Origin of the sequence: Candidatus Vallotiella sp. (ex Adelges kitamiensis), from assembly GCF_020342435.1 — a bacterium.
Classification (GTDB): Bacteria; Pseudomonadota; Gammaproteobacteria; order Burkholderiales; family Burkholderiaceae; genus Mycetohabitans.
Genome location: NZ_CP080504.1, coordinates 1 through 57671, shown reverse-complemented (window position 1 = coordinate 57671; position 57671 = coordinate 1). Strand labels below are relative to the sequence as shown.

Below are 57671 nucleotides of genomic sequence, written 5' to 3'. Positions count from 1 at the left end.
CGATACCATGCGCGTGAGAGCTAGATCAAATCCTTTTTTAGTACCATCCCGATCCATACTAGTTAGTAAGATCTCCCCAGCTCCAAATTTCGCCATCTGATATGCCCATTGTATGGCATCGAGCCCAGTTGCCCTGCAACCGCTATGCGTAAAGACTTCCCAACGTGGAGTCTCATGCGAATTGCTGACCCACTTTGCGTCGATCGCAATAACAATACACTGGGAACCATATCGCTGGCTTACCTCTTGGACGAACTGTGGATTAGCTACTGCAGTAGAATTTATACTAACCTTGTCAGCACCCGCGTTAAGCAATCGTCGTACGTCCCCGACGGTACGCACGCCACCACCAACTGTCAGCGGAATAAATACCTGCGCGGCAACCGATTCAATAATTGGGAGGATCAAGTCTCGCTCGTCAGATGTTGCGGTAATATCTAGAAACGTAAGTTCGTCAGCTCTTTGTTCGTCATAGCGGCGTGCGATTTCAACCGGATCACCAGCATCTCGCAGCTCGACAAAATTAACGCCCTTGACAACGCGTCCCGCAAATACATCAAGACATGGGATAATGCGTTTCGGTAAAACCATAAAAGTAAATGCTAAAAAGTGAAAGGCATATGCTTAGCAGGCATATATTACTATGTAAGCGTCTAAGCTTTATTCGCTGTACTCTCGCATATCGAATCGGCAAGATTCTGTGCAGCGGTAAAATCCAGCTCTCCAGAATAGATCGCGCGCCCGCAAATTACCCCATCAATTCCGTCTTTTTCAACAGCGCATAGAGCGTCAATGTCGGTTAGCTTCGACAAGCCCCCGCTAGCAATCACTGGAATTTTAAGCGCTTGCGCAAGACGTACGGTTTCTGGAATATTAATTCCTTGCAACATGCCATCACGGCCGATATCGGTATATATAATTGCTTCAACGCCATAACATTGGGCTTGGCGTGCTAGGTCAACTACCTCATACTCTGTCAGCTTGCTCCAGCCATCCGTGGCTACTTTTCTATTTTTTGCATCTAGCCCGACAATAATATGGCCACCGAACGCATCACATGCATCCCGAAGGAATTCAGGATTCTTCACGGAAGCGGTACCAATAATTACATATGATAATCCATCGTCTAGATACCGTTCGATTGTATTAAGATCGCGAATCCCGCCACCAAGCTGTATCGGAACCTCATCACCAATTTCATTAATGATTGATCTAATCGCCCCTACGTTCTTTGGCTCACCAGCAAACGCTCCGTTTAGGTCAACCAGATGCAGTCGGCGTGCACCGTTTTCGACCCAATGGCGAGCCATAGCCGCTGGGTCATCAGAAAAGACTGTTACCTGATTTATATTACCTTGTTTTAGGCGCACACATTGGCCGTCATGCAGATCGATAGCCGGGATAAGCAACATAATTATAAGTTTGCAGTGTAGAGGAAAGTTTAGTTTGATGGCGTATTTAAGCCATTATTTAAATATAAGTAATTAGCTAGTCTTAGTCTGTACTTGCTAGCGCCCCAGCGAAAGAAAAATACTGGCTAAATCATGGATTCCACCGGATAAAATTTCGATACAACTGTAGCCCTGCTTCCGAGCTTTTTTCAGGATGGAACTGAGTAGCAAAAATATTATCTCGTGCCACTGCAGACATAAACGGTGCACCATACACGGTTTCCCCCGCGGAATCAGATATGTCATTCGGCACTACATAATAGCTGTGCACGAAATAAAAGAAGCTTTCATCAGCGATTCCATCCCATAGCGGGTGGGTCTTAGTCTGCCGAACTCGGTTCCAGCCCATATGCGGTATCTTAAAGCGCGAGCCGTCGTCTTGTAGCTTGCCATCCAGTTGAAAGCGCATACACTTACCACCCAGTACTCCTAGGCTTTTCGTGTTGGCTTCTTCGCTATAGTCGAACAGCATCTGCTCACCTACACAAACGCCTAAGATAGGTTTAGTACGTGTTGCATCTAATACTGCGTCCTGAAGCTTAGAAGCAGTTAAGTATGTCATGCAATCGCGCATTGCACCCTGTCCGGGCAGCACCACGCGATGCGCCGCACGTATCTTGTTCGCAGTACTGACCACCTCTACATCAGCTCCTGGATCTACATGCAATATAGCCTGCCGAACTGAGCGCAGGTTGCCCATCCCGTAGTCAACAATTGCTATCAAGGTTTTCATAAGAATCAACTTCTAATACATATCTTCTAAAGATCCGAGTGGCATAGTGGCATTACTATATACTGCGCACATCACTATCTAAGTAGTGATGTTTAATTTTTTCACTCAAGCCATATTAGTAGAGTAATTTATCGTACACTAATATCAAAGAATAAATAATACACTGTCTAAGTGAGGCAGATACTGAGATGATACGGATCATTAGTATCGATGCAACTATATTCTTACATCTCTTTCTCCAGCGCAATTTTCTTCGCGCATAGTTCAGTTCTAGGCCTGGTCTCTAAAAACACTTGATTATCTTTAGGAATTAATAATATTAACGTATTTTATAGACTACCCTTAGTCGATGGTATTTGACTGGCTGAACGTTCATCGATCTCGATAGCCATGCGTAGCGCCCGAGCGAACGCTTTGAATGCAGTTTCAATTTGATGATGTGCATTCACGCCACGCAAGTTGTCAATATGCAGCGTGACGCTAGCATGATTAACAAATCCCCGAAAAAATTCACTTATTAGATCAACATCAAAGTTACCGACCCGCCCACGCGTAAACGGAATATGAAAATTTAGTCCTGGGCGCCCGGAAAAATCAATAACAGCGCGGGACAATGCTTCATCAAGTAGTACATAAGCGTAGCCATAGCGGCGAATACCTTTACAATCGGCGATTGCGTTGGCAACAGCCTGGCCTATTGTTATACCAATGTCCTCAACTGTATGATGGTCATCGATGTGATAATCGCCCAGCGCATCAACCTCAAGATCGAGTAAGCCGTGGCAAGCAATCTGATCTAACATGTGATCAAGAAATGATACTCCGGTGCTTAACTTTTTTTGGCCCGTGCCATCCAGATTAACTTTAACTCGGATCTGCGTTTCGCGTGTGTTACGCACGACTTCCGCAATACGCATAGATGTTCCTGAAAATAATAGATACAGTTAAACTGCAACTCGCGAAAAATTAAAGTTGAATACTTTTCAATACAGTCAGCAGTCTTGCATTTTCATCTGGTGTGCCAATTGTAATCCGCACGCACTCACCCAGCAACGGATGCATTTTACTCATGTTTTTGATTAGAATCCATGCGCTAAGTAGTGCCTCGAATACCATGTCGGCATCCGAAACACGCACTAGCAAAAAGTTTGCTGAACTTGGAAACACATGAGCGCCTGACAATAAGCTGATCGCTTCAGCAAGCCGTTCGCGTTCGGCACGAGATTTAGCAGCCTGCGCTTCAAGCACATTCAGGTGATCAAGCATAAAATCGACTGTTGACTGCGTTAGAACATTAATATTGTAGGGAGGACGTACTTTGTCAAATTCTCTAATCCAATCTGGCAAACCAACTAGATAGCCAAGCCGGATGCCAGCCAAACCTAACTTGGAGACAGTGCGCATGACTACTACATTATCAAATTCGTTAGTCCTAGACATCCAGGTTCGCTGAGCGAATAGTTGGTATGCTTCGTCGATGACTACTAGAGAGCGGTTAGCCGTGCGCACGATCTGCTCAATATCTGCGTCATCAAACAGCGTACCAGTTGGATTATTGGGGTAAGACAGATAAATTACCGAAGGTTGGTACGCAGTGATGGCTTCCAGCATTGCTGCCACGTCTAGTGTAAAATCAACATTTAGGGGCACACCAATAAATTCCACATGAGCAAGCACTGCTGATATCGAATACATCACGAAGCTAGGTACTGGCGCCAAGATTTTAGCTCCTGATTTTGCGCACGCTGTTGCAATCAGATTGATCAACTCATCTGAGCCGTTACCTAAAAGTATGTCACAATCATCCGGTACCTGCATCGTGTACTTTAGCTTGTCTAGTAACAGGCTTGGGCGCGGCAGTGGGTAGCGGTTTAACGCAACTCGCGCAAGCCGTTCGCCAAGTTGTTCCTGAAGCGGCCAGGGTAGAGTATAGGGATTTTCCATAGCATCAAGCTTAATAAAACCAACGGAATTCGGTACTGGATAGCTCGTTAGCGAAAGCACATCTGCACGAATAACGTCCCGGGGCATCGTCATAGTCTAATGTCCAGCTGTCCTACGCCTCAGGCGCGATTAGTTATGGGTCTCATCCTATATTCAGCACTGACTGCATGGGCCTGTAATCCCTCACCATACGCGAGTTCTGAAGCAATTTCACCTAGCATCTGTGCCCCTTCAGGGCTCACTTCAATTATGCTGGAGCGCTTTAGAAAGTCATATACGCCTAACGAGGATGAAAACCGCGCGGTACGGGAAGTCGGCAGTACGTGGTTCGGGCCCGCGCAATAGTCTCCGATACTCTCACTAGAGTAGCGACCTAGGAATATTGCGCCAGCATGGCGAATATGCTGCGCCCATTTATGTGGGTTGCTTGCCGATACTTCTAAATGCTCCGGTGCGATATTATTAGCGATCGCACATGCTTCAGTCATATCCCGGACCTTAATCAACGCACCGCGATTCTGCAACGAATGGATGATCACATCCCGCCGGGGCATTGTTAAGATTAATTGATCAATCACCTCCTCGACTCGCCGTATGAATGTGGCATCCGGACATAATAGAATCGACTGCGAAAGTTCATCGTGTTCAGCCTGCGCAAATAGATCCATTGCGACCCAATTCGGATTCGTAGTGCCATCGCATAACACTAATATCTCTGATGGACCCGCAATCATATCAATGCCGACCGTACCAAATACTTGCTTTTTAGCAGCAGAAACGTAGGCATTTCCCGGCCCGGAGATCTTATCCACAGCTGGGATCGTATTTGTACCGTATGCGAGTGCACCGATAGCCTGGGCGCCACCGATGCTGAATACTCTATCTACACCACTGAGTAGCGCAGCAGCTAGCACAAGATCATTGACGACGCCATCCGGCGTCGGCACTACCATCACGATTTCTTGCACGCCAGCCACGCGCGCCGGAATCGCATTCATTAATACCGAAGAGGGATAGGCGGCTTTGCCGCCTGGAACATATATTCCGACGTAATCCAGCGGTGTAACTTTTTGGCCGAGCACTGTTCCATCCATCTCGGTATATTGCCAGCTATGGCTGCCACACTCTATTTTTTGTTTATCGTGATACGTCCGAATGCGTTCTGCCGCCGCTTCTAACGCTACGCGTTGCTTGGGATCCAGCGCATCTAGTGCTAATCGTAGCCGAGCAGTTGGTAACTCTAGAGATGCAATATTTTCAATATTAAGCCGATCGAAACGCTTAGTGTATTCTAGCACAGCCGCATCACCACGTGATTTTACATCAGCTAAAATCTGTGCGACTAAACGTTCAATTGCTTCGTCTTCACTTGTCTCAAATGCAAGAACGGCTGCTAACGCTGTCTTGAAACTAGCATCAGAGGAATCGAGTTTTCGGATCTTGATTGCCATGTGAGTCCTTTATATCCTGTTGTATAGGCATCATGTGAATAACGCTCCGGTATCTACACGGCCTCACGATGTGACTTATGTTTCAGCCTTACTAGCACGCTCAAATGCATCAAGAATAGGCCTAAGTTTTGTTCGCTTAAGCTTGAGTGCAGCTTGGTTGACCACTAGACGGGACGAGATTTCCATAATCTGCTCGACTTCAACTAAGTTATTCGCACGTAGCGTGCCACCAGAACTCACTAGGTCAACGATAGCATCTGCTAGGCCAACGAGAGGCGCAAGCTCCATCGAGCCATACAACTTGATTAAGTCTACGTACACTCCTTTAGCTGCGAAATGCTCGCGTGCGCTATTTACATACTTCGTAGCTACCTGTAATCGTGCTCCTTGTCGAACTGCATTTACATAATCAAAACCTCGCGGCACTGCGACTGATAATCTGCAGTGAGCAATATTTAGGTCAATCGGCTGGTATAGACCGTCTCCTCCATGTTCAAGCAGTACATCCTTGCCGGCCACACCAAAATCTGCTGCGCCGTACTCTACGTAGATTGGAACGTCAGTTGCTCGGACAATAATTACACGTAGGCCGGGATCCGTCGTACGCAAAATTAACTTGCGCGACAGCTCTGGATCCTCGGTTACGGTAATACCAGCTACTGCTAGTAGCGGTAATGTCTCCTCGAAGATACGGCCTTTAGACAATGCTAATGTTAACGGCATACCTGACTGAACTTCTAGGGCCAATGCACCTAATGTATTGGACGCGATCGACGCACTCATATTATCTCTCCGCGTACTACCTCCCCCCTAGTATCAGCTAATGTCGGACCGACAGTATCTTGCCAAGCTATAGCACTGTTTGGAAAAACAGTTTCTGTCGTATCTTGCATAGCATTACTTAATGCTTCGTCCGTATTATTTACTATATTTTCACTGACACGACTAACACTTGCTCCTAGCGCACTGAGCTTACTTTCCATGCGTTCATAGCCCCGATCAAGATGGTAGATCCGATCGATAAGCGTTTGTCCGTTAGCTACTAGTGCGGCGATCACAAGACTAGCTGACGCACGTAGATCTGTAGCCATCACTTTCGCACCGGATAGCTTATCTACGCCGCGTACTAGAGCAGTATTGCCATCAATTGTAATATTCGCGCCAAGCCGATTTAGTTCCTGCACATGCATGAAGCGATTCTCAAAAATTGTTTCAACTACTTTTGATGTTCCTGCTGCAATAGTGTTTAGAGCCATGAACTGGGCCTGCATATCGGTTGGAAACGCAGGGTACTCAGCAGTACAAAATGATACCCCACGTGTATGGCCTTGCATCTGCAAACGGATCCAATCATCGCTAGCCGATACTTGCGCGCCTGCCTTACGTAATTTATCAATAACGGTTTCTAGGATCAGCGGAGTTATACCACGTAGCGTTACGTCACCACCTGTCGCAGCGGCCGCACATAGGAATGTGCCAGCCTCAATACGGTCTGCGATTATCGCATGGTGTGCACTATTTAGGCGCGGTACACCATGCACTACAAGCCGGCCCGTACCAATCCCGTTAATACGTGCACCCATTGCGATAAGAAAATTTGCGAGATCAGCAACCTCCGGTTCACGCGCTGCATTCTCTAGCACAGTTTCCCCCTCTGCGAGAACTGCTGCCATTAGAAGATTCTCCGTGCCGGTTACGGTAATCATGTCGGTAACTACGCGCGCACCTTTCAAGCGTTGCGCTCGTGCATCAATAAAACCATGCTTGATCGAGATCTCTGCGCCCATCGCAGTCAATCCCTTAATATGCTGATCGACTGGGCGCGCACCAATTGCACATCCACCAGGAAGCGATACCTGAGCATGACCGAAGCGCGCCACCAGCGGTCCTAGCACCAGTATTGATGCGCGCATTCTCTTGACCAACTCGTATGGTGCTACTGGATTATTGACCTTTGATGCATCTAGCGTTACGACGTTACCGTTCATCTCTAAGTGCATCCCCATCTGTTTGAGTAATCTTAACGTAGTACGCACGTCCTGTAGGTTTGGTACATTCTCTAGTCGAACTGTCTCTGTGCTCAACAAGCTTGCACATAAAATCGGCAACGTTGCATTCTTAGCGCCGGATACCGCGATTTCCCCATTGAGGCGCCCCCCCCCGTCGATCAATAATTTATCCATTGGTTTACTTCCGCGTTGTACTGCTAACAGACGCGCCGTATTTGCCCGCCTGGGCCGCAGGGATATCGTTTGTCACAGCTAGCTTATCTCATTTATTCTCGTTCGAATTTCACTTATCGATTTTGCCTTAGTTAATTTCAGCGTTTTTGGACTCAATAGGTAAATCTCCTCGCATATCTGATCAACAGTTTGTCTCAAATGATGCTCAGTAGGTAGGTTCTAAAATGTCACTAGTTTATGCTCCGGGGCCCCAGTAATTAATAGCTCATGTTGCAGCAAGTGAATTAATACTGAACGACAAATATATTGAAATACCAGTTGGTGTCAGTAAAAATTTTACTAACTTAGTTCATCTATAGTTTCTTATCTGAATTACATCTCATCTTCGCTAGATATATCCCCCATATTAAATATTCGACCTGCCCTAAGAAGAACCGATGATCAGAGTGATGTACTAACTTAGTACGTGCGCTTCTAACTCTAGTCGAGCAGTAATATCATTAAGATTTAGAAATTAGCCTTACATAGACACTCTTGAACGCTACATACAGCTTCAGTCAAGTGATGCTATCGAATTTTATTTTCTTCTCGCAGCTAGATTTAAAGAACAGAGAACGCATATACTAGTTTTAACCAATAGATAGTATCCTCTGTCCTCGACGGTACGCTAATTCCTATTAAGGGGGGAACCGAAGCCCGTATTAGCATTGTGCTTACATATAGCATTAATCAAAAGACTATCAGTCTCACTATCTATATATAGCTACATACTCAGGATATTTGGGCATATATAACTTCGGAGAAGTGTCTCGAATAGCATGTCTGCTGAAAGAGAATACGAATAGCTTAGAGATTGACGTCAACTCTAGCACATCGTACATCACAAGAATAAATAAGCGCAGAATGCGATAACGCCTAGTGTAGGCGTATATGTTAATGTTGTTCAACACACTATATCTTCCGATACTTCGAGGAATGTGTGCTATGCACTGTGTATACCGATAAGTTAACTACATTAAGTTTCGTCAGAAGGATATGCACAAATAAGATCTCTTTAGTGGACAATGCGCATATGCCACAGTGCGCAATATGAAATAATTAATATTTCATATAAAACAGCCCCGAACTAGAACAATACTCTATCCTAGGCTAGGACGCCTATTTATGAGTCTACTAAATAATACTGTCATCTGAGTGTCGTCCTGCTAGGGATAGTCATCTAAGTAACAACTGTTTACTCACACTTGAAATTTATATTCAAGATATAGATTGGAACAAGACTATTACGCAGATAGAAAAGACGCAAAATCTCCCATGAGACACTGCGATACAGGGCTAAAGTAGTAGGCGTTTACATAAGATAAGGTGGGGGGAGAAGCAACTACATACTGCTTGACGAGGTAGAAAAGCTTTTGTCATCGCATAAATCTGCTTTGTAACGCAAAAATTGTTTTTTCGACGTCATGAGCTTGTGTTACTGCGCGCACAACTGCAGCACTACGCACACCAGTAGATAGTACGTTGTTTAGAGATTGCAGATCAATGCCACCAATTGCAACGCAGGGTATTTTTCCATCCAGGAAGTGCACATAACGCGCAAGGCGCGTAAGCCCCTGCGGCAAGCTAGGCATCATCTTAGTAGAGGTTGGAAAAACTGCGCCTAGCGCAATATAGCTTGGCTTGAAGTGCAGCGCGACTAATATTTCATAGTATCCGTGCGAGGATATTCCTAGCCGAATGCCTGCTTGCATAAGGGCATTAATATCTGCATACCATAAATCTTCCTGACCTAAATGTACGCCGTATGCGCGTTCTTTAAGCGCTAATTGCCAGTAGTCATTGATAAACACACGTGCATTCTTATAGCGCTGACCAACTATAACAGCTCTGTGCACATCGGCCTGCAGGGCGGCTAAATCATACGGATTCGTTATATCAACTTTTTGGCGTAGTTGCACCGTACGTACACCCAAAGGTAGAAGTTGGACGATCCAGTTAGCAGTAGGTACGATGGGATATAAACCAAGACGCTCCGGGCACTTGGCAAATGGTAGGATCGGCGCATCGGGCAACCCCAGTACGCGCGGGAAGCGTGATAAGTCAGTCGGCCATGGATCCTGCTTATGCTCATCGCCATGTCGCCAAGCCAAGGCAAGACATAAGGCATCATGTATCTCGTAGCCACAATCAATAAATGCGGCAAGCGCTGAAATCCAGTCGTCACACCGAGATGAGGCTTCTAATATACGAATCGTATCTCCCCGATATAACCTAATGGTAGTAGATGCTGATGCATCTAGCACCGCAGCCCCAGAAGCCACCCAGAACGTGATATCAGTTGCGTGCAGCCGCGAACCAGTTGCTATGATTACATCATGCTGCCCTAGAAAGGGCGGTAACGGCATAAAACAAATACGTATAGGCTGGCGTGCATGCGGCCAATCACCCAACTTTGCTCGTATTTGCTTTGTAGTCTTCAGCAGTTTATCCGATGCTGGATAAAAAATCTTATTCTCCCATAGCAAAAAATTGCTCATAGCTTCTCCCCTATAGAGCGGGGAAGGCAGCGCCAACTGATGAGGAGCAGTCGTCCTTCTGATGCCAGAAGGGCATACCAACTATCGGTGTACTTGGACAAGCGCTATCACGCTCCAGCATTGGCCCAGCCAAATATGCTTGACGGCCTGCATTGATAGCGCTTGAGAATGCCCGCGCCATCGTATCAGGCTGCGCCGCTTGCGATACCGCCGTATTTAGTAGTACAGCCTCAAACCCCCATTCCATTACCCGGCAAGCATGTGATGGGACACCTAGTCCCGCGTCGACGATAAGCGGAATACCCCTCAAGCGCTCTCTCAATAGCTTAAGCCCATATGGATTTACTACTCCCTTACCAGTACCAATCGGCGCTCCCCACGGCATCAATGTCTCGCACCCGGCATTGACCAGCCGCTCCGCAACAACAAGGTCTTCTGTACAATACGGCAGCACCTTGAAGCCGTCCCGCACAAGAATTTCCGCAGCTTCAATTAAACCAACTGGATCGGGATGCAGGGTGTAGTCATCTCCTATAATTTCGAGCTTAATCCAATTAGTTTCGAATACTTCGCGAGCCATCTTAGCGGTCGTTACCGCCTCATTGACGGTATGACAACCAGCAGTATTAGGTAACAACGCCACACTCTGTCGCCTCAACATGTCTAAAAAACCAACATCGGTGTTTCTTGACATAGCCAGTTGGCGACGCAGTGCAACGGTTACCATTGCCGGCTGAGCAGCCTTAATTGAAGCTTCGAGTGCATGCAGCGAGGGGTAGCGGGCAGTACCGAGCAACATCCGGCTTGTAAAGAGTTGTCCATACAGGACTAGCGCGTCAGAGATGGAATGCGAATTCATCATTATTTCCGTCAGTTTTGATGACCGATAGGTCAGATTATCGCTACCCATAGCGTGTTGCTACTTCTTATCCTCCTACTACAGGCTTTATAACGTCAATTCTGTCACCTTGCTTAAGTTCACGCGAAGAATGCTGTGCGCGTGGCACAAATTCACCATTAATCGCAATTGCATACAGCAATGGCACTTCACCATACGAGGCTAGCGCGGCAGTAAGACACGTATTATCTGGCACAGAAAACGGCTGATTATTAATTCGAATATTCATTTATTTATTAGGCTAGCTAGCCATACGATAAAGCATCGGCCAGCGCGATGCGGTGCGCCATGTATTAAAATCATCTAGATCTTTTACTTGTGTATTAAGCAACGCACCGGCTATTGCTACGGTTTCACGTACTATCTCCGGTGCAATCATATAACCATGGCGGTATAAGCCATTAACTCGCAGCATAGACGCGCCATCCCATAACAGGATAGGTCGATGGTCTGGTAATGTAGGCCGGCAATGTGTATTCAGCTCAAGGATCCGACCTTCGCTGAAGGCGGGATGTATGGAGTATGCTGCCGACAATAACTCGAGCGCTGATCTTACGCTCATTGGCGACATATCCTCGCCCTCGATCTCAGTAGCTCCAATCACATAGTGATCATTCTGTTTAGGCGCGATATATAAAGGATAGCGTGGATGTAAAAGACGCACTGGGCGTCTTAAACCAATGCCTGGTGCATGAACACGAGCAACTTCGCCCCGCAAGCCGCGCAAACTGGACCATGCACACTTCGCACCAAGTCCGCGGCAATCGATTAGTAAACCAGCGGTAGGCATATTATCCTCGCGCACATGGGTATGCCAATGCGTTTTGACATGCAGTTCGTCGAGTGCATTAGCTAAAGCTAATAGCAACTGCCGATTGTCTAATTGCCCCTCGCCAACTAAAAGACGTGCTTCGCGGAAACGCGTACCAAGTGCCGGTTCAGCTTGGGTAACCTGGGCACCGTGCAGCGAAACGATGCCATCGCGCTGCATGGTAATAGGCACATTCACTCGCACATGACGCTCGAACAATAGCCATTCTGCGCGATCAGGTGCATGCCAAACAATCAAAGTGCCGTTACGCTGAAAAAATACTGGTTGTGGCAGCTGCGGCAACCATTCAGCCCAACGCTCGAGTGATACGGCACCCAGCTCCACCAGAAATCTCTCAGCACTAATTGCTTCGGCTAGTGGCGCTAGCATAGCCGCAGCGACCCACGCTGCGCCGCAGTAGCCGCTAGGCTCACCCTGATCATACAGTGCGACATAATGGCCAGTGCGCGCGAGCCGCCAAGCAATGAGACGGCCCGACAAGCCACCGCCTAATACTGCGACATCAGGCGTCAGCGTGGCGCGGAATGCCGTTTCTAAATGGGAATTAGATTGGTGCACGGCAATCGAATTCTATATACGGGAATAGGAGTACAAGGACGAAACTGGGAGATCTAGATCTGAGTAGAGACCTAGCCCGCAATGAATTATTAGCAAGTGCGAACAGGCTTTTTAACCGACTTAGAAATGCACAGTTTGATGTACGTTGATCTAAAAACATACATCAGTGCAAGTATCGCGCAAATCATTTTTTATCCACTCCTATTAGATCACAAAACTGCTTTAAGTTGCAATGAGCTGCTCTGGCACAATAGCAGCTAACTGAGCTGCCTATCTCGAGCCTTAAACCGGAATGACAGCAACCCCAATAATTTTTACTGGAATGAGTCGGCTGTTGCCAGGATATTCGCGACATAATTCGAGCACCAGTGAATAGCCTGATTTAAGGAATCCCCCCCCTATGAGTCAACCAGAATTAGTCGCTAACGAACGAATTACGACATGGAACCTGATCAAACCGTATTGGGTATCAAACGAAAAGTGGATCGCCTGGGGACTGCTCTTACTGGTAGTCACGATAAATATGATAATGGTAGCAGTCAACGCGTGGTTTAATACGTGGCAGCGCGTGTTTTTTGATGCAATCCAGCAGTATAACTATCCGGTTTTTAAGCATTCTCTACTGCAATTTATAGTAATCGCGATGGCGCTGATCCTTCTCGGTTCATACCGAATATACTTCCGACAGATGATCGAATTCCGCTGGCGCCAGTGGCTCACCACACAATACATGCACGAGTGGCTATTAGGCCGCGCGTACTATCGTATCGAACGTGATAAGCTCTTAGACAATCCTGACCAGCGAGTTTCAATAGATCTACAGGAAATGGCAAGTACGACACTTTCTCTTTCACTAGATTTTCTGTCCACGTCTGTCACATTACTCTGGTTTAGTAATGTCCTCTGGCACTTAGCTGGCTCACTTAACTTTACCGTGTTTGGCACCGATGTAACAGTGCCTGGCTATATGGTATGGACTAGCTTACTCTACGCAGTAGTCGGCTCATATATCACGCATCGCGTTAATAATCCACTCATGTCGATTAACTACCAACAACAACGTGTCGAGGCAGACTTTCGTTTTTCGTTAATTCGTTTACGCGAAAATGCGGATCAGATTGCCTTATACGAGGGCGAGCTATTTGAGGAGAAAGCACTGCAAGGCAGTTTTAAGCGTATCCGCGATAATTGGCGGATGATTATGCGCTACACAAAGCGGCTGAACTTTGTCATAGTCAGCTATTCGCAACTAGCTATTGTGTTCCCGTTTATCGCTACTGCACCGAAATACTTTTCTAAGGTAGTCAGCTATGGCGGTTATCAGCAAACAATAAGCGCGTTCGGTACCGTCAGCAGCTCGTTCTCGTGGTTTATTGGAAGCTACTCAACTTTAGCTACATGGCGCGCAGTGACTAATCGTCTAAAGGAATTCAAACACGCCATAGTGCAACCGAGGTTACTCGAGTCAGCCTCTCATTCTACTAAGCATAATATCACTCACACTCGGATCACCGATACAACGGCGCTACGAGTACGGGCGCTTCAGCTTCTACATCCAGATGGCACACTGCTGTCGACAATCGGCTCGATTGATATCGCATCTGGCTCGCAGGTTCTAGTACGAGGCGCATCTGGCTCCGGTAAAAGCATACTGCTGCGCTCACTCGCCGGCCTATGGCCATTTGGTAGCGGCACAATCGAAATCCCTGTTAATGCAAAGCTTATGTTTGTACCACAGAAAAGCTATGTGCCAATTTGCGAGCTCAGGAAAGTCTTATCTTATCCAGCGGATGCCATCGCTTTTACTAATGAAGATTATATTAATGTACTTCAAGTATGTCGGCTAGGTAAATTAGTCGACAAGCTCGATGTGATCGATCATTGGGGGCGCATTCTATCGCCGGGCGAACAGCAACGCCTAGCCATTGTTCGCGTGCTATTACAAAAGCCCGATTTCCTATTCCTTGACGAATCTACTAGCGCACTTGATATTGATACCGAGACAGCGCTATACCAAGTGCTAAGGACAAATCTAGCTCATGCAGCAATTGTCAGTGTTGCACATCGAGAGTCGGTGCAGGCAATGCACGATGAGAAAATCGAAGTAATGAGTGAGAATTAATATGCGGAAGCGTGGCAGTGGCTACGCTATTCGCAAGCTAAGCTTAGTCACTGTCATTGTGGCACTACCAACGCGCATCGGATTAAAGCGATTTATAGGCCCCGAAATATACAGTTTTATTTATAAAAGCAGCTCAGTGCGAAGCCTGTCTTTCCCCGACATAGACCCACACATAATCTATAAATGTCAGATATGAGCTTTTTTTATAGGTGAAATTGATTTATAATATACTGCAAACGATAGTAGCCATCACTTTCTCGCGATGATTTACCATAGACAACTAACATTGGTCGACAATAGATCTATGTTAAGTAAATTAAGACCTCAATTTATTTATTAAATACGAAAAACTTGAACCTCCCCCGATGTAAAGCCATGAATGTAGCGTGCTAGCCTAATAAGTAAGGTAGACTAGTGCTGATACTAGCATGGAAACATTGTACAAGCATACTGCTCGAATACGTATGACACGCCAAATTTTAGAACCAGCATCTAACAAAAAAAGCACATTCTAAATTAGCTTGCTCTCACTCCGCTGCTTCTAACAGAAATCTTATGACTTTGCGTTCGAAGAGGCATCTAGGTAACTATACTTTCTTTAAAAATTAGTTGCTCCACTATTAGTTGATCAATCACACCATATGTGCTGACAATCAGTATCCCTGCTATCTAGGGAAAAACAACTATGTCAGCAGCCCACATTATAATTACGGGTTCGTGTTTTTGGTATTCTCATGCAATCGACGACACCTGACGTCTCTTTTTCTCCATCCGATACTAAGTATAAAGGTACGTCGTGGTGGCGGTTTTTGGTTGTGACCATCAGCCTACTTATCGGAACAGCTGTGGCACTAGGATTAGTGCTGTACTACGTGGTAATCGTTGCTGGGCGCAACCTCCCTCCGTTGAACGCACTGACGGACTATCGGCCTAACATTCCACTACGTATCTATACAGAGGATCATGTGCTAATTGGAGAATTCGGTAAGGAACGCAGAAATGTTGTTCAACTTAATGAAATCACGGAAACGCTGAAAAAAGCAGTGCTAGCGATCGAAGACTATCGATTCTACGATCACAGCGGCGTTGACCTAACCGGTATTCTTCGCGCTAGCATAGCTAATTTTACTCAAGGTAGTAATGCTCAAGGCGCTAGCACAATCACAATGCAGGTTGCTCGTAACTTCTTCCTATCTAGCAAGAAAACTTACACGCGCAAGCTGTACGAAATTCTGCTTGCATACAAGATCGAGTCAGCATTAACGAAGAATCAGATTCTAGAGGTCTATATGAATCATGTCTATCTTGGCCACCGTGCATATGGTTTCGCTAGTGCAGCGCACGTCTACTTCGGAAAAGATTTAAAAAATTTAACACTTGCTCAGGCGGCTATGCTCGCCGGTCTACCTAAAGCACCATCTGCATATAATCCTATAGTAAACCCTCGACGAGCAAAGATTCGACAGGAGTACATCCTGCAGCGTATGCTTAAGTTAAGCTACATCAATACAGATCAATATAACTCGGCGATACAAGAGCCAATTACGCTTAAAAAAGTGAGCACTCCATACAGCGTACACGCTGAATATGTAGCGGAGATAGTGCGACAATTAATGTACTCGCAATATCACGATGAGATCTACACGCGCGGCTTCGAAGTTATGACAACTATTAACTCATCGGATCAAGAAACGGCATATCGCGCTGTATACAAAGGTGTAATGGACTACGATCGGCGACATAGTTATCGTGGGCCAGAAGGATTCGTTAAATTACCTCGTGACGCCATTAAGCGAGAACAAGCGATCGACGATGCATTGCTTAAGCATCCGGACAGTGGCGACCTGATCGCTACTGTTGTCACTGCAGCCAATTCCCACGAAGTTAAAGCTTCACTAGTTAATGGACACACCATTGTTATTCGAAACAATGGGCTGCGTTTTGCATCCGCAGCCCTATCTAGTCGGGCCCACCGGCAGCAGCGCATCTACCCAGGATCGATTATCCGCATCACTAAAAATACAGATAGTTCGTTTAGCATTGTACAGTTGCCGCAGGTTGAGGGCGCACTCATCGCACTCACGCCACAGAGCGGCGCAATCCGCTCTCTGATTGGCGGATTTGATTTCAATAAGAGTAAATTTAATCACGTTACGCAGGCATGGCGCCAGCCTGGTTCAAGCTTCAAGCCATTTATCTATTCCGCTGCGCTGGATAAGGGCCTGGGTCCAGCAACGATTATCAATGACGCACCGCTATACTTTCCGCCAACTACTCCAGGCGGCCGGGCTTGGGAGCCGAGGAACTACGGCGGAGACTATGATGGTCCAATAACGATGCGCACTGCGCTACAGAAGTCGAGAAACCTTGTATCAATCCGAATTTTGAACTACATCGGTACGCATTACGCGAGGAATCATATCAGGTACTTCGGTTTCAACCCAGATAAACATCCTGCCTATCTGCCAATGGCACTTGGCGCAGGGCTTGTCACACCATTGCAAATGGCCGCTGGGTATGCGGTATTTGCTAATGGCGGCTACCGTATTAATCCCTACTTGATTGCTGAGGTGACTGATGCGCGCGGCGTGCTCGTTACGCGAGCACGGCCAGTAATAGCTGAGCAAAATGCGCCTCGGGTGCTTGATCCACGTAATGCGTATATCATGAATAATCTTCTAATTGACGTCGCACAGCATGGAACAGGCGCTAAATCGAATGTACTAAAGCGTGTTGATATTGGTGGCAAGACCGGAACGACTAACGAATCTCGCGACGCTTGGTTCGCTGGATACCAGCACACGCTAGTAGCGGTAGCATGGATCGGCTTTGACAGCTCACATAGCCTAGGCGATCATGAAACCGGGAGCAGCCTTGCATTGCCTATTTGGATTAATTACATGGACCGGGCGCTTCAAAACAAGCCTGTGTATACTATGCCATGCCCATCAGGCATAGAAGAAATCGATGGCGAGCTATATTACGCTAATATGCTGCCAGGCTTAGGTTTTGTTGAAAGGGTAGATATGCCTTCCTCAGCGCTTATTGAGGAATCAATAAGCGACACTCTTGACTCAAGCCTCAACACGACTGTTGGGAGATCTAAATTAGAACATATATTAAAAATATTCGAGGACTAGGGGGCACACGCGCACTATAGTAATACGCTAATTTGAGACCGACCTAGATTTGACAATATCACTGAAGATAATACCTAAAAAAACATCTGTAATAGTTAATGTGCAAGTACCGTATCATACGCTGCTAACATACTTAAAGTAATTTTTGTGCTTTAGTATCGGCGAGCTTACTATGATGAGTGCATTACTTCAAACTAAAGCATCAATAAGTTTTTCCGAATTTATCTCTGATATCGATACTCAACTCATCAGTTCCACCTATGATTACTATCTATACAGCACCTATTTAGCTTAGCACTAAATGGTGAGAATTCGTCTGCTAAACTCTGATAGCTAGATTAGACAAGGTCTGTCATGCGCGTAGCCTTAGGTTCATTAAACATTTCGGTAGTACTGCATGCGCACGCTATTGTAGTATCTTATAGAATTCCCGCCCATGGAGTAACTATTTCACTGTCTACCTTATTAGTAGATGGATTCATCACATACCTGTGTCCCCGTGCTACTACGTCGTCTGCCAGGAGCGGCATACACGAATATACGATGTCATCCACCGCTATTCTACGATCTACTCAAAATTGATTTATTATGATCAATGCTTTCACTTATCTTGACGATCAACTACATGCCGAACGCGTGCCCGCTCGTGTGCTTGCTGAACAATATGGTACACCGCTCTATATTTATTCACGGGCTGCGCTGACAGATGCATACCAGTCGTATGCAGATGCCTGTATTGGACATCGCGCAAAGATTTATTTTGCAGTTAAAGCTAATAGCAATCTTGCGGTCTTGAGCGTGTTTGCACGCTTAGGCGCCGGATTTGATATCGTTTCTGGCGGTGAACTCGCTCGTGTGCTTGCCGCAGGTGGAAAACCAAGCGACGTAGTATTTTCTGGCGTCGGCAAGAGTGCCGCCGAGATGCGCAGTACATTAGATATAGGTGGGCGTTGCTTTAATGTCGAGTCGCTGGCTGAATTAGCGCAACTAAACCAGGTTGCTGGTGAATCTGGACAGATCGCACCGATATCGCTACGAGTAAACCCCGATGTTGATGCGAAAACTCATCAGTATATTTCAACAGGCTTAAAAGAGACCAAGTTTGGTATTGCATTCGATGATGCGCGCGCAGCGTATCGTGCGGCGCTAGACATGAAATATTTGCGTATTACTGGTATTGATTGCCATATCGGCTCTCAAATTACCGAAATTTCGCCTTACCTCAATGCTCTTGAGAAGATACTTGAGTTAGTCGTTCAAATTGAATCGGACGGTGTACTAATCCACCATATTGATGTTGGTGGCGGTCTAGGCATTCGCTACGATAACGAAATACCTCCAGACATCGGCACATTTGTAAAAACAATACTAGACTATTTCGATCGACGTGGACACGGTCATCGTGAGATTTGGTTCGAACCTGGCCGTTCGCTAGTCGGTAATGCAGGGATCTTACTAACCCGCGTCGAATATTTAAAACCGGGCGCTGCCAAAAATTTCGCGATCGTCGATGCAGCAATGAATGATCTCGTCCGCCCCGCTATGTACGATGCATACCACGCCGTCGACGCAGTTATGCCACGCAATGACCAGCCGCTAGTGACCTACGATATTGTCGGTCCAGTATGTGAAAGCGGGGACTGGTTAGCTCGCGATCGCCCGCTTGTTCTAGAGGCCGGAGATCTTCTTGCAATACGGTCAGCTGGTGCATATGGGTTCGCTATAAGTTCAAATTATAATAGTCGACCCCGAGCTGCTGAACTACTTGTAGATGGCGATCGAGTACATGTGGCCCGTCGACGCGAAACGCTCGCGCAGTTGACAGATGGAGAATTTGCATTGCCGCCTGACGGTATAAAATAACTACAATACGTGCATGCGATATTTGTCTTACGTATAATATAATAAAAAACAAGCCACCTTAGAAAGGTATAATATGAACTAGCACCAATTATAGTTTGTTGTTACTATGTAAGGCAGATAATAAGAAACTCATATCAGAGATTATAGAACCTAATTAATGCCCTAGACATAATCCTAGCATGCTAGGCAACATTTTTAATGGCTACACATAGAATTAGTATTAATACACGGATTTCTTCCAGGTTCTTATATCTATATTGCCTGCTTACTATAAACACGCACTTGCATAGCCAGTAATTTACGTAGCGTGCAAAAACACTTTGTTTCGATAATGTCAGCCTTCGGATTATCACTTACCCGCTATCCCGATATTGCGCCGCTTTATTGGTTTCCTCTAATTTCATGTCCTTTTTGCATCAATCTCATTTTTTCACGACCGTCAATCATCTACGAGATTTACCCAAAACCATACAATCAGAGGTAGCATTTGCTGGCCGTTCTAACACTGGTAAATCTACTGCGATTAATGTGTTATGTAACTATAAGCGGCTTGCGTTCTCAAGCAGAACACCTGGACGTACACAACATATTAATTACTTCTCGATTGGGCCAGCGAGAACGCCTGTAGGATATCTTGTAGATTTACCCGGATATGGTTACGCTAAAGTTCCTAACGCAACGAAGATATATTGGAAAGCATTACTGAGTACCTATCTGATAACACGCCCCCAAATCCGCGGCCTGATTCTCGTAATGGATTCTCGGCGGCCATTTACGGAATTAGACCGGCATATGATTGAGTGGTTTAGCACGACTACACGTCCAATCCATATATTGTTAACTAAATGTGATAAACTGTCGAAAAATGACAGTATAAACGCATTGCGTACTGCGCAGAAATCTGTTTTTTTTTACAAAACCTCTGGTTTACAAAGCAAAATTACGATACAGCTATTCTCGGCTCTTACGAAGATCGGCTTGAGCCAGGCCCATGCACTCTTAAAATACTGGCTAGTAGGCGCCTAATTTTATCTTAAAAGCAAACAAATACTTAATAAAGTAATTTATAAAAATGCTAAATATCAATTTTTATATTTATTGCATCTTCTATAATTAGATTATAAGAGCTAATTGTGTATTGTGATTAAGCTGTTTTTTTACTGCTTAGCCTGTAAAGAAAATTCAAGACCAATTACGCAGCACAGTTAACTAAAATCTTAAAACTATACATTAGTCGGGCGCAATGTCTCCGTGTTAACCCAGAATGAATAAGCAGGCGATGATGTAGCAGACCAAGACAAAATTTCTGGTGTTTGATAAGGATGATTTTCAACAATAAATTTTTCCAACTCAAATGCGCGTTCTACTGTCGTCTTAAATAAGAGGGGTACTTCATTAGTATGTTTTAGCTCTCCTTGCCAGTGATAGATCGAATGTGACGGCGAAAGTTGGGAGGCACAGGCGGCTAACCTAGCATCTAGTGCAGCGCGGGAAAGAGTTTCAGCAGAATGAGCATCGGGCAATGTTGTAAACATTAAAATTAGAGTCGATAACATATGTTTCTCCGGCATTATTAAATAATAATGCGCAAGCCTGCTAAATACTTCGATACTCAATACTTTTATTTTGCTTTAATATATGAACTTATGCTCAAGCTTAATCATACCTGGGTTTCAGATTTATCTCTAGATAAACACTATATAGTGGAAGAATAAGCTAAGCTCAGCTTGGCTTATTCTTTAATGCAGCGCTTATTCTCTCTCTGCCGCTTTTTCTGCTTTCTCAACAAGCGGTCGATCTACTAACTCAACTAGCGCCATCGGTGCATTGTCACCAATTCGGAAGCCAAACTTAAGAATCCGAAGATAACCACCCGAGCGTGTTATATAACGCGGCCCCAGCACTTCAAACAACTTTGATACCGACTTGTCATCACGCAACCGCGCAAAGGCAAGTCGGCGATTTGCAATGGAAGATTTTTTACCTAACGTAATTAGTGGTTCAATAACTCTTCGAAGCTCTTTTGCTTTAGGTAAAGCTGTTTTAATAGATTCGTGCTCAATTAATGAGTTCGACATATTACGGAGCATTGCTAGGCGATGGCTGCTTGTGCGGTTTAATTTCCGAAAACCGTGACGGTGACGCATTTCAATTTCCTTGATTTAGAGTTTTGATTAGTTTTTTATTATGTAACTCAATGTAAAATATGTTTATAAGTTGGCACAACTTATAAGAATGCGCAGCAATAACCGTCGATTACTTATCAAGGCCTGCTGGCGGCCAATTTTCTAGTCTCATGCCGAGCATCAAACCCCGCGAAGCCAGAACTTCCTTAATCTCATTTAACGACTTACGGCCTAGATTCGGCGTTTTTAATAGCTCATTCTCGGTGCGCTGGATTAGATCGCCAATATAGTATATATGCTCGGCTTTCAGACAGTTTGCAGATCGGACTGTTAGCTCGAGATCGTCAACCAGCCGCAGAAGCATTGGATTAATCTGTGGTACGCGTAAAGGTGTTTCAGCTACTGCTTCGGTTCCTTCAAGCGCCGCAAACACAGATAATTGTTCAACTAGGATTCGAGCTGATTGACGAATCGCTTCCTCTGGCGAAATTATGCCATTAGTCTCAATATTAATTACAAGCCTATCTAGGTCTGTACGCTGCTCGACACGTGCACTCTCAACTGCGTAGCTAACTCGATGAACTGGCGAGAATGATGCGTCAAGAATAATACACCCGATAACCTTAGAGCTTTCGTCGCTATAGTGGCGCACATTACCCGGCATATAGCCCCGCCCTTTCTCAACCTTGATTTGCATATCAAGGTTACCACCTTTTGATAGATGAGCAATAACGTGTCCCGGATTAATGATCTCGCAATCATGAGGAATATCGATATCACCAGCAATTACTACACCTTCACATGCTTTGCGCAATGTAACTGTAATTTCAGATCGATTATAAAGCTTAAATACTACACCCTTAAGATTCAATAGTAAGTTGATTACATCCTCTTGAATACCATCAAGAGTTGAATACTCATGAACGACCCCAGAAATCATTACCTCGGTCGGCGCATAACCAATCATTGATGACAATAAAACACGCCGTAGCGCATTCCCCAAAGTATGACCATAACCGCGTTCAAATGGTTCCATAACCACTTTTGCATGGTTATCACCAAGCGAATTTACCGCAATAATTTTAGGTTTCAACAAACTGGTTTGCATAGGTTTTTCTTTTCAATACCCTCGGCTCGTTACACCGATAAGGCTGACTGAGTGACAACCTGAAGATACATAGCTAAACACCTGTATGTACAGGCGAAAATAAGTAATGCTACTATCAATACGATTAGCGTGAATACAATTCGACGATCAAGCTTTCATTTATATCGCCGGCAATATCGCTACGCTCGGGCACCTGCTTAAAAGCGCCTTCAAATTTCTTTGAGTCTATCGACACCCAGCTTGGAAAACCATTTTGCTCAGCTAGCGACAACGCTTCCTGAATTCGCGTCTGCTTCTTTGCCAGCTCGCGTATAGTAAGTACATCGCCAGCTTTTACCCGGAATGATGGAATGTTCGCTACTTTACCATTCACAAGGATTGTTTTATGGCTAACTAGCTGACGCGCTTCAGCGCGTGTCGAACCAAACCCCATTCTATATACAACCGTGTCTAAGCGTGACTCAAGAAGTTGTAATAACGTTTCTCCAGTATTGCCTTTGCGACGATCAGCTTCGGAAAAGTAACGCCGAAACTGACGCTCAAGCACACCATAGATCCGTTTTACTTTTTGTTTTTCACGTAATTGAAAACCATAGTCAGATGTGCGCGCACCTGAAGTACGACCATGTTGCCCTGGCTTACTATCGCTCTTGCATTTATCAGTATGCGAGCGACGCGCACTCTTCAAGAAGAGATCAGTACCTTCACGGCGAGACAGTTTTTCTTTTGGACCGGTATAGCGTGCCACTTTGCAATTCCTTAACATTAATTCGCGCAGATCTAATTAATCTACGCTAGATTGCACTTTTAAGCCAAATGGTAGATTTAGTTAGTACCTTATTCAAGGAGGGCTGCTTGTTATATGCAACAGAGAGCCTCCAATAAGCTTATGTTCTTAAATACGTCGGCGTTTCGGCGGGCGGCATCCATTATGTGGTACGGGCGTCTCGTCAGAAATAGTTGTTATTTTAATACCAAGACCATGAAGCGCGCGGACCGCCGATTCGCGACCCGGGCCAGGACCTTTAATCCGTACTTCAAGATTTTTTACACCATACTCCATCGCAACACGCCCAGCTGCCTCGGCGGCAACCTGTGCAGCAAATGGAGTTGACTTTCGAGAACCCTTAAACCCCTGACCACCAGATGTCGCCCACGCTAGCGTGTTACCCTGACGATCTGTAATCGTAATAATTGTGTTATTAAATGACGCATGGACGTGTACTATGCCTTCAGCAATACTTTTTTTGACCTTCTTGCGAACGCGTTGCGCTGCGCTGCTATTCGAAGCTTTAGCCATTAAGTTTTCCTATACTATAACTATCAGTTCCGCTTACTTCTTCAGCGCTTGAGCTGCCCGACGTGGACCTTTACGAGTACGAGCATTCGTGCGAGTGCGCTGACCACGCATAGGTAAACCCTTGCGATGACGAATACCTTCATAACATCCGATATCTATCTTGCGCTTAATGTTCATCGTCACTTCACGGCGTAAATCGCCCTCGACGATAAGTTTCGCAACTTCATCTCGCAGATTTTCAAAATCTGCGTCGGTTAGTTCTTTAACTCGCTTTGAAGTATCGACACCAGCTAATGCACAGATTAACCGTGCGCGCGAGAAACCGATACCGAGGATCGCCTGTAAGCCAATCACGGTATGCTTATGAACTGGGATATTTACCCCTGCGATACGAGCCATTATTTTCCCCAAACAGAAAAGCGTAAGCGCAGCTGCCTTAACCTTGGCGCTGCTTATGACGTGGATTTAAACTACAAATAACACGTACAACGCCTTTACGTTTAATAACCTTACAATTACGGCAAACGCATTTAACCGATGCCATCACTTTCATAATATTACCTTTATTACCTTTTCTTCAATTATTTCGCCCGAAATATAATCCGTGCACGAGACAAATCATAAGGCGTCAATTCTAGCGTTACCCTATCGCCGGGAAGAATCCTAATGTAGTGCATACGCATCTTTCCGGAGATATGCCCTAATACAACATGACCATTTTCGAGTTTGACCCGAAATGTTGCATTAGGGAGGTTTTCAAGAACCTCACCTTGCATCTGAATAACATCGTCTTTGGTCATATTCCTTGTGCTTAACGCATCGGAAGGCCGCTACTCTTAAAGTTAGCTTTCTTGAGTAGCGATTCATACTGTTGAGACATAACATACGACTGTACTTGCGCCATAAAGTCCATTGTTACAACGACAATAATTAATAACGAAGTACCCCCAAAGTAAAATGGTACATTCCAGTGTAGCACTAGGAATTCAGGCAAAAGAGAAACGAACACAATGTAAGCTGCACCAGCTAGAGTTAGACGAGTAAGAATCTTAGCGATATAACGCGAAGTATGATCGCCTGGACGCACTCCTGGAACAAACGCACCACTTTTTTTTAGGTTATCTGCTGTTTCTTTACTATTAAACACTAATGCTGTATAGAAAAAACAAAAGAAAATAATAGCTAATGAGTACAAAATAACGTATAGCGGCTGCCCCGGTTCTAATATTACTATCATCTTATGAAGCCAATGTATATTGGCGCTAGTACCCACCCAATTAGCAATAGTCGCAGGTAGTAAAATAATCGAGGATGCGAAAATAGGTGGAATCACACCTGCCATATTTAGTTTTAATGGCAAGTGTGATGACTGACTACCATATATTTTTTTTCCAACTTGACGCTTTGCATAGTTTATAAGAATTTTGCGTTGCCCTCGTTCGATAAAAACGACTAAATATGTAACCGCAGAAATTAACGCAATAATAATAATTGCTGAAACAATGCTTATTGACCCAGTATCTACTAGTTTAAATAAACTATTAATCGCATTTGGCAATCCCGAAGCAATGCCGCTAAAGATAATAATCGAAATTCCATTACCTAGGCCACGCTCAGTAATCTGCTCGCCCAGCCACATCAGAAACATAGTGCCAGTTACTAATGTTACTACTGTCGTAAGCTGAAATATTATGCCCGGATCAACCACTAAATTTAGCTGATTTTCAAGTGCCAGCGCGATACTGAAAGCCTGAAGGGTAGCTAATGCAACTGTGAAGTAACGTGTATAACAATTAATCTTATGCTGACCAGCATGCCCTTCTTTTTTAAGAGTCTCTAATCTAGGGGATACAAGCGCTAATAGCTGTATAATAATTGATGCCGAAATATACGGCATTATTCCCAGTGCAAATATCGTGAATCGTGATAGTGCACCACCTGAGAACATATTAAACATGGCTAAAATACTACCGGACTGATTTTGAAACAGCTTAGCTAGCTGACAAGAATCAATTCCCGGAACTGGGATATGCGCACCAATCCGGTAGACGATTAATGTAAGAAGTAGAAAAATTAATCGTCGACGTAAATCACTATAATGCGGTTTATTGCATCTAGTCTTTGAAAAAATTGGACTATTAACCAATAATCTTCTCCGTAACAAGTCCAAATAACTTTATAAACAAAGACTTAATTAGAAAATGAATCGCCCGCCTACAGCTTCAATTGCTGTACGAGCGCTTTTCGTAGCACTTAGCCCTTTAATTACAACTTTATGCTTAATTTTACCGGTTGCAATAATTTTTACTTTTTTAGTAAAAGTGCTTACAAGGTCTTTCTGCTTTAGGACAGATAGATTAATTTCCTCAACTTTTAATTTTTCTAGGTCGTCTAAATGTATTTCACAAGCACATTTTTTTGTTAATGATGTAAACCCACGTTTAGGCAAACGGCGTTGCAATGACATCTGCCCGCCTTCAAAACCTACTTTATGAAAACCACCTGAACGCGATTTTTGACCTTTATGCCCGCGCCCTGCAGTTTTACCTAAACCTGACCCAATGCCACGCCCAACGCGACGTTTTTCGCGCCTAGAACCCATGGCTGACTTTAGATTATTGAGTTGCATATTTACCTCTAAAGCTCGTATAGAGTTTAACCAACGATCTTAATAAGGTATGAGACTTTATTAATCATGCCTCGAACCGCCGGCGTATCTTGCAATTCGCTTACTGAATTCAAGCGGCGCAAACCGAGACCGCGCACTGTTAAACGATGCGTATCACGAGTACCAATCAGGCTTTTTACAAGCCGGACTTTAATAGTTTTCTCAGACATAGTAACCATCTTGTCTTAACATAAAATTTCTTCGATGCTTTTTCCTCGTTTAGCTGCAATCTCACTCGGAGTTGACTGACGACTTAAACCATCAAGTGTGGCACGAACAAGGTTATATGCATTCGTTGAGCCATGGCTCTTGGCTACGACGTTTGTTACACCCATAACTTCGAATACCGCACGCATTGGACCGCCAGCAATTACTCCTGCACCCAGCTTAGCTGGTGCAAGTAAAACCTGTGATGCACCGTGCTTACCATTTACTTCATGTTGAAGAGTGCCGTTTTTTAGCGAAACTTTAAACATATTGCGGCGAGCTTGCTCCATTGCCTTTTGAACAGCGACTGGTACTTCTTTAGCTTTACCTTTACCCATACCAACCCGCCCATCACCATCACCTACTACTGTTAGTGCGGCAAAACCAAGAATGCGGCCACCTTTTACAACTTTAGTTACACGATTGACTGATATCATCTTTTCGCGCAGGCCGTCATCACGTTCACTTGCTTGAATCTTTGCTTGCATTTTTGCCACGATAAATCCTCGTTCTAAAACTTGAGCCCTGCTTCACGTGCGGCATCAGCAAGTGCTTTAACACGACCATGATAGCGAAAGCCAGAACGGTCAAAGGCAACAAATTCAATACCGGCAGCTTTAGCTTTCTCGGCAACGCGCTTGCCAATCAGCTGAGCTGCAGCAATATTACCACCTTTACCTGACTTACCATCTAACTGCCGGCGAGCTTCGCTCTCAACAGTTGATGCACCAGCTACCACTTTTGTACCGCATGGCGAGAATACCTGAGCATAAATATGCTGGTTAGTTCGGTGCACGGCTAAACGTGCAATCTGTAGTCTAGATATTTTAATATGCGTTTGACGAGCGCGGCGCAGGCGAGATTGAGTTTTATCCATAATTGCGCACTTTACTTCTTTTTTGTTTCCTTGAGGATTACGATTTCATCGGTATAGCGCACGCCTTTTCCTTTATAGGGTTCAGGTGGGCGGTAGCGGCGCACTTCTGCAGCTACTTGGCTAACTTTTTGTTTATCGACTCCTTTAATAACAATTTCTGTTTGCGATGGTGTTTCTACGTCTACACCTTCTGGCATCTGATGTGTAATCGGATGTGAGAAACCTAATGACAAATTTAATGTATTACCCTGTGCTTGCGCACGGTAACCAACGCCGACTAGTGTGAGCTTGCGCTCGAAACCTTTCGTTACTCCACTTACCATGTTTGCAACAAGCGCGCGCATTGTTCCAGACAGCGCTTTTGCTTCAATCGACTTATTAGTCGGTTGAAATTTTAATTCACGGCCATTATTAATTACTTGCACAAGCGGATTTAGCCTTTGAGAAATCGAACCTAACCGCCCTTTTAGGGTAATCTGTGCATTATCAAGCATTACTTCCATATCATTAGGCAGAGGAATCGGGCTTTTACCTACTCGAGACATATTGCAACCTCCTGTCGGCTCTTAAGCGACATAGCAAACTACTTCACCGCCTACGCCTATTGCACGTGCTTTTCGATCAGTCATTACTCCCTTCGGGGTAGATATTATAGCAACGCCTAGACCATTCATGACTCGAGGGATTTCTTTTCGACGACGATATACACGAAGTCCGGGCTTAGAGATGCGCTCTAGACGCCCAATAACTGGCTGACCAGCATGATACTTTAACGTAATGTCTAGTTTTGCTCCTGGGGCGTTTGTCTTTACGACGAAATCATTAATATAGCCTTCTTCTTTAAGGACGTGCGCGATCGCGACTTTTACTTTTGACGAAGGCATCGTTACTGCTGATTTTTCGACTGTCTGCGCATTGCGAATGCGAGTCAGCATATCCGCGATAGGATCACTCATACTCATATTATGTTCCTTTTACCAGCTCGCCTTTGTTAGGCCAGGAATCTCACCACGAAATGCAATTTCTCGAATTTTACCACGCGCTAAGCCAAATTTTCGGAATGTACCGCGTGGGCGTCCAGTAATTGCACAGCGATTACGCTTACGAGTTGGATTAGCGTTACGCGGAAGTTGCTGTAATCTCAGACGCGCTTTATAACGCTCTTCCTCGGATTTGCTTGTATTATTAATAATCGCTTTTAGAGCTGCGCGTATGGGCGCATACTTCACCGCGAGATAAGCGCGCTTTTTTTCGCGCTCGATCAATGCCAATTTGGCCACAGTAACCTCAGTTTCTAAAAGGGAATTTAAAGCTTGTGAGTAGTGCTTTCGCTTCTTCGTCAGCTTTAGCAGTAGTTGTAATGCTTATGTTTAATCCGCGCAGCATGTCGATTTTATCGTAATCAATCTCGGGAAAAATAATCTGCTCTTTTACTCCGATATTATAGTTGCCTCGACCATCAAATGCTCGACCTGAGATACCACGGAAATCTCGAACACGGGGTAGTGCAATTGTTACAAAACGATCTAGAAATTCATACATTACTCGACTGCGAAGTGTTACCATTACCCCAATCGGATAGCCTTGACGAATCTTAAATCCAGCAATTGCTTTGCGCGCTTTTGTTACAACGGGCTTTTGCCCAGCAATTTTTGTTAAATCACTTACTGCGCTATCAATAATTTTTTTATCAGCAACTGCTTCACCAAGACCCATGTTTAAAGTAATCTTAGTAATACGAGGCACTTCCATAACAGACTGGTAACCGAACTTGTTAGTAAGTTCGGAAACAATTTTTTCTTTGTAAATTCTTTGCAAGCGTACCATATTGCCTCCAAACTCAAGTGCTGAGCATAGCACCGGTGGTTTTTAGGAAACGCATTTTTTTGCCATCATCTTTAATCTTGATACCAACACGTGTAGCGCGACCATTTACATCAGCTAAGGCAACATTAGAGATATGTATCGGCATTGATTTATTTTCTATACCGCCAGCTATATTTTTTATCGGGTTAGGCTTGAGGTGCTTTTTTACAAGATTAATATTCTCAACTATCACATAGTCACCTGCAGTTACTAGAACTGTACCGTGCTTACCTTTATCCTTACCAGAAACAACGATAATTTTGTCACCCCTTCGAATTTTATTCATTGCAACTCCCTTTACAACACTTCTGGCGCGAGTGAAATTATCTTCATAAAGCGTTCGCTTCGTAATTCACGTGTGACTGGTCCAAAAATACGTGTTCCGATTGGCTCAAGCTTATTATTTAAAAGTACAGCAGCATTACTATCAAATTTAATAAGTGATCCATCTTGGCGACGCACACCTTTGAGCGTGCGAACTACTACTGCACTATAAACTTCACCCTTCTTGACTCGTCCACGAGGAGTAGCTTCTTTGATGCTTACTTTAATAAGATCACCGATACATGCATAGCGACGTTTTGAACTACCGAGTACTTTAATGCATAACACTTCGCGCGCACCCGTATTGTCAGCCACCTTCAGCCGAGATTCAGTCTGAATCATATTTATTTTCCCCAACTTAATCCGGTATACCATTACAGTAGGAATACCGGTTAGTTTTGGTTTTGTCAGCCGATTTTACTGACTATTTAGAAAGTAGCGAAATCAAAGCGGAAATTAAATCCCGAAATTTTCGCGGCGAAACAATGACTACTTTCATGTGTAGTAACTAATTTAGCTTACTACTTAGAGGCTATTGCTTTTTTATTGCAGCAAGTCCATAACTATAACAAATAATTATAGACTTGCCATGATTATTTTCTTAAATCGTATAAAATAACACGGCCTGCATTTAAATAAATCATACACTTTTTACTAAGCTAGATACGGTCCAGGCTTTTGTTTTTGAAATAGGGCGATTTTCCTGAATCTCTACAAGGTCGCCTTCGTTATAGATATTTGCTTGATCGTGCGCATGATACTTTTTTGAGCGTACAACGTACTTACCATAGATTGGATGCTTAACGCGATGTTCAACTAGAACAGTTACAGTCTTATTCATTTTAGCGCTAACGACTTTCCCTACTAGCATCCGCTTAAGCGACGTCTTAACACTATTATTCATTTTTGATTTGCCTCTTCAGTCAATACTGTACGAACACGAGCAATATCTCGGCAGACTTTTCTAAGCTGACTAGTATTTTGCAATTGCTGTGTTGCAAGTCGCATGCGCAGACCGAAATGGGCCTTTAGTAGATCTGATAATTCTTTATAAAGGAAGGTTTTATCTTTATTACGAAGCTCACAAGCTTTCATTGCTTAACTCCTTAAGCACCGATCTGTCGAGTAACAAATGTTGTTTTTAACGATAACTTTGCCGCTGCTAAACGAAATGCTTCACGTGCTAATTTTTCGTTTACACCATCCATCTCGTATAACATTTTACCGGGTTGAATTTCAGCAACGTAGTACTCAGGACTACCTTTACCATTACCCATTCGTACTTCAGCGGGCTTTTTTGAAATCGGCTTATCTGGAAATATCCGAATCCAGATTCGACCACCACGCTTGATGTGACGGGTCATCGCTCGACGCGCGGCTTCAATTTGACGCGAGGTTAAACGACCTCGCCCAATTGCTTTCAGGCCGAACTCGCCAAAAGATACAGCATTACCGCGTGTAGCAATGCCGGTATTACGACCCTTTTGTTCTTTACGATATTTTCTGCGCTTCGGTTGCAGCATGCTTATGCCCCACTTTTTACATCGCCGCTAACAACAAAACCGCTACGACGCGGGCGACGATCACTTGGCCGGACATTGCGGCGAGTACGCTTGTCCTCCCGAGATTCTTCAGAAACTAGTAGATCGTTGCGATCAAGTGTATCGCCTTTATAGACCCACACCTTAACACCAATAATGCCGTAAGTTGTTTTTGCCTCTGACATTGCATAATCAATACTAGCACGCAGTGTATGCAGTGGTACACGGCCTTCGCGGTACCATTCGGTGCGCGCGATTTCAATACCGTTTAAACGCCCCGCACTCATAATCTTAATGCCTTGAGCACCTAGGCGCATTGCGTTCTGTATCGCGCGCTTCATTGCGCGACGGAACATAATCCGTCGCTCAAGTTGTTGAGTAATAGAATCAGCAATCAATTGCGCATCAGTTTCTGGCTTACGAACCTCCTCAATATTAATGTGGACTGGTACGCCCATGCGGCGCTGTAATTCAGTCTTTAATAACTCAATATCTTCACCTTTTTTACCAATTACAACACCCGGACGTGAACTAAAGATTGTAAGACGCGCATTTTTTGCTGGGCGCTCAATTACAATACGGCTTACTAATGCATTTTTTAGTTTTTTCTTCAGATATTCGCGAACGCTGATATCTTCTTTAAGCATCTCAGCAAACTGAGTATTATTTGCGTACCAACGCGATGCCCAGTTATGACTGACAGATAGACGAAAGCCAGTCGGATGAATTTTTTGTCCCACCGTGTGACTCCTTAATTCCCGATTGTCACAGTAATGTGACAAGATTGCTTCTCGATACGGTTGCCTCGACCCTTCGCTCGAGCGAAAAAACGCTTTAGCGAAGCTGCTTTATCAATACAAATGGTCTTGATCTTTAAACTATCAATGTCTATACCCTCATTGTGCTCTGCATTGGCTATTGCTGATAGCAGCACTTTCTTAATAATGCCGGCTGCTTTCTTTGGTAAGAAAGTTAAAATATGTAGCGCTTTTTCAGCTGGTAGACCCCTGATCTGGTCGGCTACAAGACGCGTTTTCTGCGCTGAAATGCGGGCGCCGCGATGAATTGCTCTCACTTCCATCTTAATTGCCCCTTATTTCTTAGCTTTTTTGTCGGCTGCGTGTCCCTTAAACGTACGAGTCAACGCGAATTCGCCAAGCTTATGACCTACCATGTTTTCTGATACATATACGGGAACATGCTGTCGGCCATTATGAACAAAGATTGTCAGGCCGATAAAATCGGGCAGAATAGTTGAACGACGCGACCAAGTTTTAATTGGTTTTTTGTCACGCAGAGCTACGGCTACTCCAACTTTTTTAAGTAAATGAACATCGCAGAAAGGACCTTTTTTAACAGAACGTGCCATTGCCTACTCCTTAACGCTTATGACGGCGCTGGACGATCATCGTCCTCGTGCGCTTATTACGACGCGTGCGAAAGCCTTTCGTCGGTTTACCCCAGGGGCTTACCGGATCACGACCTGCTGCAGTACGCCCTTCCCCACCACCATGCGGGTGATCAATCGGATTCATTGCGACGCCGCGGACCGTTGGACGAATACCGCGCCAACGATTGGCACCAGCCTTACCAATTTGACGCAGACCGTGTTCTGCATTTCCGACCTCACCAATTGTTGCGCGGCATTCAATATGTACACGCCTAATTTCACCTGAGCGCAGGCGGAGCTGTGCATATGCGCCTTTGCGAGCTAATAGCATTACTGACGAACCAGCTGAGCGAGCGATTTGCGCTCCCTTACCTGGCAATATTTCAACACAGTGAATAGTTGTACCTACTGGAATATTGCGTATTGGTAGCGTATTGCCTAGCCGAATTGGTGCTTCTGAGCCTGATAATAGCTGCGTATGAACTACTATGCCTTTCGGTGCAATAATATAGCGGCGCTCTCCATCAACATAGCATAGAAGAGCAATATTCGCGCTGCGATTAGGGTCGTATTCGAGACGCTCAACTTTTGCTAGAATACCATCTTTATCGCGATAAAAATCGACACTACGATAGTGATGCTTATGACCACCGCCTCTATGTCGCGTTGTGATGTGGCCATTATTATTGCGGCCGGCTGTAGAAATTTGCTTATCTAGAAGTGCTGAGTAAGGTTTACCTTTGTGCAGTTCTTTGTTGAATATCTTCACCATTGCACGACGGCCAGGCGAAGTCGGCTTAAGCTTAATAAGCCCCATAATTACTTAGCCTCCGCTTCAAAGTTAATCTCTTGACCCGGCTTCAGACTCACATACGCCTTGCGCACGCCCTTTCGTCGGCCTATAAAACGGCCAGAGCGCTTGACTTTACCCCGAAAGTTAAGCACGTTAACCGAATCTACTTCGACCTTGAATAATAACTCTACCGCTTCCTTAATCTCTTTTCTTGTGGCACCTGGTACAATGTTAAATACGACTTGCTCATTTTTATCGGCTACCAATGTCGCTTTCTCAGAAATTACTGGCGCAAGTAGAACTTGCATCAAACGATGATTGTTCCTGCGAATATTACTCATGACAGTAACTCCTCGATTTGCACAACCGCAGTCTTCGTCATTAGTACTTTTTTAAAGTAGATCAGCGATAATGGGTCGGCATAACGTGGCTTAACAATTGCTATATACGGTAGATTGCGTGATGCAAGATATAGGTTCTCATCAATAGTATGGGTAATCATAAGCACTGACTCGAGACCCATCGTCTTCAATTTAGTCGATAGTAGCTTTGTCTTTGGCGCTTCGATCTTAATATCCTCAATCACTAATAGACGGCTTTCTCGGGCAAGTTGTGATAGGATCGATCGGATCCCAGAACGAAACATCTTCTTATTAACTTTTTGACTGAAATTTTCTTCTGGCGAGCTTGGAAAGATCCGGCCACCGCCGCGCCATAGCGGGCTTGAAGACATACCAGCACGGGCCCGGCCTGTACCTTTTTGTCGCCATGGTTTCTTAGTTGTATGCTTGACCTGCTGTCGATCTTTTTGCGCGCGATTTCCGCTGCGTGAGTTTGCTTGGTATGCGACAACAATTTGATGGATCAGCGCTTCATTGTAAGCACGATTAAATATAATATCCGACGCGTTTATACCCGAACTTTCCTGACCTTGGTCGTTTAGAAGCTTTAGTTCCATTATCACGCCTCTTTCTTTGCAGGAGCTTTGATAGCCGGCGTTATAAAAACTTTTCCGTCTTTTGAGCCGGGCACCGCACCCTTAACAAGGATAAGAGCGCGTGCTGTATCGATACGCGCAATCTCAAGATTTTGGGTAGTAACTGTTACATCGCCAAGGTGACCAGTCATACGCTTACCGGGGAATACACGTCCTGGATCTTGTGCCATACCAATAGAACCTGGTACATTATGCGAACGTGAATTACCGTGCGATGCTCGACCCGAACTAAAGTTATAGCGCTTAATTGTACCGGCATAGCCCTTACCAAGAGAGATACCCTGCACATCGACTTTTTGTCCTACTTTTAAAAAGTTAATATTGATTAATGCGCCCGGCAATAGCTCAGCTGCTTTATTGGCTTCAACTCGAAATTCTCTGAGAATTTCTCCAGCCTGAACACCGGCTTTAGAAAAATGGCCGGCATTTGGTTTAGTTACGCGCGAGGCGCGTCGCTTTCCGAAGGCGACTTGAACTGCTGTATAACCATCTGTTTTAACGGATTTAATTTGTGTTACACGGTTGTTTGACACGTCTAAAACAGTCACAGGAATCGAATCACCATCATCCGCGAAAATTCGGGTCATCCCAACCTTGCGACCTATAAGTCCAAGGCTCATTGTTCTCTCCATTTCCGACTACGATTGGTCGGGGCTGATTACTAATTACTGGCAAATCAAAAAAGCTTAACGCTTATAAGTTACATTAATTTTTAAAACGTAAATACGAAAGGATTCTAGCAGAAATCTCGTATTTTTGAAAGAAATCAATGACTTTCAGGTGTCGCTCTATTACTGCGTGACGTGTGGGGCAGAGAAGCTGTTACTGTAGCTTTATTTCAACGTCTACGCCGGCAGGTAAGTCAAGCTTCATAAGTGCATCGACGGTTTTATCTGTTGGATCAATAATATCTAAAAGGCGTAGGTGCGTACGGATCTCTAGCTGATCGCGCGATGTTTTATTCACATGTGGCGAGCGCAGGATGTCGAACCGCTGGATGCGCCGCGGCAGCGGAATTGGCCCGACGAGAACCGCTCCGGTGCGCTGTACTGTCTCGAAAATCTGGCGCGCCGATTGATCAACTAGCTTATAGTCGAAAGCTCTTAGTCGAATACGGATTTTCTGCTTTTGCATGACATTTCCTGTAAAGAGCGAAGCGATATTACGTCGCTATAATAAAAGAACACAAAGCAGCTTCCCTAATAGAAAACGGGTAAGCTGCTCCGGACACTACAATATATTCCTATAATAAAAGCTGTGTTTTATTTAATAATCTTAGCAACAACACCAGCACCGACAGTACGACCACCTTCACGGATTGCAAAGCGCAGGCCTTCTTCCATTGCGATTGGCGCAATTAACTTGACTGTGATCGATATGTTATCACCCGGCATCACCATTTCTTTGTCTAGAGGTAACTCAATTGAGCCTGTCACATCTGTCGTTCGGAAATAGAATTGCGGCCGATAATTATTAAAAAATGGCGTGTGTCGCCCGCCTTCGTCTTTACTTAGCACGTATACTTCTGCTGTGAAGTGCGTATGTGGCGTGATTGTCCCAGGCTTAGATAATACTTGGCCGCGCTCTACATCCTCACGCTTAGTACCACGTAGTAGTATACCTACGTTATCACCAGCTTGACCCTGGTCTAAAAGTTTTCGGAACATCTCCACGCCTGTACATGTTGTCTTTGATGTGTTGCGTATACCCACAATCTCAATTTCTTCACCAACCTTAATTACTCCACGCTCCACGCGTCCAGTAACTACGGTGCCACGGCCGGAAATTGAGAAGACATCTTCCACCGGCATGAGAAATGTGCCATCTACCACACGCTCAGGTGTTGGGATGTGCACATCTAACGCATTAGCCAGACTTAGCATCGCTGCCTCACCTAACTCGCTTTTGTCTCCCTCTAGGGCTAGCTTCGCCGAACCTTTAATAATCGGTGTATTATCGCCAGGAAACTCATACTTAGATAGCAGCTCGCGCACTTCCATTTCTACTAGTTCGAGCAGCTCCGCATCGTCTACCATATCGCATTTATTCAGGAATACAACGATATACGGTACACCCACCTGACGTGCTAGTAGAATGTGCTCACGCGTTTGGGGCATCGGGCCGTCAGCAGCCGACACAACTAGGATCGCGCCATCCATCTGTGCTGCGCCCGTGATCATATTTTTCACGTAGTCTGCGTGACCCGGGCAGTCTACATGTGCATAGTGACGCTGTTCTGTCTCATACTCAATATGCGCTGTATTGATCGTAATGCCACGAGCTTTTTCTTCCGGCGCTGCATCAATCTCATCGTATTTCTTCGCTTCGCCACCAAACCTCGATGATAGCACTGTCGCGAGTGCCGCCGTCAGTGTGGTTTTGCCATGGTCAACGTGACCGATCGTGCCTACGTTCACGTGCGGCTTGGTTCGTCTAAACTTGCCTTTAGCCATTTTCTCTTCTTTTAAAAATGTTTCTTGAATACCGTACTAACTAATTATTTCGTCTTTGCATTTATAATCGTATCAGCAACATGGCGTGGAGCCTCGGCATAGTGTTTAAACTCCATTGTGTATGTAGCGCGGCCTTGCGTCAGCGAACGTAACGATGTTGAGTAACCGAACATTTCTGACATCGGTACCTCAGAACGAATAATCTTACCGCTGCTGACCATATCCTCCATACCCTGCACAATACCGCGGCGACCTGATAGGTCACCCATTACATTTCCCATATATTCTTCTGGTGTTTCAACTTCGACAGCCATCATTGGTTCTAGAATTACTGGATTCGCTCGCCGCATTGCTTCCTTGAACGCTATTGATCCGGCTATTCGGAATGCATTTTCGTTTGAATCTACATCATGATATGAACCGAACGTTAAATGTACTATCACATCGACAACCGGGAAGCCAGCTAGCACGCCACTTTTTAGTGTTTCTTGAATGCCTTTATCAACCGCAGGGATATACTCACGCGGAATTACACCACCTTTTATCTCATCAATGAATTTATAGCCTTTACCCTGTTCATTGGGTTCTAGCATAATTACGGCGTGACCGTATTGACCTCGCCCTCCAGATTGCTTAATGAACTTGCCTTCGACATCAACTGCTGAATTTCGTATTGTCTCGCGGTAAGCAACCTGTGGCTTACCGACTGTCGCTGCGACATTAAATTCGCGCTGCATCCGATCGACTAAGATTTCTAGATGTAATTCTCCCATACCCGAGATAATTGTCTGCCCAGATTCTTCATCAGAATGTACGCGAAAAGAGGGGTCTTCTTGAGCTAGACGGTTGAGTGCAATACCCATCTTTTCCTGGTCAGCTCTTGTCTTTGGTTCAACAGCCTGTGAGATAACTGGCTCTGGAAATAGCATACGCTCAAGCACAATTGGGTTCACCAGAGCACATAGTGTGTCACCAGTGGTCACTTCTTTCAGTCCAACTGCAGCGGCAATATCGCCAGCACGTACCTCTTTAATTTCCTCGCGCTGATTCGCATGCATTTGTAGAATCCGCCCAATACGCTCTTTTTTGCCTTTTGTTGAATTTAGCACTGTATCGCCAGAATTTACGACACCTGAATACACACGGAAAAAAATTAATTGACCAACAAATGGGTCTGTCATAATTTTAAACGCGAGTGCTGAGAATTTTTCGCTATCTGACGCATAGCGTTCTACATTTTCACCACTCTTAGTCTCGTCTTTAACCGGCGGAATGTCGATCGGCGATGGTAAGAAATCGATCACCGCGTCTAGCATGCGCTGCACGCCTTTATTCTTGAATGCAGTCCCACATAACATTGGCTGAATTTCACAAGCAATTGTGCGATCGCGCAGCGCCTTGACAATCTCAGCTTCACTTAACGTCTCACCACTAAGATACTTTTCCATTAGTGCCTCGCTCGCTTCAGCAGCCGCCTCGATTATCTTCTCACGCCACTCTCTACACGTATCTACGAGTTCCAGCGGAATATCTGTATATTCAAACTTTGTTCCTTGTGAAGCATCCTCCCAAATAATCGCTTTCATCTTCAAGAGATCAACAACACCTCTAAATGACTCTTCTGAACCAATCGGCACGACGATCGGCACTGGATTAGCCTTCAAGCGCATCTTTAACTGCTCATATACCTTAAAGAAGTTTGCGCCCGTACGGTCCATTTTGTTAACAAACGCGAGACGCGGCACCTTGTACTTATTAGCTTGGCGCCATACCGTTTCCGATTGCGGCTGAACGCCGCCGACAGCGCAGTACACCATACATGCGCCATCCAGGACGCGCATTGAACGCTCGACCTCGATTGTAAAATCGACGTGACCGGGCGTATCGATAATATTAATTCGGTGCTCTGGGTAGTTGTTACCCATGCCTTTCCAGAAGGCCGTTGTCGCAGCGGATGTAATTGTGATACCACGTTCCTGCTCTTGCTCCATCCAATCCATCGTTGCAGCACCATCATGCACTTCGCCGATCTTGTGATTTACACCCGTGTAAAACAGGATACGCTCTGTTGTCGTCGTCTTTCCGGCGTCAATATGAGCGCTAATACCGATATTACGGTAACGCTCGATAGGAGTCTTACGAGCCACTTTAATCTCTCAAGAAGATTGCGCAGCGGAAAAACCGCGATGCGCTCTAACACAAACGGGCGAGGCGCTCCGGAAGCGCACCCGCCCGAAATTTCTTTCTCTGCTTATTACAGACTTCCAGTCTAACTAGCTATTAGAAACGGAAATGCGAGAAAGCCCTATTTGCTTCCGCCATCCGGTGTACTTCATCGCGCTTTTTCATCGCCCCGCCTCGGCCTTCTATAGCTTCGAGCAATTCTCCGGCTAGACGCAGTACCATGGACTTTTCACTACGTTTTTTCGCGGCTTCGCGCAACCAACGCATCGACAATGCCATGCGGCGTGATGGCCGCACTTCAACCGGGACCTGATAATTCGCGCCACCAACGCGACGACTTTTTACTTCAACTACTGGCTTCACGTTATTCAGCGCGGCAGTAAATACTTCAAGTGGATCTTTCCCGCTTTTGCCTTGTATTTGCTCAAAAGCCCCATATACAATACGTTCAGCGACTGATTTCTTTCCTGAAAGCATTAGCACGTTCATAAATTTTGCAACATCAATATTACCGAATTTTGGATCTGGCAATATTTCTCGCTTGGAGACTTCGCGACGACGCGGCATTTTTTTCCTTTAACTATTCAGTTGCGGTGGTTTTTTCTTATGCGGCTACCTATTAAATTTCTCTCTATCTTGTGATTAACTACCCTTACTATGTGAGTACTTGCTTGATAGAGTTTAATTATTTAGCGTCACTGCTTTTCGATAGCAATACTATTTACTTACCTGAAGTAGTACGCTTTGCGCCGTACTTTGATCGAGCTTGTTTGCGGTTTTTAACGCCCTGGGTATCAAGTGATCCTCGCACTGTGTGGTAACGCACACCTGGCAAATCTTTAACCCGGCCGCCACGGATTAATACAACTGAGTGCTCCTGCAGGTTATGGCCCTCACCACCAATGTATGAGATAACCTCGAAGCCATTCGTCAGACGAATCTTTGCGACTTTACGAAGCGCTGAGTTTGGTTTCTTGGGCGTTGTCGTGTACACACGAGTACACACACCGCGCCGCTGCGGGCAGTCCTGCAAAGCCGGGCTTTTGCTCTTCGCATGCTCCGAAGTGCGACCTTTGCGAACCAATTGGTTAATGGTCGGCATATTGATTCCTAGAAGTAGTCAAAACCGGATGACGCAGGCCTAGGTAGAGGTCATGCTAGATAATCTAGCAGGGGTCTAAGTATCGAAAGAATAGCCAACGATGCGTGCACGGTTTTGCCGATAGAATATCTCTTCATGCTATTCTAAACTTTGTAAGTACGTCAACAGATTTTATAATCTTATTATGATAAGAGAATGACTGATGCTATAAAATGGGTGCCTGCTTATCTCTCTAGTGACTGAGCCCTTCAAATTTAAAAGTGCTTCGGCTTGATGCGCGGCATAGTCTATCGGATGATATTTTCCGCAGTGTAGGCTAGTTCGTTAAGTATTACATTGTGAAAATAACGTGGGCTAGGCTTGAGCGCTCTAGCGACGCTAGGCGTTAACTGCCCCTCTAGTACGTATACTGAATAACGACATACTAGCGATTAAACTAAATTACCATAATGTGTGCCATCCGCCTTGCGTATCCCGTTTAAATTTGCTGTATTGGCGCAGCGTAATATTACGCTCCCCTTTCAACACAGATTTACTTAATTCTGTAAGGACTAGTATGCCGTGACCTCCGTGATCGATAGAAAGCAAGCCCAGCGCAATTAATTGACGAAAAATAGATCGCCATTGCTCCGCCGGCAATGATGCACCAATACTGAAAGTACTTAAGGTGTCATGCCCCCATCTCTTAACACGCTTAGTTTTATTACCGCATAATATGTCAGTCAGGTGACTCTCGCCAAACCCAAAGCCACTAGCTCGTTTCGCACGGTATACACACGAGAGCGCCATCTGTGCCTCACGTGTACCATCATAGGTTGCTGGCGGATCTAGACATATATCACAGTTGCCACATGGCTGGCCTGTTTCTCCAAAATAGCTGAGTAGCTGCACGCGCCGACATTTAGCTGTTTCGCATAATCCAAGCAATGCCTCAAGCTTCGCTGTTTGCACTCTTTTATACAACTCATTAGCCGTAGATTCTCTAATCATCCTACGCTGTTGCATAACATCACCTAGTCCGTAAACCATCCACGCATTAGATGCGTGGTTATCTCGGCCTGCCCGACCGGTTTCTTGATAGTAGCCTTCAATGCTCTTAGGCAGATCTAAATGTGCGACAAAGCGCACGTTGGGTTTATCAATTCCCATTCCAAATGCAATTGTTGCACATATTACAACGCTTTCCTCGTGTTGGAAAACCTGTTGATTTTTCAGGCGAAGCCGCGCATCCATACCGGCGTGATATGGCAACGCACGTAACCCTTGTCGTACAAGCCAGTTGGCTGTTTCCTCAACTTTCCGTCTCGATAGGCAATAAACAATGCCTGTATCGGTAGTGCCATCTATCTTAGTATGTTCAGCCTGGATAAAATCCAGTAATTGCGCACGCGCGTTATTTTTTTCAATGATTCGATAACGAATGTTCGGTCGATTAATGCTCGAAATAAATACTCGAGCATGGTGTAGTGCAAGCCTCTCGATTATTTCTTCTCGCGTAAGTGTGTCTGCTGTCGCAGTTAAAGCGATACGAGGTACCCTCGGGAAACGCTTATGCAACGCACATAGACGCATGTATTCGCACCGGAAATCATGACCCCACTGAGACACACAGTGGGCTTCGTCGATCGCAAACAACCCTATTCGGCTTCTTGTCAGTAGCTCTAGAAACCGCGATGTCATTAGTCGCTCTGGTGCAATATACAATAATTGCAACTCAGCACGTACAAATGCACGCTCGGCTATAACTACCTCAGCTAAGGTAAGTGAGGAGTTTAGGTATGCTGCCCGTACTCCTGCTTTAGTTAATGCCGCAACTTGATCCTGCATCAATGCGATCAACGGCGATACTACGATACTAGCGCCCAGGCCGGCATTATGGCGTATCAGCGCTGGAATTTGATAGCATAAAGACTTACCGCCCCCAGTTGGCATTAGCACGAGGCTATCGTGTCCCGCTGCAACATGTTCGATGATATCAGCTTGCGAACCGCGAAACGCAGGATATCCGAAAACTTTTTTGAGTAAAGTAAGACAGTGGGACATGAAACTCCACGGATAAGAACACAGCTGCACAATGCGTATTTAGATCAACGCATTTTATCAATCGCGCATAGGCAGGTATGTTCTATCAATAGCTGATAAAGGTAGCTTAATGCGCCTATCCCGGAATAGCTAGATTTATATTCCCTCTTGAAATACCTAAAATATTACTCACACAAGCAACAAAATTCTTGCCCAAACAAGATAGAGAGGACGAAATTTAGATAGTCTTGTATCTTTTATTTAAAGCGTTTTTGCATCTATAATTTTAGATGTCAGGAAAACTGCCGCGCCCGCCACTTACCCCTATATAATATTCCCCGCATGATAATAAACTTTTTATACAAAATAAAACTTACAAACACAAAGCAATGAGAAGATTAGAGTATAGATGCAGTATCATGCAGTGCATTAGTATCTTAAGCTTATTTAATTTTACTAAAATTAAGATAGGCTAGTCTTGATATTGCTATATTTTTAGAGCGCGCCCTATCGGGCCGTCTAGTAGTAGTTATCTACTCTCTATAGTAAAAACTTATCATCTTTTTATAGTAGAGATATATGTTACGTACTAGGCAGTATGCTGGTAGCAGTCTTCGAGGCATTTCATCGTTTTTACAGTGTATTTATCACAGTCAATACATGTGTATATTATTATTTTCGATGCTTTTAACGCTTAGAGAAACTCTAAATATCAAGTACTAGGCGATAAAGTTTCACTATTCAATATCTAGTATACTTCATACAAGGATAAAATCCCATACGCTTTCACATATGGGGATTACCATTTTATAATGGGGAATAAGTAGTTACAACCCACTAATACTATTGATTATTCTCTAGCAAGCGCTATATTACTCATTTTTAGAATGAGGCTGTTCGACTAGAGTTTTTGGTAAAGTAAAGTCAAATGGGCTCGCGTGTTCTTCTTCTGCTACAATCTGCCGAAAACGTTCTTGATCAGCCACTTCTTTTCTCTTTCTAGCCTTATGGAATGCAAGCCCTGTACCAGCTGGGATTAAGCGGCCAACGATTACATTCTCCTTTAGACCACGGAGGTCGTCGCGCTTGCCCATAATCGCAGCTTCAGTTAAAACGCGCGTTGTTTCTTGGAACGATGCAGCTGAGATAAACGAATCAGTTGACAGTGACGCTTTTGTAATACCAAGCAGCACGTTTTCATAGGTTGCCGGACGTTTACCTTCCGTAATGATCCGGTCATTTTCGTCCAGCATATCAGAGCGTTCGACTTGTTCGCCCGGGATAAACCGCGTGTCAGCGTTATCAATAATCTGTACGCGGCGCAGCATTTGTCGCACAATCACCTCAATATGCTTGTCATTAATTTTTACACCCTGCAAACGATATACGTCTTGTACTTCATCAACGATATATCGAGATAGCGCTTCGATTCCCTGTAGACGTAGTATGTCATGCGAATCGGCAGGCCCATCTACAATCATCTCGCCCTTGTTTACAACCTGGCCATCATGTACAAGTACTTGTTTTTCTTTTGCAATTAAAAATTCATGTTGATTACCATCTAGGTCTGTAATGATCAAGCGCTGCTTGCCCTTCGTATCTTTTCCGAACGATACTGTTCCAGTAACTTCCGCTAAGAAGCCTGCATTCTTTGGTGAACGCGCTTCAAATAGCTCGGCAACTCGAGGCAAACCGCCGGTAATGTCACGAGTTTTCTGTGACTCGGTTGGAATACGAGCTAGTACTTCACCGATCTGAACCTGCTGACCATCTTTAACAGTAATTAGTGCACCGACCTGGAAGCCAATCTGTACCGCATGCTCTGTTCCCGGAATTTTTACTTCGTCACCGCTTTTATGGAGCAGCTTTACTTGTGGGCGTACACTCTTAGACAACTGAGAACCGCAGTGCTTTGCATCAATTACAACGAGAGTCGATAGACCAGTTACTTCATCGATCTGTTTTGCAACAGTTACGCCTTCTTCAACATTTTCAAACTTTACGGTACCGCCGTACTCCGTGATAATCGGACGTGTCATTGGATCCCACGTTGCAAGCTGGGTGCCTGCCTTAATTTGCGTGCCATCTAACTGCAATAGCGTTGCACCATACGGAATTTTATGGCATTCGCGCTCTCGTCCGTAGTCATCTGTGATAACTACTTCTCCGGAGCGAGAAATAACAATCTGTTCGTTTTTTGCGTTTGTCACATAGCGCATCGTCGGAGTGAATCGTGCAGTTCCATTAGACTTCGCCTCAACACTGGATGCCACCGCCGTTCGTGATACTGCACCACCAATATGGAATGTGCGCATTGTTAGCTGCGTACCCGGCTCACCGATTGATTGTGCGGCAATTACACCAACTGCTTCGCCCACATTTACTAGTGTACCGCGCCCAAGATCGCGGCCATAGCACTTTGCGCATAAACCATAGCGTGTTTCACAAGTTAACGGGGTGCGTACACGTACTTCATCGATACTAAGACGCTCAATTTCTTCAACTGCAGTTTCATCTAGCAGCGTACCTGATTGGTACAGTACTTCCTGAATTTCAGTATTAATTATATCGACTACTGCTACCCGACCAAGAATCCGGTCACGCAGCGCTTCGACAACTTCACCGCCTTCTACAAGCGCTCTCATTGCCACACTCTTACTAGTATTGCAATCATCCTCAACTACTACTAAATCCTGCGTTACGTCGACTAAACGACGAGTTAGATAGCCTGAGTTTGCAGTTTTTAACGCAGTATCTGCTAATCCCTTTCGGGCACCATGCGTTGAGATAAAATACTGTAATACATTTAAGCCTTCTCGAAAGTTTGCGGTAATTGGCGTCTCAATAATTGAGCCATCTGGCTTAGCCATAAGCCCACGCATACCCGCTAATTGACGAATCTGTACTGCCGAACCACGTGCACCAGAGTCTGCCATCATATAGATTGAGTTAAATGACTCCTGGCGTGTCTCATTACCATTGCGGTCGATTACCGATTCGGTTGACAGCCGCTTCATCATTGCTTTACCAACTAATTCAGAGGTTGCTGACCAAATGTCGACTACGTTATTATAGCGCTCCTGGGCAGTAACTAGGCCTGACATATATTGTCGATCATATTCCTTAACTTTTTTAGCAGCTTCGCCTACAATCGCTTCTTTTTGCGCCGGTACGAGCATGTCATCAACACAGATCGAAATACCGGCGCGGGTAGCTAGGTGGAATCCAGATTGCATGAGCTGATCGGCAAAAATCACTGTCTCTTGCAGACCGCAACAACGGAAGGCAGTATTAATCAGTCGAGAAATTTCTTTCTTCTTTAAGGGTTTATTCAGGACACTGAATGGCAGACCTGGTGGCAAAATCTCTGAGAGAATTGCACGACCTACAGTAGTTGTATATAGTAAGGTCTTGGCTATAAATTTTGGTTCACTATCCGATTGAATCTTGTTAGCTACCATTTCAGTAATTCGCACATTAATACGCGATGCTAGTTCTACCGCCTTATTCTCATATGCCCTCAGGACTTCGCTAACGCCAGTAAAGGTCATTCCCTCACCCTTAGCATTGATTGCTTCGCGCGTCGCGTAATACAATCCTAGTACGATATCTTGTGATGGAACAATTGAAGGATCGCCGTTGGCTGGGAACAGAACGTTGTTAGACGCAAGCATTAGAGTGCGCGCCTCCATCTGTGCTTCGAGCGATAGCGGCACATGCACAGCCATCTGGTCACCATCGAAATCAGCGTTAAACGCTGCGCATACGAGCGGATGTAGTTGGATTGCTTTACCTTCTATTAGTACAGGATCGAACGCTTGAATTCCAAGCCGATGCAGCGTTGGCGCACGGTTTAACATTACTGGATGCTCGCGGATTACTTCTTCAAGAATATCCCATACAATTGGTGTCTGGCTTTCAACTTCCTTCTTCGCCGCCTTAATAGTTGTTGCAACGCCCATCACTTCAAGCTTATTGAAAATAAACGGCTTAAATAATTCAAGTGCCATTAACTTAGGCAAACCACACTGATGAAGTTTAAGTGTCGGACCAACAACAATTACTGATCGGCCAGAGTAGTCAACTCGCTTACCAAGTAAATTCTGGCGGAAGCGGCCACCCTTGCCTTTGATCATATCTGCAAGAGATTTCAGGGGGCGTTTATTAGCGCCAGTCATAGCCTTACCACGACGACCATTGTCTAGCAACGAGTCTACTACTTCCTGCAACATTCGCTTTTCATTTCGAATAATTATCTCGGGCGCTTTTAGCTCAAGTAGGCGCTTTAACCGATTATTACGATTGATCACACGGCGATACAAATCATTTAGATCTGACGTCGCGAACCGGCCACCATCCAGTGGTACTAGTGGACGCAACTCTGGCGGTAGAACAGGCAGTACCTCAAGAATCATCCACTCCGGCTTAATGCCAGAACGCTGAAATGCCTCAAGTACTTTTAGGCGTTTTGCATACTTCTTGATCTTCGCTTCGGAGCCGGTATTCTTCAACTCAGCACGAAGTTGCTCGATCTGAGAATTAATATCAATTGAGCGCAGTAGTTCACGTATACCTTCTGCGCCCATCTCCGCTCGGAACTCCTCACCATCTTCTTCAGCTTTATAGTAATCCTCTTCGGTCATGATCTGCCGCGCCTTGAGAGACGTCATACCGGGATCAATTACGACATATGCTTCGAAATAAAGAACGCGCTCAATATCGCGTAATGTCATATCGAGCACCATACCTAGGCGCGACGGTAGTGATTTTAGAAACCATATATGCGCAACTGGCGAAGCAAGCTCAATATGACCCATACGCTCTCGGCGCACTTTCGAAAGCGTTACTTCAACGCCGCACTTTTCGCAGATTACACCGCGATGTTTCAAGCGTTTGTATTTGCCGCATAGACATTCATAGTCCTTAATGGGGCCAAATATTTTCGCGCAGAATAAACCATCACGTTCTGGCTTGAACGTGCGGTAGTTAATTGTTTCCGGCTTTTTCACCTCACCAAACGACCACGACCGGATTTTATCCGGCGAGGCTAGGCTTATCTTGATTACATCAAAAACTTCTTCTTGCTGGACTTGCTTGAATAGATCGAGCAAAGCTTTCATCGCTTCTCTCCAGTAGTCCGATTAGTTCCGGTCTAGGTCGATATCAATACCGAGCGACCGTATTTCTTTCACAAGTACGTTGAATGACTCCGGCATCCCCGCATCGATTACATGATCACCCTTAACAAGGTTTTCATATACCCTTGTACGGCCTGTTACGTCATCTGACTTCACTGTCAACATTTCCTGCAACACGTAGGATGCACCATATGCCTCTAGCGCCCATACTTCCATTTCCCCAAAGCGCTGCCCCCCAAACTGGGCTTTACCACCTAACGGCTGCTGCGTCACTAGTGAATACGGACCAGTCGAGCGTGCATGCATCTTATCATCTACTAAATGATGAAGCTTTAGCATATGCATATAACCAACAGTTACCGGACGTTCGAAAGCCTCGCCTGTGCGTCCATCGTACAGTGTCACCTGGTTCTTCGACTTTGTCATTCCTAGCTGCTGTGCTATCTCATCTGGGAACGCTAGATCGAGCATATGAGAAATTTCTTTCTCATGTGCACCATCAAATACCGGTGTTGCAAATGGCACACCTTCTTTCAAGTTCTGCGCAAGCTCGATAATTTCATTATCGGACATTTCATCAATCGACTCTAGATGACCGGACTCGTTATAGATCTTCGTCAAAAATAATCGTAGATCCTGGACTAGCGTTGCTTTCTTAGCCTGCAACATTTCACCTATACGCCAACCCAAGCCTTTTGCGGACCAGCCTAAGTGAGTTTCGAGTATCTGCCCAACATTCATTCTCGATGGGACACCTAACGGATTTAACACAATATCGCATGGGCGGCCATCAGCCATATATGGCATATCCTCAATTGGAACGATCTTGGAGACGACACCCTTGTTACCATGGCGACCTGCCATCTTGTCACCGGGTTGCAAGCGACGCTTGACTGCTAGGTATACTTTAGCCATTTTTAGTACACCCGGGGGCAGTTCATCGCCTTGTGTAAGTTTCTTGCGCTTTTCTTCAAACGCGAGGTCAAATTGATAGCGCTTCTGCTCGATCGATTCTTTGATTGCCTCTAGTTGAGCCGCCGAATCTTCATCAGATAGGCGAATATCAAACCAGTGATAATGATCTAGGTGATCTAGGTATTCGCGTGTAATCTTTGTACCCTTCGTAAGCTTTTGCGGCCCGCCGTTCGCAGCTTTACCGTTAAGCATCCGAGCTAACCGTTCGAACGCATCGCTTTCAACGATACGCAACTGGTCATTCAAATCTAATCGATAGCGTTTAAGCTCATCATCAATAATCTGCTGTGCGCGTTTATCGCGCTGGATCCCTTCGCGTGTAAATGCTTGCACATCAATTACTGTGCCAGTCATACCTGATGGAACGCGCAAGGAGGTATCTTTTACATCAGAGGCTTTCTCGCCGAAGATTGCGCGCAGCAGCTTTTCTTCTGGGGTCAGTTGAGTTTCGCCTTTCGGTGTTACCTTGCCAACTAACACATCACCCGCCTCAACTTCAGCACCAATATAAATGATACCTGATTCATCTAAGCGGCCTAACTGAACTTCAGCTAGGTTAGAGATATCTCGCGTAATTTCTTCTGGCCCGAGTTTCGTATCTCGTGCTACAACATTCAGCTCTTCAATATGGATCGAGGTATAGCGATCATCGGAAACGACACGTTCAGAAATAAGAAGCGAATCCTCAAAGTTGTAGCCATTCCACGGCGTAAAAGCAACCAGCATATTCTGGCCAAGCGCAAGCTCGCCTAGATCCGTTGACGCACCATCAGCAATTACGTCGCCACGCGTGACACAATCTCCAACTTTCGCAATAGGCCGCTGGTTGATATTCGTATTTTGGTTTGAGCGCGTATATTTAGTCAGATTATAGATATCGACTCCGACCTCACCAGCTACCGCTTCCTCATCATTTACGCGAATTACTACGCGGCGCGCGTCAACATAATCAATCACTCCGCCGCGGAATACCTGTACTGTCGTGCCGGAGTCCACGGCAGTTCTACGCTCAATACCAGTTCCAACCACCGCTTTTTCTGGCCGTAAGCAAGGTACCGCTTGACGCTGCATGTTTGAACCCATTAATGCACGGTTTGCATCATCATGCTCGAGGAATGGAATAAGCGATGCAGCTACAGACACGATCTGTGATGGCGCAACATCCATATACTGGATGCGATCTGGTATAACCATCAGCGTTTCACCAGCTTCTCGAGCCGAAACCAGCTCGTCAATTAGCCTACCTTCATCGTCAATCGCCGCATTTGCCTGAGCGATTACATATCGCCCTTCCTCAATCGCAGATAGGTAGTCAATCTGGTTTGTTACTTTTCCATTGATTACTTTCCGGTACGGTGTCTCAAGAAAACAATATTCATTCAGGTGGGCATATAATGCAAGTGAATTAATAAGACCAATGTTTGGACCTTCCGGCGTTTCGATCGGGCATACGCGGCCATAGTGGGTTGGGTGAACGTCACGCACCTCAAAACCAGCGCGCTCGCGTGTTAACCCGCCTGGTCCTAACGCTGATACGCGCCGCTTATGCGTAATCTCAGATAGTGGATTAGTCTGATCCATAAACTGTGATAGCTGTGAGGAGCCGAAGAACTCACGAATCGCTGACGAAATCGGTTTTGAGTTAATCAGGTCGTGCGGCATCAAGTTCTCACTTTCTGCTTGGCCAAGGCGCTCTTTAACCGCACGCTCTACACGCACTAAGCCGGCCCGAAACTGATTTTCAGCTAGCTCTCCGACACAGCGTACGCGACGGTTGCCAAGATGGTCAATATCATCGACTTCACCCTTACCATTACGTAACTCGACTAAGATCTTAATCGCGGCAAGAAGGTCAGCATCAGTCAAAGTCATTTGACCATGAATTTCGTCACGACCGACACGTCGGTTAAACTTCATGCGGCCGACTTTCGATAAGTCGTACGCGTCCTCACTATAAAACAAACGGTTAAACAGCGCTTCGACGGCTTCCTCTGTGGGCGGCTCACCTGGCCGCATCATCCGATAGATTGCAATTCTCGCGGCAGTCTTATCGGTAGTATCGTCGATACGCAGCGTTGCTGATATGTATGGACCATGATCCAGATCATTTGTGTATAACGTCTGGATTTCTGTCATTCCTATTTCTCGAAGCTTATCGAGTAGAATCTCAGTTATCTCCTCATTAGCATGGGCAATTATCTCCCCGGTATCAGTGTCAATCACGTTTTTGGCAAGAACACGACCAATTAAGTAGTCATCCGGTACTAAGATATATTTCGTCTTTGTATTCTCAAGATCACAAATATGCTTGGCATTGATTCGTTTATCTTTTTGGACAATAACTTTTCCATCTCGATCAGCAATATTAAAACGTGCAACCTCGCCCTGCAATCGATCTAGTACGCACTCCATCTGCGCACCTTCGTTTATCAACGTGAAGTTGTCGAATACAAAGAAATTAGCTAAGATCTTCTCTGGCGTCAAACCAATGGCTTTAAGCAGGATTGTTACCGGCATCTTACGGCGACGATCAACCCGAAAGTACAGAATGTCTTTTGGATCAAATTCAAAATCTAGCCAGGAGCCGCGGTACGGAATAATTCGCGCTGAGAATAATAGCTTACCCGAGCTATGCGTCTTACCCTTATCGTGTTCAAAGAATACGCCCGGTGACCGATGTAGCTGCGAAACAATTACACGCTCAGTACCGTTGATTACGAACGAGCCGGTTGGCGTCATAAGCGGAATTTCGCCCATATACACTTCTTGCTCTTTAACCTCCTTAACAAGCGGTTTAGTTGGAGATTCTTTGTCGAAAATAACCAGGCGAACCTTAGCCCGTAATGCAGAACAATAGGTTAAGCCGCGTTGCTGGCACTCCTTGACATCGAATACCGGCAATGAGAGCGCATAGCTAACAAACTTAAGTTGGGCAAAACCATTATGCGAAATAATCGGAAAAATAGACGTGAAAGCAGCCTGGAGTCCCTCTGACTTACGTTGTGCAGCAGGCACATCTCCTTGGAGAAAAGCACTAAATGATTCAAGCTGAGTAGCTAGTAGAAAAGGAACCGGGTGAACGATAGGGCGTTTTGCAAAACTTTTGCGAATACGCTTCTTCTCGGTGAAAGAATATTGCATGCGATCTCCGAATCATGGCGTGATAGTACACTGCTCTAACAGCAGTGAATAAAATTGCCTGAGTGTTCACCGACTGAAACCCTATGGTCATCCAGATATCTGAATGGACCAAGAAGCTTGGTGGTTGGCCGCTACCAACCGCTGGCTGACAGCAGCGGTTGCCCATATTGCCCGCTACCCGGACCAAACTTGCCTTCTGCAGTCGCTTCAGAAAGCAAAGAAAAAAGCAAATAATTTTGCTAAATGCTTTTTTCTTTAGTTTCTTTGACGCAAACATAGTGCTATTAAAGCGCTCGCTAGATCTACAAAGCGCAAAAAGGCTGACGGTCTGGAACCGCCAGCCCTTCGCGCAAAAACTGGAATTATTTAATTTCAGTTTTTGCGCCAGCGTCTTCAAGTTTCTTCTTTGCCTCTTCAGCGACGTCTTTCGATACCGCTTCCTTAACAGATCTGGGTGCGCTATCGACTAAATCTTTTGCTTCCTTGAGACCTAGGCCAGTGAGTTCACGAACAGTCTTAATAACTGATACTTTATTCGGACCAACTTCTAGTAGGTTTACTACAAACTCTATCTGTTCTTCTACCGCCGCAGTGTCACTACTGGTACCTAATGGACCCGCAACAGCAAGCGCAGCAGCCGATACATTAAACTTCTCCTCGAAGGCTTTAACTAACTCATTTAGCTCCAGGACTGACATCGCGCCAACGGCTTCTAAGATGTCTTCTTTTGCGATTGCCATTTAAAATACTCCTAACTTGGAATTTGGATTTTTAGCCAACGATCCGCGGTTAACCGGGCTCGTGCCCGGCTACCTGTCAGGCGGCTTCACTCTGCCGCTTTTCGGCTAGAATAGCCAAAGCATATGTGAAGCTATAAACAGGTGCTTGAATAACACTTAGCAGCCTCACAAGCAGTTCCTCTCGGCTCGGAATAGAAGCTAACGCTTGCACGTCAACTTTGTTTATTACCTTACCTTCATAGAAGCCGGCTTTAATTACAAGCTTGTCAGTAGCCTTGCTAAAGTCATAAATAACCTTAGCTGCCGGAATTACATCGTCTGAAATGCTATAAATTAAAGGACCTCTCATATGCTCGGCAAGTGGAGCAAACGGCGTACCCATAACCGCTTTGCGCGCAAGCGTATTTTTCAACACACATAGGTATACGTGTTGCTCATATGCTTTTGCGCGAAGATGGGTTAGATCGCCAACCGAAATCCCTCGATATTCAGCCAATACAATAGTCTGAGCTTTCGCAACTTTTGCAGAAATCTTAGCTACGACGGCCCGCTTATCTTCACGATTAAGTGGCACGTTTAACCTCCAGATTTGGTCCGTTAGACGGTCTTTCCGACCACATCGCGCACCGCGTTTCATGAACAGCGCGCCCGAGATTGTTGGGGTATTTTCACTGGTATTACAGTACTGCACCCAGCTTATATTCTGCAAAACTATTTCGAGTTTGCTATCTGCGTTGGCTTTAATAAAGATTGGGTGCTACAACTACTTTTACCCACGATCTTAATAATTAACTATGTCGTCTTATAGCAACCACATAAACACCTAGCCTATAGGCGGTAGAAAAGCTTAACTATTAGTACATCTTACTGTGTAATTACTTATTTTGCGATAACCGTACTTAAATCTACTCGCACACTGATACCCATCGTGCTTGATATCATAATTTTACGTAGGTAAATACCTTTACTAGTTGCTGGTTTCATTTTTTGTAGCGTATCTACTAATATAGTAAGATTAGATTTCAAATCGCTTGATTCAAATGATGCACGACCAATAGTCGCATGGATAATCCCACCTTTATCAACACGGAATTGCACCTGGCCAGCTTTCGCATTCTTCACTGCTGTCGCTATATTAGGAGTAACTGTGCCCATTTTAGGATTTGGCATTAAGCCACGCGGGCCAAGAATTTGACCGAGCGTGCCAACAACACGCATCGCGTCTGGTGACGCTATTACGCTGTCGAAATTTAGATTACCTGCTTTTACTTGCTCAGCTAAGTCTTCCATCCCAACAATTTCAGCGCCCGCAGCTTTAGCCTGTTCTGCTTTATCGCCTTGCGCAAATACGGCAACGCGCACACTTTTTCCGGTACCAGCTGGTAATACAACTGAACCACGAACTACTTGATCTGATTTCTTTGCATCAATACCTAGCTGTACTGCCACATCTATTGATTCATTAAACTTAGCAGTCGAACACTGCTTCACAAGCAAAATTGCATCATCTATAGAGTATAGCTTTAGGTGATTGACTTTACTTTCCAGTGCTTTTAAGCGCTTTGAAACTTTGCCCATCTACACACCTCCCACAGTAATACCCATCGAACGAGCAGTACCGGCGATTGTACGAACTGCTGCATCAAGACTAGCTGCGGTAAGATCTGGCATCTTTGTCTTAGCAATTTCTGTGGCTTGTGCGTATGTAATATTACCTACTTTATCCATATGTGGCTTATTCGAGCCTCTATCAACCTTTGCTGCTTTCTTAATAAGAATGGCTGCTGGGGGGGTTTTTAGAACAAACGTAAAACTTTTATCTGCATAAGCCGTAATTAAAACTGGCGTTGGCAAACCCGGCTCAAGGCCTTGTGTTTGCGCATTAAATGCCTTACAGAACGCCATTATATTTAAGCCTCGCTGACCTAGTGCTGGACCAATAGGTGGGGAAGGGGTGGCTTTACCCGCAGGAATCTGAAGCTTAATAAAGCTAATAATTTTTTTTGCCATTTAAAATCTCGGGTGAACGCTAGGCGTTCGGCAAGTAGTAAGATGCTTTTATAAAACTATACCAATGCTTCTTAATAGCTAATGAAGCAAACTAAAAGTACTTCAATACTGGATAAGACTCTGTTACGTGGAAAGCTTATATTAAACATGAAATCTAATTTAGACCTTTTCAACCTGGCCAAATTCAAGCTCAACTGGCGTAGCTCGACCAAAAATTGTTACTGAAACACGAACACGCGACTTTTCATAATTTACTTCCTCAACACTGCCATTAAAATCTGTAAAAGGGCCCTCTTTAACACGAATCAACTCCCCAACCTCAAACAAAGTTTTTGGCCGTGGTTTCTCGACGCCTTCTTGCATTTGCGACATAATTTTATTAACTTCATGCTGAGAAATAGGACTTGGACGATTCCGAACACCACCGACAAATCCAGTAACTTTGGCGGTATTTTTTACTAAATGCCATGTTTCATCAGTCATTACCATTTCTACTAACACGTAACCCGGAAAAAACCGGCGTTCGGTTAGTGATTTATGTCCACCCTTAATTTCGACAACCTCTTCTGTTGGAACTAAGATCTGACCAAATTTATCCTGCATACCAGCACGTTCAATACGCTCTTGAAGCGTACGTTGTACACTTTTTTCCATACCAGAATAGACATGTACGACATACCAACGATTTTCACCTAGTGGTGCTGTACTATTATTCATATCACTTCCAACCTAAAATCAGTGAAAAGATAATCCATTCAATAGTCTTATCACTAATCCATAGATAGATTGCCATCAGCAACACAAAACTAAATACGACTATAGTTGTTTGACTAGCCTCTTTTCGGGTTGGCCAAATAACTTTTTGAACCTCACGATATGAATCTTTCACAAATATAATAAAGCTTCTGCCTGAAGAAGAGGCAAGCTCTACTGCAATGCCTACAACAACACAAATTACCAAAACTAGACTACGTATATACCAATCATACATCTCCAGTAGATAAAAACCAGAAACTCCAGCAATAATTAGTAGTATGCTTAGTGCAAATAGTAATCTATTACCTATAGTATTTACAGTTTCAGCGGATGAATTTGCCATAATACTCTAAACAAATATACCGTATAAACGGTGTTGTATTGGCAGGGGTAGAGGGCATCGAACCCCCGACCTTCGGTTTTGGAGACCGACGCTCTACCAGTTGAGCTATACCCCTAAAGCGCGCTGTAACTACAATATATTCCTATAATAAAAGCTGTGTTTTATTTAATAATCTTAGCAACAACACCAGCACCGACAGTACGACCACCTTCACGGATTGCAAAGCGCAGGCCTTCTTCCATTGCGATTGGCGCAATTAACTTGACTGTGATCGATATGTTATCACCCGGCATCACCATTTCTTTGTCTAGAGGTAACTCAATTGAGCCTGTCACATCTGTCGTTCGGAAATAGAATTGCGGCCGATAATTATTAAAAAATGGCGTGTGTCGCCCGCCTTCGTCTTTACTTAGCACGTATACTTCTGCTGTGAAGTGCGTATGTGGCGTGATTGTCCCAGGCTTAGATAATACTTGGCCGCGCTCTACATCCTCACGCTTAGTACCACGTAGTAGTATACCTACGTTATCACCAGCTTGACCCTGGTCTAAAAGTTTTCGGAACATCTCCACGCCTGTACATGTTGTCTTTGATGTGTTGCGTATACCCACAATCTCAATTTCTTCACCAACCTTAATTACTCCACGCTCCACGCGTCCAGTAACTACGGTGCCACGGCCGGAAATTGAGAAGACATCTTCCACCGGCATGAGAAATGTGCCATCTACCACACGCTCAGGTGTTGGGATGTGCACATCTAACGCATTAGCCAGACTTAGCATCGCTGCCTCACCTAACTCGCTTTTGTCTCCCTCTAGGGCTAGCTTCGCCGAACCTTTAATAATCGGTGTATTATCGCCAGGAAACTCATACTTAGATAGCAGCTCGCGCACTTCCATTTCTACTAGTTCGAGCAGCTCCGCATCGTCTACCATATCGCATTTATTCAGGAATACAACGATATACGGTACACCCACCTGACGTGCTAGTAGAATGTGCTCACGCGTTTGGGGCATCGGGCCGTCAGCAGCCGACACAACTAGGATCGCGCCATCCATCTGTGCTGCGCCCGTGATCATATTTTTCACGTAGTCTGCGTGACCCGGGCAGTCTACATGTGCATAGTGACGCTGTTCTGTCTCATACTCAATATGCGCTGTATTGATCGTAATGCCACGAGCTTTTTCTTCCGGCGCTGCATCAATCTCATCGTATTTCTTCGCTTCGCCACCAAACCTCGATGATAGCACTGTCGCGAGTGCCGCCGTCAGTGTGGTTTTGCCATGGTCAACGTGACCGATCGTGCCTACGTTCACGTGCGGCTTGGTTCGTCTAAACTTGCCTTTAGCCATTTTTGACTCCTCACAGGAATTTGATCTGTTGCTTCGCGCGAAAACGCATCACTAAAACTTACTGGTGCCCATGGGCAGGATTGAACTGCCGACCTCTCCCTTACCAAGGGAGTGCTCTACCACTGAGCCACATGGGCAAATACCTATATATTGGAGCGGGTGAAGGGAATCGAACCCTCGTCATAAGCTTGGAAGACTTCTGCTCTACCATTAAGCTACACCCGCAAGATAATTTTTCTTATATTACTATCAATAAATTCTGGTGGAGGAGGTTGGATTCGAACCAACGTAGGCGTAAAGCCAACAGATTTACAGTCTGCCCCCTTTAACCACTCGGGCACCCCTCCTGCAAAGGATAGGCATTGTCAGCTAATTAGATGCGAGTGTCAACTACCCCAGTATAGGTTAACTTCGTCAAAAGCGACCCTCCTTACTATCCTTATTTATCTAAGTAACTTTTAAACTACTATTGTATTAATAACTTTTATAAAAGCGCTTTATAAAGAAGCTGTATAATCGTTTAATTATCGCAGTCGACTAGCCTAG

General features: G+C 44.9%; 59 protein-coding genes, 4 tRNA genes and 2 pseudogenes (1 of these 65 running past the window's edge). 5 read left to right on the top strand and 60 right to left on the bottom strand.

Features of this window, described 5'->3' with window-relative positions; genetic code table 11:
* The 12 genes and pseudogenes from hisF to K0T93_RS00270 form a co-directional block, all read right to left on the bottom strand.
* Nucleotides 1-591 carry the 5' portion of an imidazole glycerol phosphate synthase subunit HisF gene (gene hisF / locus K0T93_RS00325; RefSeq protein WP_225721451.1) on the bottom strand. Its footprint begins 183 nt before the window's first position, so the window shows 591 of its 774 coding nt (coding positions 1-591); the start codon lies at nucleotides 589-591; the stop codon falls past the left edge of the window.
* A 62-nt stretch (nucleotides 592-653) separates the two neighbouring features.
* Complete coding sequence (gene hisA / locus K0T93_RS00320) at nucleotides 654-1412, bottom strand: 1-(5-phosphoribosyl)-5-[(5-phosphoribosylamino)methylideneamino]imidazole-4-carboxamide isomerase (protein WP_225721450.1); 759 nt, start codon at nucleotides 1410-1412, stop codon at nucleotides 654-656.
* 130 nt (nucleotides 1413-1542) lie between these two features.
* Nucleotides 1543-2184, bottom strand: a complete 642-nt coding sequence (gene hisH / locus K0T93_RS00315) for an imidazole glycerol phosphate synthase subunit HisH (protein ID WP_225721449.1) — start codon at nucleotides 2182-2184, stop codon at nucleotides 1543-1545.
* 329 nt (nucleotides 2185-2513) lie between these two features.
* Nucleotides 2514-3101 carry an imidazoleglycerol-phosphate dehydratase HisB gene (gene hisB, locus K0T93_RS00310; protein ID WP_225721448.1) on the bottom strand — a complete coding sequence of 196 codons (588 nt, stop codon included), beginning with the start codon at nucleotides 3099-3101 and terminating at the stop codon, nucleotides 2514-2516.
* Nucleotides 3102-3150: 49 nt separating this feature from the next.
* Complete coding sequence (gene hisC / locus K0T93_RS00305) at nucleotides 3151-4221, bottom strand: histidinol-phosphate transaminase (RefSeq protein WP_225721447.1); 1071 nt, start codon at nucleotides 4219-4221, stop codon at nucleotides 3151-3153.
* A 26-nt stretch (nucleotides 4222-4247) separates the two neighbouring features.
* Entirely contained in the window at nucleotides 4248-5579 is a 1332-nt protein-coding gene (hisD, locus tag K0T93_RS00300; protein WP_225721446.1) for a histidinol dehydrogenase, read from the bottom strand.
* A gap of 75 nt (nucleotides 5580-5654) precedes the next feature.
* Nucleotides 5655-6302: an ATP phosphoribosyltransferase gene (gene hisG / locus K0T93_RS00295; RefSeq protein ID WP_225721817.1), complete on the bottom strand. Its 648-nt coding sequence runs from the start codon at nucleotides 6300-6302 to the stop codon at nucleotides 5655-5657.
* 212 nt (nucleotides 6303-6514) lie between these two features.
* A pseudogene (gene murA, locus K0T93_RS00290) lies at nucleotides 6515-7762 on the bottom strand (UDP-N-acetylglucosamine 1-carboxyvinyltransferase); the annotation flags it as partial.
* Between the two features lie 1415 nt (nucleotides 7763-9177).
* Complete coding sequence (gene thiE / locus K0T93_RS00285) at nucleotides 9178-10299, bottom strand: thiamine phosphate synthase (RefSeq protein WP_225721445.1); 1122 nt, start codon at nucleotides 10297-10299, stop codon at nucleotides 9178-9180.
* Nucleotides 10300-10309: 10 nt separating this feature from the next.
* Nucleotides 10310-11158 carry a thiazole synthase gene (locus K0T93_RS00280; RefSeq protein ID WP_225721444.1) on the bottom strand — a complete coding sequence of 283 codons (849 nt, stop codon included), beginning with the start codon at nucleotides 11156-11158 and terminating at the stop codon, nucleotides 10310-10312.
* Between the two features lie 67 nt (nucleotides 11159-11225).
* Nucleotides 11226-11426 (bottom strand): sulfur carrier protein ThiS, encoded by a 201-nt coding sequence (gene thiS / locus K0T93_RS00275; protein ID WP_225721443.1) that lies wholly within the window; start codon nucleotides 11424-11426, stop codon nucleotides 11226-11228.
* A 12-nt stretch (nucleotides 11427-11438) separates the two neighbouring features.
* Entirely contained in the window at nucleotides 11439-12587 is a 1149-nt protein-coding gene (locus tag K0T93_RS00270) for an FAD-dependent oxidoreductase (RefSeq protein WP_225721442.1), read from the bottom strand.
* Between the two features lie 400 nt (nucleotides 12588-12987).
* Here K0T93_RS00270 and K0T93_RS00265 point away from each other — a divergent pair, with 400 nt between their 5' ends.
* From K0T93_RS00265 to yihA, 4 genes are all read left to right on the top strand, one after another.
* Entirely contained in the window at nucleotides 12988-14709 is a 1722-nt protein-coding gene (locus tag K0T93_RS00265; protein WP_225721441.1) for an ABC transporter ATP-binding protein/permease, read from the top strand.
* A gap of 734 nt (nucleotides 14710-15443) precedes the next feature.
* On the top strand, nucleotides 15444-17849 hold the full coding sequence (locus K0T93_RS00260) for a penicillin-binding protein 1A (protein ID WP_225721440.1): 2406 nt from the start codon (nucleotides 15444-15446) through the stop codon (nucleotides 17847-17849).
* A 588-nt stretch (nucleotides 17850-18437) separates the two neighbouring features.
* Nucleotides 18438-19712, top strand: coding sequence for a diaminopimelate decarboxylase (gene lysA / locus K0T93_RS00255; RefSeq protein ID WP_445082790.1), 1275 nt, complete (start codon nucleotides 18438-18440; stop codon nucleotides 19710-19712).
* 402 nt (nucleotides 19713-20114) lie between these two features.
* Nucleotides 20115-20738: a ribosome biogenesis GTP-binding protein YihA/YsxC gene (yihA, locus tag K0T93_RS00250; protein WP_225721439.1), complete on the top strand. Its 624-nt coding sequence runs from the start codon at nucleotides 20115-20117 to the stop codon at nucleotides 20736-20738.
* A gap of 197 nt (nucleotides 20739-20935) precedes the next feature.
* On the opposite strand, the gene cutA is transcribed toward yihA, so the two are convergent.
* The 37 genes and pseudogenes from cutA to rpoB form a co-directional block, all read right to left on the bottom strand.
* A complete protein-coding gene (gene cutA / locus K0T93_RS00245; RefSeq protein WP_225721438.1) occupies nucleotides 20936-21268 on the bottom strand; it encodes a divalent-cation tolerance protein CutA in 333 nt (110 codons plus the stop codon).
* A 195-nt stretch (nucleotides 21269-21463) separates the two neighbouring features.
* A complete protein-coding gene (gene rplQ, locus K0T93_RS00240; RefSeq protein ID WP_225721437.1) occupies nucleotides 21464-21859 on the bottom strand; it encodes a 50S ribosomal protein L17 in 396 nt (131 codons plus the stop codon).
* A gap of 109 nt (nucleotides 21860-21968) precedes the next feature.
* A complete protein-coding gene (locus K0T93_RS00235; RefSeq protein ID WP_225721436.1) occupies nucleotides 21969-22946 on the bottom strand; it encodes a DNA-directed RNA polymerase subunit alpha in 978 nt (325 codons plus the stop codon).
* A gap of 124 nt (nucleotides 22947-23070) precedes the next feature.
* Entirely contained in the window at nucleotides 23071-23694 is a 624-nt protein-coding gene (gene rpsD, locus K0T93_RS00230; RefSeq protein ID WP_225721435.1) for a 30S ribosomal protein S4, read from the bottom strand.
* A gap of 147 nt (nucleotides 23695-23841) precedes the next feature.
* Nucleotides 23842-24246, bottom strand: a complete 405-nt coding sequence (gene rpsK, locus K0T93_RS00225; protein ID WP_225721434.1) for a 30S ribosomal protein S11 — start codon at nucleotides 24244-24246, stop codon at nucleotides 23842-23844.
* Nucleotides 24247-24279: 33 nt separating this feature from the next.
* On the bottom strand, nucleotides 24280-24645 hold the full coding sequence (rpsM, locus tag K0T93_RS00220) for a 30S ribosomal protein S13 (RefSeq protein WP_225721433.1): 366 nt from the start codon (nucleotides 24643-24645) through the stop codon (nucleotides 24280-24282).
* A 37-nt stretch (nucleotides 24646-24682) separates the two neighbouring features.
* Nucleotides 24683-24799, bottom strand: coding sequence for a 50S ribosomal protein L36 (gene rpmJ / locus K0T93_RS00215; RefSeq protein WP_216797222.1), 117 nt, complete (start codon nucleotides 24797-24799; stop codon nucleotides 24683-24685).
* A 28-nt stretch (nucleotides 24800-24827) separates the two neighbouring features.
* Complete coding sequence (infA, locus tag K0T93_RS00210) at nucleotides 24828-25046, bottom strand: translation initiation factor IF-1 (protein ID WP_225721432.1); 219 nt, start codon at nucleotides 25044-25046, stop codon at nucleotides 24828-24830.
* 11 nt (nucleotides 25047-25057) lie between these two features.
* Entirely contained in the window at nucleotides 25058-26392 is a 1335-nt protein-coding gene (secY, locus tag K0T93_RS00205; RefSeq protein WP_225721431.1) for a preprotein translocase subunit SecY, read from the bottom strand.
* 48 nt (nucleotides 26393-26440) lie between these two features.
* The gene (gene rplO, locus K0T93_RS00200) at nucleotides 26441-26875 is read right to left on the bottom strand and encodes a 50S ribosomal protein L15 (RefSeq protein ID WP_225721430.1); all 435 of its coding nucleotides are present in this window, start codon (nucleotides 26873-26875) and stop codon (nucleotides 26441-26443) included.
* 26 nt (nucleotides 26876-26901) lie between these two features.
* Nucleotides 26902-27084, bottom strand: coding sequence for a 50S ribosomal protein L30 (rpmD, locus tag K0T93_RS00195; RefSeq protein ID WP_225721429.1), 183 nt, complete (start codon nucleotides 27082-27084; stop codon nucleotides 26902-26904).
* A gap of 15 nt (nucleotides 27085-27099) precedes the next feature.
* Complete coding sequence (rpsE, locus tag K0T93_RS00190; protein WP_225721428.1) at nucleotides 27100-27618, bottom strand: 30S ribosomal protein S5; 519 nt, start codon at nucleotides 27616-27618, stop codon at nucleotides 27100-27102.
* A 14-nt stretch (nucleotides 27619-27632) separates the two neighbouring features.
* A complete protein-coding gene (rplR, locus tag K0T93_RS00185) occupies nucleotides 27633-27998 on the bottom strand; it encodes a 50S ribosomal protein L18 (RefSeq protein WP_225721427.1) in 366 nt (121 codons plus the stop codon).
* Nucleotides 27999-28009: 11 nt separating this feature from the next.
* Nucleotides 28010-28543, bottom strand: coding sequence for a 50S ribosomal protein L6 (rplF, locus tag K0T93_RS00180; protein ID WP_225721426.1), 534 nt, complete (start codon nucleotides 28541-28543; stop codon nucleotides 28010-28012).
* 21 nt (nucleotides 28544-28564) lie between these two features.
* Complete coding sequence (gene rpsH / locus K0T93_RS00175) at nucleotides 28565-28960, bottom strand: 30S ribosomal protein S8 (RefSeq protein WP_225721425.1); 396 nt, start codon at nucleotides 28958-28960, stop codon at nucleotides 28565-28567.
* A 12-nt stretch (nucleotides 28961-28972) separates the two neighbouring features.
* Complete coding sequence (rpsN, locus tag K0T93_RS00170) at nucleotides 28973-29278, bottom strand: 30S ribosomal protein S14 (RefSeq protein WP_225721424.1); 306 nt, start codon at nucleotides 29276-29278, stop codon at nucleotides 28973-28975.
* A 7-nt stretch (nucleotides 29279-29285) separates the two neighbouring features.
* Complete coding sequence (gene rplE / locus K0T93_RS00165; RefSeq protein ID WP_225721423.1) at nucleotides 29286-29825, bottom strand: 50S ribosomal protein L5; 540 nt, start codon at nucleotides 29823-29825, stop codon at nucleotides 29286-29288.
* Nucleotides 29826-29838: 13 nt separating this feature from the next.
* Nucleotides 29839-30150, bottom strand: a complete 312-nt coding sequence (rplX, locus tag K0T93_RS00160) for a 50S ribosomal protein L24 (protein WP_225721422.1) — start codon at nucleotides 30148-30150, stop codon at nucleotides 29839-29841.
* Between the two features lie 11 nt (nucleotides 30151-30161).
* Nucleotides 30162-30530, bottom strand: coding sequence for a 50S ribosomal protein L14 (gene rplN / locus K0T93_RS00155; protein WP_225721421.1), 369 nt, complete (start codon nucleotides 30528-30530; stop codon nucleotides 30162-30164).
* Between the two features lie 298 nt (nucleotides 30531-30828).
* A complete protein-coding gene (gene rpsQ, locus K0T93_RS00150; protein WP_225721420.1) occupies nucleotides 30829-31092 on the bottom strand; it encodes a 30S ribosomal protein S17 in 264 nt (87 codons plus the stop codon).
* Nucleotides 31089-31283 (bottom strand): 50S ribosomal protein L29, encoded by a 195-nt coding sequence (gene rpmC, locus K0T93_RS00145; RefSeq protein ID WP_225721419.1) that lies wholly within the window; start codon nucleotides 31281-31283, stop codon nucleotides 31089-31091. Before rpmC ends, rpsQ begins: the two co-directional genes overlap by 4 nt.
* Before the next feature lie 11 nt (nucleotides 31284-31294).
* The gene (gene rplP / locus K0T93_RS00140) at nucleotides 31295-31711 is read right to left on the bottom strand and encodes a 50S ribosomal protein L16 (RefSeq protein ID WP_225721418.1); all 417 of its coding nucleotides are present in this window, start codon (nucleotides 31709-31711) and stop codon (nucleotides 31295-31297) included.
* Nucleotides 31712-31713: 2 nt separating this feature from the next.
* Nucleotides 31714-32469, bottom strand: a complete 756-nt coding sequence (gene rpsC, locus K0T93_RS00135; RefSeq protein ID WP_320412663.1) for a 30S ribosomal protein S3 — start codon at nucleotides 32467-32469, stop codon at nucleotides 31714-31716.
* Between the two features lie 11 nt (nucleotides 32470-32480).
* Entirely contained in the window at nucleotides 32481-32810 is a 330-nt protein-coding gene (rplV, locus tag K0T93_RS00130) for a 50S ribosomal protein L22 (protein ID WP_225721417.1), read from the bottom strand.
* A gap of 12 nt (nucleotides 32811-32822) precedes the next feature.
* Nucleotides 32823-33098, bottom strand: coding sequence for a 30S ribosomal protein S19 (gene rpsS / locus K0T93_RS00125; RefSeq protein ID WP_225721416.1), 276 nt, complete (start codon nucleotides 33096-33098; stop codon nucleotides 32823-32825).
* A gap of 10 nt (nucleotides 33099-33108) precedes the next feature.
* Complete coding sequence (gene rplB, locus K0T93_RS00120) at nucleotides 33109-33936, bottom strand: 50S ribosomal protein L2 (protein ID WP_225721415.1); 828 nt, start codon at nucleotides 33934-33936, stop codon at nucleotides 33109-33111.
* Between the two features lie 2 nt (nucleotides 33937-33938).
* Entirely contained in the window at nucleotides 33939-34253 is a 315-nt protein-coding gene (gene rplW, locus K0T93_RS00115) for a 50S ribosomal protein L23 (RefSeq protein ID WP_225721414.1), read from the bottom strand.
* Nucleotides 34250-34870, bottom strand: coding sequence for a 50S ribosomal protein L4 (gene rplD, locus K0T93_RS00110; RefSeq protein ID WP_225721413.1), 621 nt, complete (start codon nucleotides 34868-34870; stop codon nucleotides 34250-34252). Before rplD ends, rplW begins: the two co-directional genes overlap by 4 nt.
* 2 nt (nucleotides 34871-34872) lie before the next feature.
* Nucleotides 34873-35529, bottom strand: coding sequence for a 50S ribosomal protein L3 (rplC, locus tag K0T93_RS00105; protein ID WP_225721412.1), 657 nt, complete (start codon nucleotides 35527-35529; stop codon nucleotides 34873-34875).
* Between the two features lie 202 nt (nucleotides 35530-35731).
* A complete protein-coding gene (gene rpsJ, locus K0T93_RS00100) occupies nucleotides 35732-36043 on the bottom strand; it encodes a 30S ribosomal protein S10 (RefSeq protein ID WP_225721411.1) in 312 nt (103 codons plus the stop codon).
* A 128-nt stretch (nucleotides 36044-36171) separates the two neighbouring features.
* Nucleotides 36172-37362 carry an elongation factor Tu gene (gene tuf / locus K0T93_RS00095; protein WP_225721399.1) on the bottom strand — a complete coding sequence of 397 codons (1191 nt, stop codon included), beginning with the start codon at nucleotides 37360-37362 and terminating at the stop codon, nucleotides 36172-36174.
* Nucleotides 37363-37406: 44 nt separating this feature from the next.
* Complete coding sequence (gene fusA / locus K0T93_RS00090; protein ID WP_225721410.1) at nucleotides 37407-39509, bottom strand: elongation factor G; 2103 nt, start codon at nucleotides 39507-39509, stop codon at nucleotides 37407-37409.
* 133 nt (nucleotides 39510-39642) lie between these two features.
* On the bottom strand, nucleotides 39643-40113 hold the full coding sequence (rpsG, locus tag K0T93_RS00085; RefSeq protein WP_225721409.1) for a 30S ribosomal protein S7: 471 nt from the start codon (nucleotides 40111-40113) through the stop codon (nucleotides 39643-39645).
* Between the two features lie 154 nt (nucleotides 40114-40267).
* Nucleotides 40268-40648 carry a 30S ribosomal protein S12 gene (rpsL, locus tag K0T93_RS00080; protein WP_225721408.1) on the bottom strand — a complete coding sequence of 127 codons (381 nt, stop codon included), beginning with the start codon at nucleotides 40646-40648 and terminating at the stop codon, nucleotides 40268-40270.
* Nucleotides 40649-41113: 465 nt separating this feature from the next.
* Nucleotides 41114-42691, bottom strand: a pseudogene (gene recQ / locus K0T93_RS00075) (DNA helicase RecQ); the annotation flags it as partial.
* An 851-nt stretch (nucleotides 42692-43542) separates the two neighbouring features.
* Nucleotides 43543-47790: a DNA-directed RNA polymerase subunit beta' gene (gene rpoC / locus K0T93_RS00070; protein ID WP_225721407.1), complete on the bottom strand. Its 4248-nt coding sequence runs from the start codon at nucleotides 47788-47790 to the stop codon at nucleotides 43543-43545.
* A 21-nt stretch (nucleotides 47791-47811) separates the two neighbouring features.
* Nucleotides 47812-51924, bottom strand: coding sequence for a DNA-directed RNA polymerase subunit beta (gene rpoB / locus K0T93_RS00065; protein WP_225721406.1), 4113 nt, complete (start codon nucleotides 51922-51924; stop codon nucleotides 47812-47814).
* A gap of 103 nt (nucleotides 51925-52027) precedes the next feature.
* Here rpoB and K0T93_RS00060 point away from each other — a divergent pair, with 103 nt between their 5' ends.
* Complete coding sequence (locus tag K0T93_RS00060) at nucleotides 52028-52183, top strand: hypothetical protein (RefSeq protein ID WP_225721405.1); 156 nt, start codon at nucleotides 52028-52030, stop codon at nucleotides 52181-52183.
* 103 nt (nucleotides 52184-52286) lie between these two features.
* Here K0T93_RS00060 and rplL read toward each other — a convergent pair whose 3' ends face one another.
* The 11 genes from rplL to K0T93_RS00005 all read right to left on the bottom strand — a co-directional run bounded on the left by rplL (nucleotide 52287) and on the right by K0T93_RS00005 (nucleotide 57472).
* The gene (gene rplL, locus K0T93_RS00055; RefSeq protein ID WP_225721404.1) at nucleotides 52287-52664 is read right to left on the bottom strand and encodes a 50S ribosomal protein L7/L12; all 378 of its coding nucleotides are present in this window, start codon (nucleotides 52662-52664) and stop codon (nucleotides 52287-52289) included.
* Between the two features lie 76 nt (nucleotides 52665-52740).
* A complete protein-coding gene (gene rplJ / locus K0T93_RS00050) occupies nucleotides 52741-53238 on the bottom strand; it encodes a 50S ribosomal protein L10 (protein ID WP_225721815.1) in 498 nt (165 codons plus the stop codon).
* A 305-nt stretch (nucleotides 53239-53543) separates the two neighbouring features.
* Nucleotides 53544-54242: a 50S ribosomal protein L1 gene (rplA, locus tag K0T93_RS00045; RefSeq protein ID WP_225721403.1), complete on the bottom strand. Its 699-nt coding sequence runs from the start codon at nucleotides 54240-54242 to the stop codon at nucleotides 53544-53546.
* Nucleotides 54243-54674 (bottom strand): 50S ribosomal protein L11, encoded by a 432-nt coding sequence (gene rplK / locus K0T93_RS00040; protein ID WP_225721402.1) that lies wholly within the window; start codon nucleotides 54672-54674, stop codon nucleotides 54243-54245.
* Between the two features lie 159 nt (nucleotides 54675-54833).
* Nucleotides 54834-55391, bottom strand: coding sequence for a transcription termination/antitermination protein NusG (gene nusG / locus K0T93_RS00035; protein WP_225721401.1), 558 nt, complete (start codon nucleotides 55389-55391; stop codon nucleotides 54834-54836).
* Between the two features lies 1 nt (nucleotide 55392).
* Nucleotides 55393-55773 carry a preprotein translocase subunit SecE gene (gene secE / locus K0T93_RS00030; protein WP_225721400.1) on the bottom strand — a complete coding sequence of 127 codons (381 nt, stop codon included), beginning with the start codon at nucleotides 55771-55773 and terminating at the stop codon, nucleotides 55393-55395.
* Between the two features lie 39 nt (nucleotides 55774-55812).
* Nucleotides 55813-55888: transfer RNA gene (locus K0T93_RS00025), tRNA-Trp, on the bottom strand.
* A gap of 46 nt (nucleotides 55889-55934) precedes the next feature.
* Complete coding sequence (tuf, locus tag K0T93_RS00020) at nucleotides 55935-57125, bottom strand: elongation factor Tu (protein WP_225721399.1); 1191 nt, start codon at nucleotides 57123-57125, stop codon at nucleotides 55935-55937.
* A 62-nt stretch (nucleotides 57126-57187) separates the two neighbouring features.
* Nucleotides 57188-57262 (bottom strand) — tRNA-Thr (locus K0T93_RS00015).
* A gap of 14 nt (nucleotides 57263-57276) precedes the next feature.
* Nucleotides 57277-57350: transfer RNA gene (locus tag K0T93_RS00010), tRNA-Gly, on the bottom strand.
* Nucleotides 57351-57385: 35 nt separating this feature from the next.
* Nucleotides 57386-57472: transfer RNA gene (locus tag K0T93_RS00005), tRNA-Tyr, on the bottom strand.
* Nucleotides 57473-57671: the final 199 nt, after the last annotated feature.

What these genes read in the sequence shown, in the direction of transcription:
- hisA (WP_225721450.1), bottom strand. Translation starts at nt 1,412, where the DNA reads ATGTTGCTTATCCCGGCTATCGATCTGCATGACGGCCAATGTGTGCGC.
- hisH (WP_225721449.1), bottom strand. Translation starts at nt 2,184, where the DNA reads ATGAAAACCTTGATAGCAATTGTTGACTACGGGATGGGCAACCTGCGC.
- hisB (WP_225721448.1), bottom strand. Translation starts at nt 3,101, where the DNA reads ATGCGTATTGCGGAAGTCGTGCGTAACACACGCGAAACGCAGATCCGA.
- hisC (WP_225721447.1), bottom strand. Translation starts at nt 4,221, where the DNA reads ATGACGATGCCCCGGGACGTTATTCGTGCAGATGTGCTTTCGCTAACG.
- hisD (WP_225721446.1), bottom strand. Translation starts at nt 5,579, where the DNA reads ATGGCAATCAAGATCCGAAAACTCGATTCCTCTGATGCTAGTTTCAAG.
- hisG (WP_225721817.1), bottom strand. Translation starts at nt 6,302, where the DNA reads ATGCCGTTAACATTAGCATTGTCTAAAGGCCGTATCTTCGAGGAGACA.
- thiE (WP_225721445.1), bottom strand. Translation starts at nt 10,299, where the DNA reads ATGAGCAATTTTTTGCTATGGGAGAATAAGATTTTTTATCCAGCATCG.
- K0T93_RS00280 (WP_225721444.1), bottom strand. Translation starts at nt 11,158, where the DNA reads ATGAATTCGCATTCCATCTCTGACGCGCTAGTCCTGTATGGACAACTC.
- thiS (WP_225721443.1), bottom strand. Translation starts at nt 11,426, where the DNA reads ATGAATATTCGAATTAATAATCAGCCGTTTTCTGTGCCAGATAATACG.
- K0T93_RS00265 (WP_225721441.1), top strand. Translation starts at nt 12,988, where the DNA reads ATGAGTCAACCAGAATTAGTCGCTAACGAACGAATTACGACATGGAAC.
- K0T93_RS00260 (WP_225721440.1), top strand. Translation starts at nt 15,444, where the DNA reads ATGCAATCGACGACACCTGACGTCTCTTTTTCTCCATCCGATACTAAG.
- lysA (WP_445082790.1), top strand. Translation starts at nt 18,438, where the DNA reads ATGATCAATGCTTTCACTTATCTTGACGATCAACTACATGCCGAACGC.
- yihA (WP_225721439.1), top strand. Translation starts at nt 20,115, where the DNA reads ATGTCCTTTTTGCATCAATCTCATTTTTTCACGACCGTCAATCATCTA.
- cutA (WP_225721438.1), bottom strand. Translation starts at nt 21,268, where the DNA reads ATGTTATCGACTCTAATTTTAATGTTTACAACATTGCCCGATGCTCAT.
- rplQ (WP_225721437.1), bottom strand. Translation starts at nt 21,859, where the DNA reads ATGCGTCACCGTCACGGTTTTCGGAAATTAAACCGCACAAGCAGCCAT.
- K0T93_RS00235 (WP_225721436.1), bottom strand. Translation starts at nt 22,946, where the DNA reads ATGCAAACCAGTTTGTTGAAACCTAAAATTATTGCGGTAAATTCGCTT.
- rpsK (WP_225721434.1), bottom strand. Translation starts at nt 24,246, where the DNA reads ATGGCTAAAGCTTCGAATAGCAGCGCAGCGCAACGCGTTCGCAAGAAG.
- rpsM (WP_225721433.1), bottom strand. Translation starts at nt 24,645, where the DNA reads ATGGCTCGTATCGCAGGGGTAAATATCCCAGTTCATAAGCATACCGTG.
- rpmJ (WP_216797222.1), bottom strand. Translation starts at nt 24,799, where the DNA reads ATGAAAGTGATGGCATCGGTTAAATGCGTTTGCCGTAATTGTAAGGTT.
- infA (WP_225721432.1), bottom strand. Translation starts at nt 25,046, where the DNA reads ATGACCAAAGACGATGTTATTCAGATGCAAGGTGAGGTTCTTGAAAAC.
- rplO (WP_225721430.1), bottom strand. Translation starts at nt 26,875, where the DNA reads ATGCAACTCAATAATCTAAAGTCAGCCATGGGTTCTAGGCGCGAAAAA.
- rpmD (WP_225721429.1), bottom strand. Translation starts at nt 27,084, where the DNA reads ATGTCTGAGAAAACTATTAAAGTCCGGCTTGTAAAAAGCCTGATTGGT.
- rplR (WP_225721427.1), bottom strand. Translation starts at nt 27,998, where the DNA reads ATGGATAAAACTCAATCTCGCCTGCGCCGCGCTCGTCAAACGCATATT.
- rplF (WP_225721426.1), bottom strand. Translation starts at nt 28,543, where the DNA reads ATGTCTCGAGTAGGTAAAAGCCCGATTCCTCTGCCTAATGATATGGAA.
- rpsH (WP_225721425.1), bottom strand. Translation starts at nt 28,960, where the DNA reads ATGAGTATGAGTGATCCTATCGCGGATATGCTGACTCGCATTCGCAAT.
- rplE (WP_225721423.1), bottom strand. Translation starts at nt 29,825, where the DNA reads ATGGTACGCTTGCAAAGAATTTACAAAGAAAAAATTGTTTCCGAACTT.
- rplX (WP_225721422.1), bottom strand. Translation starts at nt 30,150, where the DNA reads ATGAATAAAATTCGAAGGGGTGACAAAATTATCGTTGTTTCTGGTAAG.
- rplN (WP_225721421.1), bottom strand. Translation starts at nt 30,530, where the DNA reads ATGATTCAGACTGAATCTCGGCTGAAGGTGGCTGACAATACGGGTGCG.
- rpsQ (WP_225721420.1), bottom strand. Translation starts at nt 31,092, where the DNA reads ATGAATAATAGTGTTAAGACGTCGCTTAAGCGGATGCTAGTAGGGAAA.
- rpmC (WP_225721419.1), bottom strand. Translation starts at nt 31,283, where the DNA reads ATGAAAGCTTGTGAGCTTCGTAATAAAGATAAAACCTTCCTTTATAAA.
- rplP (WP_225721418.1), bottom strand. Translation starts at nt 31,711, where the DNA reads ATGCTGCAACCGAAGCGCAGAAAATATCGTAAAGAACAAAAGGGTCGT.
- rplV (WP_225721417.1), bottom strand. Translation starts at nt 32,810, where the DNA reads ATGGAAGTGAGAGCAATTCATCGCGGCGCCCGCATTTCAGCGCAGAAA.
- rpsS (WP_225721416.1), bottom strand. Translation starts at nt 33,098, where the DNA reads ATGGCACGTTCTGTTAAAAAAGGTCCTTTCTGCGATGTTCATTTACTT.
- rplB (WP_225721415.1), bottom strand. Translation starts at nt 33,936, where the DNA reads ATGGGGCTTATTAAGCTTAAGCCGACTTCGCCTGGCCGTCGTGCAATG.
- rplW (WP_225721414.1), bottom strand. Translation starts at nt 34,253, where the DNA reads ATGAGTAATATTCGCAGGAACAATCATCGTTTGATGCAAGTTCTACTT.
- rplD (WP_225721413.1), bottom strand. Translation starts at nt 34,870, where the DNA reads ATGGAACTAAAGCTTCTAAACGACCAAGGTCAGGAAAGTTCGGGTATA.
- rplC (WP_225721412.1), bottom strand. Translation starts at nt 35,529, where the DNA reads ATGAGCCTTGGACTTATAGGTCGCAAGGTTGGGATGACCCGAATTTTC.
- rpsJ (WP_225721411.1), bottom strand. Translation starts at nt 36,043, where the DNA reads ATGCAAAAGCAGAAAATCCGTATTCGACTAAGAGCTTTCGACTATAAG.
- tuf (WP_225721399.1), bottom strand. Translation starts at nt 37,362, where the DNA reads ATGGCTAAAGGCAAGTTTAGACGAACCAAGCCGCACGTGAACGTAGGC.
- rpsG (WP_225721409.1), bottom strand. Translation starts at nt 40,113, where the DNA reads ATGCCGCGTCGTCGCGAAGTCTCCAAGCGAGAAATATTGCCAGATCCA.
- rpsL (WP_225721408.1), bottom strand. Translation starts at nt 40,648, where the DNA reads ATGCCGACCATTAACCAATTGGTTCGCAAAGGTCGCACTTCGGAGCAT.
- rpoC (WP_225721407.1), bottom strand. Translation starts at nt 47,790, where the DNA reads ATGAAAGCTTTGCTCGATCTATTCAAGCAAGTCCAGCAAGAAGAAGTT.
- rpoB (WP_225721406.1), bottom strand. Translation starts at nt 51,924, where the DNA reads ATGCAATATTCTTTCACCGAGAAGAAGCGTATTCGCAAAAGTTTTGCA.
- K0T93_RS00060 (WP_225721405.1), top strand. Translation starts at nt 52,028, where the DNA reads ATGGACCAAGAAGCTTGGTGGTTGGCCGCTACCAACCGCTGGCTGACA.
- rplL (WP_225721404.1), bottom strand. Translation starts at nt 52,664, where the DNA reads ATGGCAATCGCAAAAGAAGACATCTTAGAAGCCGTTGGCGCGATGTCA.
- rplA (WP_225721403.1), bottom strand. Translation starts at nt 54,242, where the DNA reads ATGGGCAAAGTTTCAAAGCGCTTAAAAGCACTGGAAAGTAAAGTCAAT.
- rplK (WP_225721402.1), bottom strand. Translation starts at nt 54,674, where the DNA reads ATGGCAAAAAAAATTATTAGCTTTATTAAGCTTCAGATTCCTGCGGGT.
- nusG (WP_225721401.1), bottom strand. Translation starts at nt 55,391, where the DNA reads ATGAATAATAGTACAGCACCACTAGGTGAAAATCGTTGGTATGTCGTA.
- secE (WP_225721400.1), bottom strand. Translation starts at nt 55,773, where the DNA reads ATGGCAAATTCATCCGCTGAAACTGTAAATACTATAGGTAATAGATTA.
- tuf (WP_225721399.1), bottom strand. Translation starts at nt 57,125, where the DNA reads ATGGCTAAAGGCAAGTTTAGACGAACCAAGCCGCACGTGAACGTAGGC.